The 57,493-nt window shown below is 62.1% G+C and carries 52 protein-coding genes, 1 pseudogene and 1 riboswitch (1 of these 54 running past the window's edge); of the genes and pseudogenes, 22 read left to right on the forward strand and 31 right to left on the reverse strand.

Translation table 11 applies throughout. The features are described 5' to 3' along the window. The first annotated feature begins 156 nt into the window (after positions 1-156). Positions 157-1,146: a transporter gene (locus BC363_RS29515; RefSeq protein ID WP_065782715.1), complete on the forward strand. Its 990-nt coding sequence runs from the start codon at positions 157-159 to the stop codon at positions 1,144-1,146. A 58-nt stretch (positions 1,147-1,204) separates the two neighbouring features. Here the strand turns inward: BC363_RS29515 and BC363_RS29520 are convergent, their stop codons facing one another. Continuing rightward, positions 1,205-1,618, reverse strand: coding sequence for a BA14K family protein (locus tag BC363_RS29520; protein WP_065783034.1), 414 nt, complete (start codon positions 1,616-1,618; stop codon positions 1,205-1,207). A gap of 440 nt (positions 1,619-2,058) precedes the next feature. Here BC363_RS29520 and BC363_RS29525 point away from each other — a divergent pair, with 440 nt between their 5' ends. Beyond that, positions 2,059-3,120, forward strand: a complete 1,062-nt coding sequence (locus BC363_RS29525) for a GH25 family lysozyme (RefSeq protein ID WP_065782716.1) — start codon at positions 2,059-2,061, stop codon at positions 3,118-3,120. A gap of 44 nt (positions 3,121-3,164) precedes the next feature. Here the strand turns inward: BC363_RS29525 and BC363_RS29530 are convergent, their stop codons facing one another. Both BC363_RS29530 and BC363_RS29535 read right to left on the reverse strand, forming a co-directional pair. Continuing rightward, positions 3,165-4,262, reverse strand: coding sequence for a hybrid-cluster NAD(P)-dependent oxidoreductase (locus tag BC363_RS29530; protein WP_065782717.1), 1,098 nt, complete (start codon positions 4,260-4,262; stop codon positions 3,165-3,167). A 1-nt stretch (position 4,263) separates the two neighbouring features. After that, a complete protein-coding gene (locus BC363_RS29535) occupies positions 4,264-5,508 on the reverse strand; it encodes an aromatic ring-hydroxylating dioxygenase subunit alpha (RefSeq protein WP_065782718.1) in 1,245 nt (414 codons plus the stop codon). Between the two features lie 105 nt (positions 5,509-5,613). Further along, positions 5,614-5,816: riboswitch (cobalamin riboswitch) on the reverse strand. Positions 5,817-6,132: 316 nt separating this feature from the next. Here BC363_RS29535 and BC363_RS29540 point away from each other — a divergent pair. The 3 genes from BC363_RS29540 (at position 6,133) to BC363_RS29550 (ending at position 9,275) form a co-directional block, all read left to right on the forward strand. Then, entirely contained in the window at positions 6,133-6,732 is a 600-nt protein-coding gene (locus BC363_RS29540; RefSeq protein WP_065783035.1) for a DUF6656 family protein, read from the forward strand. An 87-nt stretch (positions 6,733-6,819) separates the two neighbouring features. After that, a complete protein-coding gene (locus BC363_RS29545; protein ID WP_065782719.1) occupies positions 6,820-7,794 on the forward strand; it encodes an L-threonylcarbamoyladenylate synthase in 975 nt (324 codons plus the stop codon). A 47-nt stretch (positions 7,795-7,841) separates the two neighbouring features. Next, on the forward strand, positions 7,842-9,275 hold the full coding sequence (locus BC363_RS29550; RefSeq protein WP_065782720.1) for an FAD-binding oxidoreductase: 1,434 nt from the start codon (positions 7,842-7,844) through the stop codon (positions 9,273-9,275). A gap of 9 nt (positions 9,276-9,284) precedes the next feature. Here BC363_RS29550 and BC363_RS29555 read toward each other — a convergent pair whose 3' ends face one another. Beyond that, positions 9,285-11,735: a DUF1217 domain-containing protein gene (locus tag BC363_RS29555; protein WP_065782721.1), complete on the reverse strand. Its 2,451-nt coding sequence runs from the start codon at positions 11,733-11,735 to the stop codon at positions 9,285-9,287. A 326-nt stretch (positions 11,736-12,061) separates the two neighbouring features. On the opposite strand from BC363_RS29555, the gene BC363_RS29560 reads away from it, so the two are divergent. Then, entirely contained in the window at positions 12,062-12,628 is a 567-nt protein-coding gene (locus BC363_RS29560; RefSeq protein ID WP_065782722.1) for a DUF6101 family protein, read from the forward strand. Between the two features lie 482 nt (positions 12,629-13,110). Here BC363_RS29560 and ubiA read toward each other — a convergent pair whose 3' ends face one another. The 3 genes from ubiA to BC363_RS29575 form a co-directional block, all read right to left on the reverse strand. Beyond that, positions 13,111-14,070 carry a 4-hydroxybenzoate octaprenyltransferase gene (gene ubiA, locus BC363_RS29565; RefSeq protein ID WP_065782723.1) on the reverse strand — a complete coding sequence of 320 codons (960 nt, stop codon included), beginning with the start codon at positions 14,068-14,070 and terminating at the stop codon, positions 13,111-13,113. Positions 14,071-14,146: 76 nt separating this feature from the next. Further along, entirely contained in the window at positions 14,147-14,953 is an 807-nt protein-coding gene (locus BC363_RS29570; protein ID WP_065782725.1) for a MipA/OmpV family protein, read from the reverse strand. Between the two features lie 166 nt (positions 14,954-15,119). After that, positions 15,120-15,935 (reverse strand): helix-turn-helix transcriptional regulator, encoded by an 816-nt coding sequence (locus BC363_RS29575; protein WP_065782727.1) that lies wholly within the window; start codon positions 15,933-15,935, stop codon positions 15,120-15,122. Between the two features lie 108 nt (positions 15,936-16,043). Between BC363_RS29575 and BC363_RS29580 the strand changes: the two genes are divergently transcribed. From BC363_RS29580 to BC363_RS29600, 5 genes are all read left to right on the forward strand, one after another. Further along, positions 16,044-17,243: an MFS transporter gene (locus tag BC363_RS29580; RefSeq protein ID WP_065782730.1), complete on the forward strand. Its 1,200-nt coding sequence runs from the start codon at positions 16,044-16,046 to the stop codon at positions 17,241-17,243. Between the two features lie 171 nt (positions 17,244-17,414). Further along, complete coding sequence (locus BC363_RS29585) at positions 17,415-18,455, forward strand: spermidine/putrescine ABC transporter substrate-binding protein (RefSeq protein WP_065782732.1); 1,041 nt, start codon at positions 17,415-17,417, stop codon at positions 18,453-18,455. Then, a complete protein-coding gene (locus tag BC363_RS29590; protein ID WP_065782734.1) occupies positions 18,452-20,815 on the forward strand; it encodes a GGDEF domain-containing phosphodiesterase in 2,364 nt (787 codons plus the stop codon). The genes BC363_RS29585 and BC363_RS29590 overlap by 4 nt, the downstream gene beginning before the upstream one ends. 146 nt (positions 20,816-20,961) lie before the next feature. Next, positions 20,962-22,233, forward strand: coding sequence for a phosphoribosylamine--glycine ligase (purD, locus tag BC363_RS29595; RefSeq protein WP_065782736.1), 1,272 nt, complete (start codon positions 20,962-20,964; stop codon positions 22,231-22,233). Positions 22,234-22,340: 107 nt separating this feature from the next. Beyond that, a complete protein-coding gene (locus BC363_RS29600; protein WP_065782738.1) occupies positions 22,341-22,868 on the forward strand; it encodes a plant virulence effector HPE1-like domain-containing protein in 528 nt (175 codons plus the stop codon). 117 nt (positions 22,869-22,985) lie between these two features. Here the strand turns inward: BC363_RS29600 and BC363_RS29605 are convergent, their stop codons facing one another. The 5 genes from BC363_RS29605 to BC363_RS29625 all read right to left on the reverse strand — a co-directional run bounded on the left by BC363_RS29605 (position 22,986) and on the right by BC363_RS29625 (position 29,785). Continuing rightward, entirely contained in the window at positions 22,986-23,489 is a 504-nt protein-coding gene (locus tag BC363_RS29605; RefSeq protein WP_065782740.1) for a DUF523 domain-containing protein, read from the reverse strand. A gap of 13 nt (positions 23,490-23,502) precedes the next feature. Further along, the gene (glyS, locus tag BC363_RS29610; RefSeq protein ID WP_065782741.1) at positions 23,503-25,668 is read right to left on the reverse strand and encodes a glycine--tRNA ligase subunit beta; all 2,166 of its coding nucleotides are present in this window, start codon (positions 25,666-25,668) and stop codon (positions 23,503-23,505) included. 113 nt (positions 25,669-25,781) lie between these two features. Further along, on the reverse strand, positions 25,782-27,722 hold the full coding sequence (locus BC363_RS29615) for a DUF2207 domain-containing protein (protein ID WP_065782742.1): 1,941 nt from the start codon (positions 27,720-27,722) through the stop codon (positions 25,782-25,784). 152 nt (positions 27,723-27,874) lie between these two features. Continuing rightward, positions 27,875-29,143, reverse strand: a complete 1,269-nt coding sequence (locus BC363_RS29620) for a 3-phosphoshikimate 1-carboxyvinyltransferase (RefSeq protein WP_065782743.1) — start codon at positions 29,141-29,143, stop codon at positions 27,875-27,877. A 93-nt stretch (positions 29,144-29,236) separates the two neighbouring features. Next, entirely contained in the window at positions 29,237-29,785 is a 549-nt protein-coding gene (locus tag BC363_RS29625; RefSeq protein WP_065782745.1) for a LemA family protein, read from the reverse strand. Between the two features lie 250 nt (positions 29,786-30,035). On the opposite strand from BC363_RS29625, the gene BC363_RS29630 reads away from it, so the two are divergent. Further along, complete coding sequence (locus tag BC363_RS29630) at positions 30,036-30,233, forward strand: hypothetical protein (protein WP_065782747.1); 198 nt, start codon at positions 30,036-30,038, stop codon at positions 30,231-30,233. Between the two features lie 3 nt (positions 30,234-30,236). Here BC363_RS29630 and BC363_RS29635 read toward each other — a convergent pair. From BC363_RS29635 to BC363_RS29660, 6 genes and pseudogenes are all read right to left on the reverse strand, one after another. After that, positions 30,237-30,734 (reverse strand): annotated as a pseudogene (locus BC363_RS29635) (nucleoside kinase); the annotation flags it as partial. A 53-nt stretch (positions 30,735-30,787) separates the two neighbouring features. Continuing rightward, positions 30,788-31,750: a glycine--tRNA ligase subunit alpha gene (locus BC363_RS29640; RefSeq protein WP_065782749.1), complete on the reverse strand. Its 963-nt coding sequence runs from the start codon at positions 31,748-31,750 to the stop codon at positions 30,788-30,790. Positions 31,751-31,863: 113 nt separating this feature from the next. Further along, positions 31,864-32,055: a hypothetical protein gene (locus BC363_RS29645; RefSeq protein WP_065782751.1), complete on the reverse strand. Its 192-nt coding sequence runs from the start codon at positions 32,053-32,055 to the stop codon at positions 31,864-31,866. A 141-nt stretch (positions 32,056-32,196) separates the two neighbouring features. Further along, on the reverse strand, positions 32,197-33,063 hold the full coding sequence (locus BC363_RS29650) for a S49 family peptidase (protein WP_065782753.1): 867 nt from the start codon (positions 33,061-33,063) through the stop codon (positions 32,197-32,199). A 76-nt stretch (positions 33,064-33,139) separates the two neighbouring features. Further along, a complete protein-coding gene (locus tag BC363_RS29655) occupies positions 33,140-33,931 on the reverse strand; it encodes a methyltransferase (RefSeq protein ID WP_141690482.1) in 792 nt (263 codons plus the stop codon). A 37-nt stretch (positions 33,932-33,968) separates the two neighbouring features. Then, entirely contained in the window at positions 33,969-34,190 is a 222-nt protein-coding gene (locus BC363_RS29660; RefSeq protein WP_053250818.1) for a DUF2007 domain-containing protein, read from the reverse strand. Positions 34,191-34,298: 108 nt separating this feature from the next. On the opposite strand from BC363_RS29660, the gene BC363_RS29665 reads away from it, so the two are divergent. From BC363_RS29665 to moaB, 4 genes are all read left to right on the forward strand, one after another. After that, the gene (locus BC363_RS29665) at positions 34,299-35,315 is read left to right on the forward strand and encodes a polyprenyl synthetase family protein (RefSeq protein WP_065782755.1); all 1,017 of its coding nucleotides are present in this window, start codon (positions 34,299-34,301) and stop codon (positions 35,313-35,315) included. Positions 35,316-35,479: 164 nt separating this feature from the next. Then, positions 35,480-37,312 (forward strand): tetratricopeptide repeat protein, encoded by a 1,833-nt coding sequence (locus BC363_RS29670; RefSeq protein ID WP_065782757.1) that lies wholly within the window; start codon positions 35,480-35,482, stop codon positions 37,310-37,312. A gap of 7 nt (positions 37,313-37,319) precedes the next feature. Then, a complete protein-coding gene (locus tag BC363_RS29675; RefSeq protein ID WP_065782759.1) occupies positions 37,320-38,231 on the forward strand; it encodes a 4-(cytidine 5'-diphospho)-2-C-methyl-D-erythritol kinase in 912 nt (303 codons plus the stop codon). A 1-nt stretch (position 38,232) separates the two neighbouring features. Next, positions 38,233-38,775, forward strand: a complete 543-nt coding sequence (gene moaB, locus BC363_RS29680; RefSeq protein WP_065782761.1) for a molybdenum cofactor biosynthesis protein B — start codon at positions 38,233-38,235, stop codon at positions 38,773-38,775. Between the two features lie 350 nt (positions 38,776-39,125). Here moaB and BC363_RS29685 read toward each other — a convergent pair whose 3' ends face one another. Beyond that, positions 39,126-39,653, reverse strand: coding sequence for a glycosyl transferase (locus BC363_RS29685; RefSeq protein ID WP_065782763.1), 528 nt, complete (start codon positions 39,651-39,653; stop codon positions 39,126-39,128). Positions 39,654-39,854: 201 nt separating this feature from the next. On the opposite strand from BC363_RS29685, the gene BC363_RS29690 reads away from it, so the two are divergent. Continuing rightward, a complete protein-coding gene (locus tag BC363_RS29690; protein ID WP_065782765.1) occupies positions 39,855-41,012 on the forward strand; it encodes a PA0069 family radical SAM protein in 1,158 nt (385 codons plus the stop codon). A 356-nt stretch (positions 41,013-41,368) separates the two neighbouring features. Then, positions 41,369-42,019: a ribonuclease HII gene (locus tag BC363_RS29695; protein ID WP_065782767.1), complete on the forward strand. Its 651-nt coding sequence runs from the start codon at positions 41,369-41,371 to the stop codon at positions 42,017-42,019. Between the two features lie 391 nt (positions 42,020-42,410). Here BC363_RS29695 and BC363_RS29700 read toward each other — a convergent pair whose 3' ends face one another. The 12 genes from BC363_RS29700 to BC363_RS29760 all read right to left on the reverse strand — a co-directional run bounded on the left by BC363_RS29700 (position 42,411) and on the right by BC363_RS29760 (position 54,563). After that, positions 42,411-42,896, reverse strand: coding sequence for a F0F1 ATP synthase subunit B (locus BC363_RS29700; protein ID WP_065782769.1), 486 nt, complete (start codon positions 42,894-42,896; stop codon positions 42,411-42,413). 13 nt (positions 42,897-42,909) lie between these two features. Further along, positions 42,910-43,527: a F0F1 ATP synthase subunit B gene (locus BC363_RS29705; RefSeq protein WP_065782772.1), complete on the reverse strand. Its 618-nt coding sequence runs from the start codon at positions 43,525-43,527 to the stop codon at positions 42,910-42,912. A gap of 76 nt (positions 43,528-43,603) precedes the next feature. Further along, positions 43,604-43,831, reverse strand: a complete 228-nt coding sequence (locus BC363_RS29710; protein WP_025426100.1) for a F0F1 ATP synthase subunit C — start codon at positions 43,829-43,831, stop codon at positions 43,604-43,606. Positions 43,832-43,912: 81 nt separating this feature from the next. Continuing rightward, a complete protein-coding gene (locus BC363_RS29715; RefSeq protein ID WP_065782774.1) occupies positions 43,913-44,665 on the reverse strand; it encodes a F0F1 ATP synthase subunit A in 753 nt (250 codons plus the stop codon). 60 nt (positions 44,666-44,725) lie between these two features. After that, on the reverse strand, positions 44,726-45,085 hold the full coding sequence (locus BC363_RS29720; RefSeq protein WP_065782776.1) for an AtpZ/AtpI family protein: 360 nt from the start codon (positions 45,083-45,085) through the stop codon (positions 44,726-44,728). A 297-nt stretch (positions 45,086-45,382) separates the two neighbouring features. Then, positions 45,383-46,558: a cell wall hydrolase gene (locus BC363_RS29725; protein WP_065782778.1), complete on the reverse strand. Its 1,176-nt coding sequence runs from the start codon at positions 46,556-46,558 to the stop codon at positions 45,383-45,385. A 237-nt stretch (positions 46,559-46,795) separates the two neighbouring features. After that, positions 46,796-48,697 carry a potassium transporter Kup gene (locus BC363_RS29730; protein ID WP_065782780.1) on the reverse strand — a complete coding sequence of 634 codons (1,902 nt, stop codon included), beginning with the start codon at positions 48,695-48,697 and terminating at the stop codon, positions 46,796-46,798. Between the two features lie 17 nt (positions 48,698-48,714). Continuing rightward, the gene (locus BC363_RS29735) at positions 48,715-49,692 is read right to left on the reverse strand and encodes a magnesium transporter CorA family protein (RefSeq protein WP_065782782.1); all 978 of its coding nucleotides are present in this window, start codon (positions 49,690-49,692) and stop codon (positions 48,715-48,717) included. A gap of 526 nt (positions 49,693-50,218) precedes the next feature. After that, positions 50,219-51,379, reverse strand: a complete 1,161-nt coding sequence (locus tag BC363_RS29745; protein ID WP_065782789.1) for an Mrp/NBP35 family ATP-binding protein — start codon at positions 51,377-51,379, stop codon at positions 50,219-50,221. 512 nt (positions 51,380-51,891) lie between these two features. Beyond that, a complete protein-coding gene (locus BC363_RS29750; RefSeq protein WP_083222533.1) occupies positions 51,892-52,647 on the reverse strand; it encodes a LuxR family transcriptional regulator in 756 nt (251 codons plus the stop codon). Positions 52,648-52,815: 168 nt separating this feature from the next. Continuing rightward, a complete protein-coding gene (locus BC363_RS29755) occupies positions 52,816-53,556 on the reverse strand; it encodes an autoinducer binding domain-containing protein (protein WP_065782792.1) in 741 nt (246 codons plus the stop codon). A gap of 194 nt (positions 53,557-53,750) precedes the next feature. Next, on the reverse strand, positions 53,751-54,563 hold the full coding sequence (locus BC363_RS29760; protein ID WP_065782794.1) for an IclR family transcriptional regulator: 813 nt from the start codon (positions 54,561-54,563) through the stop codon (positions 53,751-53,753). A 167-nt stretch (positions 54,564-54,730) separates the two neighbouring features. On the opposite strand from BC363_RS29760, the gene BC363_RS29765 reads away from it, so the two are divergent. The 4 genes in view from BC363_RS29765 to BC363_RS29780 are tightly spaced (at most 16 nt apart) and all read left to right on the forward strand, a layout consistent with a single transcriptional unit that may run on beyond the window. Beyond that, positions 54,731-55,501: an SDR family oxidoreductase gene (locus BC363_RS29765; protein ID WP_065783037.1), complete on the forward strand. Its 771-nt coding sequence runs from the start codon at positions 54,731-54,733 to the stop codon at positions 55,499-55,501. Further along, positions 55,498-56,418, forward strand: a complete 921-nt coding sequence (locus BC363_RS29770) for a 2-dehydro-3-deoxygalactonokinase (RefSeq protein ID WP_244519974.1) — start codon at positions 55,498-55,500, stop codon at positions 56,416-56,418. The genes BC363_RS29765 and BC363_RS29770 overlap by 4 nt, the downstream gene beginning before the upstream one ends. 16 nt (positions 56,419-56,434) lie before the next feature. Continuing rightward, positions 56,435-57,070 carry a 2-dehydro-3-deoxy-6-phosphogalactonate aldolase gene (locus BC363_RS29775; RefSeq protein ID WP_065782798.1) on the forward strand — a complete coding sequence of 212 codons (636 nt, stop codon included), beginning with the start codon at positions 56,435-56,437 and terminating at the stop codon, positions 57,068-57,070. After that, positions 57,070-57,493, forward strand: the 5' portion of a protein-coding gene (locus tag BC363_RS29780) for an SMP-30/gluconolactonase/LRE family protein (protein ID WP_065782800.1). The gene runs 461 nt beyond the window's last position; 424 of the gene's 885 nt are visible here — the first part of the coding sequence; it begins with the start codon at positions 57,070-57,072; the stop codon falls past the right edge of the window. The genes BC363_RS29775 and BC363_RS29780 overlap by 1 nt, the downstream gene beginning before the upstream one ends.

The raw sequence follows: 57,493 nt of genomic DNA on the forward strand, positions 1-57,493 counted from the left end.
GCATCTTCGTTTGGCCGAACACTATTGATTTTTACGTAAACGTCAACGTCAATTCAGCCCCTGTGGCGATGGCTGCCGGCCAGGACAGCCCTGTAACAAAACTGTCATCAACGACGCATAGAAGCCAGTAACGATGGCCCTCGCCAAGGCGTTCAAATGAACCTGATTTCCCCTGAGATACCCGGCCTCGTCTGGGCTTACCGCTTTCTGCCGGGCGAAAGCCGATGCCAGCGCATCGCCAACGATGCCTCGATCGACGGCCTGCTCAAGGGCGACGGCTGGATCTGGCTGCATCTGGCACTTTCGGACGCCCGCACGCCGGCGCTCATCGAGCGGATCGGCAACCTGCCGCCAACCGCCGTAACGACGCTGACCAGCCACGACACCCAGGCCGCCATCACCGTTTCCGATGACATCGTGCACGGAACGCTGGTCGATTTCGAACGCACCTTCGATGCGGTGACGAAGACGATCGGCTGGCTGCATTTTGCCGTCAGCGACAGGGTGATCATCACCACCCGGCTGCATCCGCTGCGCAGCATCGACCGGGTGAAGGCCGCGGTCGAAAAGAGCACCAAATGCGCCCGGCCGATAGACCTCTTCGAGATGCTCGTCGTCGAGTTCCAGCGGACGCTGATCTCGCTGGTGCTCGAACTGACCGAAGAACTGAACGTCATCGAAGATCATGTCTATGGCGAGGCCGGTCACCGGCAGCAGCCGGGCCTTGCGCCCTTGCGCCGGACGGTGGTTCGCCTTCACCGGCATCTGCGCACGATCCTTGCTTTGCTTCGCCGCGCCGGCGCTTCGGAGGAGGACGAGGTGCCGCCCGGTTTCATCGACGTCACCGAGCGCCTCTCCGATCGGCTCGAGGCCGTCGACCGCGACGTCTTCGCGCTCCAGGAGCGCGCCAGGTTGCTGCACGAGGAGATCGACAGCAAGATTTCGTCCGAAACCAACCGGCACCTCTACATTCTGTCGCTGATGACGGCCTTCCTGCTGCCGCCGACGCTGGTCACCGGTTTCTTCGGCATGAATACAGGTGCCCTTCCCTTCGCCGATGGCAGCGGCACGCTGTATGCGGCGCTGTTCATCGCGCTTTCCATAGGCCTTGCCTGGTGGATCCTCAGGCGGATCGGCATTTTGTAGCCGCAACCCGATATGACAAAGGCCGGGGTTACGCCCCGGCCTTCTGCAACGTCCCGCCTTAGCTATAGGGCGAGTAGCACTGCCGGCGCGGGGCGCCATAGGGCTGGTAGGTGTTGTCGTAAGCCCTGTACGAGCGATAGCGGTCGTAGCACCACTGAACATGGCGATTGGGGTAATTTGTCGGCGGTCTAGCGATCGCGCCGCCGATGATCACGCCGGCTCCGAAAGCAGCCATCGGATACCACCAGCCATTGTAGTAGCGATAGCCCGGGCGGCGATAGTTGTAGCCGCGATAGCCATTGTAATAGTAATATCCGCCGCGACGCTCCATGCCGGGACGACGATACTGAATCTCAGTGGCATCCGTCTGCCGCTCAACACGTGGCGGCGTCGGCATGAAGGCCTGCGACGGTGCGGCCGAGGTCACCAAGACCGCAACGGCGATCACTGCGGAGAACCACTTGCCTGTCATTGTCTTCATCAAATCCTCCATAAAGGGCTCCATGCGTCGCTCCTGACGCGTGCGGATCGGCATGACAACTCCACTTTTGCGCGATTTCATCCCCGTGTCGATACCGATCCGGGGACATTCCTCAGCCGTGCCCCAACTGGTAAAAACCGAAATCGCCTCACAACGCATAAGTGACGGGTTTTGTTCCATGTTCGGCATCCGGGCCAACCCTTGCGCCCGCGCCGGCGCACGCTTGAGCCAAGACGCGATCGAGCGCATGGAAGCTGTAAAAAAGTGGCGCATCGACCGGCCAAATGCGCCGACAAGCCTCCGAAAGAAGCTCCTGATATACAGCCGTAGGTCTGTATACATTCGCGCCCGTCTCAAGCACAGTCGCCATGGGGACTGGGATTTACGATCAATTAACTGTCAATTAACTGTAGTGTCGGCAATCTCATTGAATGGCTAAGCGGTATATCTCCACCTTAAGGATGATTCTGCGCCTCGCGACCCTTCTGGGTCTGGCTTTCGCGGCGGCGAATGCACGCGCCGGCGAGCTGGAGCCCTGGAAATCGAAATCAAACGCCATCATCGTCGATGCCTATGAGATGAACAGCATCGACTGGGAGGTAATGCTGGCGGACAAGCGCATCTCCGGCTTCATCGCCAAGGCCTCCGACGGCTTGCCGGAAAGCTTCTCGTGCACCGGCGACCATGGCGGCGACACGGTCGCCCACTGCAAGACGATGTGGCGAAAGTACGCGGTCAGCCGCGAGCTCTACCAGACACGGCGGATGCTTGCCCGCTCCCATGGCCTGCTGTGGGGCGCCTATCATCTCGCCCGCCCGGGCAATCCGGTCGATCAGGCCAATCACTTTCTCGACTATGCCGATCCGCGCGACGACGAGTTGATGGTGCTCGACCTCGAGGGTATCGATCGCGAAAAATACATGTCGCTCGAAGATGCAGCGATCTTTGCCGGACACATCAAGACCCGCACCGGCCGCTACCCGATGCTTTACACCAACCACGTCACGGCGAAGTACATCGCGGCAAACCGCTCCAAGCATCGCCTGCTGTCGCGGCTTCCGCTCTGGTATGCCCGCTACAAGCCGGATATCCGTCAGGTTTTCCCGATGGGCAACTGGAACAGCTATGCGCTGTGGCAGTTCTCGTCGGGGATCAATTGCGGCAAACGCCGCTGTCCCTACCGCGTGCCCGGCACGCTCGACGACATCGACGTCAATGTCGCGGCGATGAACAGGACCGCGTTGCGATCGATCTGGGCCGGTGGGACGTTGCTGCCCGAAAAGCCAATGCCGTTGATTTTCGTAGCCATGGCCGATGAGGGGGCCGGCACATCCAGCGCTGCCGAGGCAGCGGCTACAATCGAAAGCCAACCCTTGCTCGTCAGCCGTGCCCAAGCTGTGAGCGCAGCCGGTGAAGGCGTCGACATGATGGCGACCGGATCGATCGATTTCGGCCGACACGACCGCGCGGTGCGGCTGGCGGCCAGCCGCTGATGGGCCGGCCGCGGGGAATACGCCCCCCGCGACCGTCACCACTGTCAGGCTTCGATCTGCACGTCTCCGAGCGGCCGGGAGCAGCAGGCAAGGATGTAGCCCTCGTCGATTTCGTCGTCGAGAATGCCGCCATTGTGGTTCATCTCGACCTCGCCGGCGACCTTCATCACCCGGCAGGTTCCGCAGATGCCGCCTTCGCAGGCCGCACCGATCCTGACGCCATTGGCCCGCGCCGCCTGCAGGATGGTCTGGCCGGGCCTGGCCTCGATCTCCTTGCCGCTCATGGTGAAGACCACCTTGGCACCTTGCGCGTCGGCGTCGGCTGCCGCCCCTGCCCTGACTGCGATCTCCTCGGCTGCCGGTGCTGCGGCCGGCTGGAAGCTTTCCTCGTGGTAGCGGCTCATGTCGAAGCCGGCCGCCTTCAAGAGCTCGCGCACGCCGCGCATGAACGGTTCCGGACCGCAGCAGAAAACCGTACGCTCCATGAAATCGGGCGCAAGCAGCGGCAGCTTGGCGCCGTCGATGCGACCGCGCAGCCCGTGCCATCCGTGCCGGGCCTCATGCCCCTCGACCACAAATCCGAGGTTCAGGCCGGACATCTGGCGCGCCAGCACTTCGAGCTCCGAGCGAAACAGAAGATCGTCCGGCCGTCGGGCGCAGGAAATGAAGGTGACGTCGGTCTCGGGAATGCAGTCCGCCATCCACCGCGTCATCGACATCATCGGCGTGACGCCGGAACCCGCCGATATGAAGAGATATTTTTCGCCGGGATGCCGCACGAAGCTGAAATCGCCGAGCGGGCCGAAGGCTTTCAGCCGCATGCCGGGCTTCAGATGATCAAACATCCAGCGCGTGCCGATGCTGTCAGCCTGTGCCTTGACGGTGACAGCGATCGACAGCGGCCGGGAGGGCGTCGACGACAGGGTGTAGGTCCGCATCACCGGATCGTCGCCAGCGACCGGTAGTTCGAGCGTGACGAACTGCCCGGGCAGATAGCGGAACCAGGCCGGCTTCTCGGGCCGGAAGGTAAAGGTCATCACATCGGCGGTCTCGACGACCGCCGATGTGCATTCGAGCATATGCTGCCTGTCGATCCAGACATGAAGCTCATCGAAGTGATGAAACGAGGATGCCATCTGCATGTCAGGCGACCCGGAAGAGCGGTGCAGCGGCGCCCTGCAGGCGCTGTTCCATGAACTTGCAGTACCACTCGACGAACTGCATCACGCCGCCTTCGTGATCGGGCGAATAGGGGCCGGGCTGGTAGGCCGGAGAACGGATGCCGAAGGCGTTCTCCTCGACGATCTGCCGGTCCTGGTCGTTGGTCTCGGTCCAGACATGCGTCAGTTCCTCGAGATTGTAGTCGACACCTTCGACGGCGTCCTTGTTGACCAGCCACTTCGTCGTCACCTGCGTCAGCTCGGGCCCGAGCGGCAGGACGCGGAAGGTAATGGCATGGTCGGCCAGCACATGGTTCCAGGTCGACGGATAATGGAAGAGCAGGAGCGTGCCGATATGCTTCTGGCTGACGTCTGCAGACAGCTGCCGCCGCACGGCGCGGGCACCGGACAGGGTGTAGCTCTCGGCATCATCGATCAAGGGCATGCGCGCCGAGCGGAACTGGCCGGTATCCGACATGCGGAACTCGCTCGGCAGACCGGCCGCTTCGCACTTCGCCCAGTGCGCGGCAATGACCGGATCATCCTTGGCGCCCTGCACACCGGTCGCCGTCGGCGCTTCAGGATAGGTGCGGCAGAGTTCGGGATGATTTGCGGCGCAATGGTAGCACTCGCGGTTGTTTTCCCAGACGAGCTTCCAGTTGCCCTTCTCGATGATCGTGCTTTCGAAGGCGACCTTGGTTTCGCCGAGACGATGCGGGGCGAGATAGGGCGCGACCATGTCGCGGAACGGGGCGAAATCCATCGGCTGTTCGGACAGATTGATGAAGATGTAGCCGCCGACCGTCTCGCAGTGGATCGGCTTCAGGCCGTGGGCGGCCTTGTCGAAATCCTCACCCATCTGACGGGCGAAGAGCAGCGTACCATCAAGCTCGTAGGTCCACTGGTGATAGGGACAGACGAGCTTGGCCGAGGAGCCCTTGTGCTGCGAGCAGACGCGAGAGCCGCGATGGCGGCAGGAGTTGTGCAAAGCGCGGATCGTACCCTGCCGGTCACGGACGATAACGACGGGATAGTCGCCGACCTGGACGGTGAAATAGTTGCCGGCGCGTGGGATCTCGCAGTCATGGCCGATGAACAGCCAGTCCTTGTACCAGATGCTTTCGAGATCCTGCCTGTAGTAGTCGGGGTCTATGTAGAAGGCCCGGTCGAGGCTGTAGCCGTCGCGTCGACCCTTCAGCTTGCGGAGCATATCGCCCTTGATGTCCATGTCCTGTCCTCGTTCGCCTTGTTTCGGAGAGGCAGGACTGGAACCCGCGCAGGCGCATTGCCTGTGCGATCACGGCTCCGATCCGGCTGCCCGCCGCAACCCGTTACGGTCTATTCGCGTCAAGGCTGGTTTCCGGGCTCAGGAGCCGTCCGCAAGGACCAGCCCGGCGCCTTCCCGGACGATACCGTCCAGTGGCTTTGTGCCGAGGCTTTCGCTCCACCACCGTTGCGGGGGCAGCGCCGGGATTTGACCGGCTTCCCAATTCTCCGCCCTCCCTAAAAGGCGGCACCTTGAGTAGGGATATCTAATCGCGGAGCCCGCCGTCGCAACTGCCGATTAACGACATCCGATTCCAGAAAGACGACACCGCCCATCGAGTGTCCGAAACGCCTCATGCTTGATCATTTTTCATTGTAAACAATGGGATAGATCAAGGATTGGGCAATTGTCGCTTTTTCCGGCAAGGCTTGCGTGAAAGCGCGTGACCTTCGCCAGTTTGCGACATGCCTTCTCGTTTCGCTGAGGCGGATCCCCGCACGTGCGTGAAATCTTCCATTAACCATAATGCATTAGCGTCGCCTGACGGAGAAACCGGCCGAACCGGCAAACAGCGCATTGAAGTTCATGGCAAAGCTCAAATACTACGACGCCGCAGCCGAGAAGCTGCCCACGATCGCTCCGAAAGTGGCGGCCCATACGGAATTCCTGCGCACCGGCCGGATCGATCGACGCCAATGGTCGCAGCGCGAACGGCGTTATCTGAGCTATGACGAGGTTGCCGAGCGCACCGGCCACAAGCTGACGACCGCTGGCGAAACGACGCACAAGCGGATCAACGGCTTCCATACCTCGATCCAGTTTCCGAAGATGATCTTCCACCGCACGCTCGCCGGCCGGCCGCATCTGGGATATTGCCACGTGACGGCGGCCAGGACGCATCTCGCCCAATCCAAGGACGTCACCTGGTCGTTCTATTTTGCCAACTTCTTCTGCGACCTCGGCGACGAAAAACACTTCTTCGAACGCATCCAGACCGGCTATTCCCGGATGTATTTCGCCGTCGCCATTGAACCCGATGCGCAGGAGGGTCAGATGACCATCAATCGCAGCGTCCGCGACAACGGGTTGATCTTTCGCACCGACGACCCGAAGGTTGCGCTCAAGAATGTCCTGATGCTTGGCGCACGCGACGAGGCACTGAGGCGCATCATCCGCAGTCTTTGAACAGCCGACCCGCATCCCTTGAAGAAAATCGTTCTGTTTTCGACGTGGCTCCTTTAAGGAAGCCTCGGAAAGGGAAACGGAAGCGACATGGCCGAAATCATCGATACACGGACCGAGCCGGAACGGGCGATCGAGCGTGCCTGCACCGTGCTTGCCGAAGGCCAGCCCGTCGCTATCCCCACCGAGACGGTCTACGGCCTGGCAGCGGATGCCACCAATCCGGATGCGATCAGCCGCATCTATGAAATGAAAGGGCGTCCGCGCTTCAACCCGCTGATATCGCACGTGTCCGATATTGCGATGGCCGAAGCCCATGTGACATTCGACCCATTGTCCCGGCGCCTGGCCGAAGCCTTCTGGCCTGGACCGCTGACATTGATCCTGCCCCAGCGCGCTGCAAGCTCCGTGCATGCGCTCGCCTCGGCCGGCCTCGACACGCTCGGCATCCGCATGCCGGACGGTTTCTCCCGTCGGGTGATCGCCCGTTTCGGCCGCCCGCTCGCGGCCCCCAGTGCCAATACCTCGGGCAAGATCAGCCCGACCAGTGCTGCCCATGTTGACGCCGATCTCGGCCCACGCCTCAAGCTCATTCTCGACGCCGGCTCGGCGGAGATCGGCCTTGAATCGACGATCATCAAGGTTGAGGACGGGGCGCTGCATCTGCTGCGTCCGGGCGGTCTCGACGTCTGCGAAATCGAAAAATTGACGGGCCTTGCCGTCTCGAGGCCCGAGAGCGCCGGAGCGACGATCGAGGCGCCTGGCATGCTCGCCTCGCATTACGCGCCGGGTGCGGCGGTACGGCTTGCGGCCGGCGACGTGCGCCCGGGAGAAGCCCTGATCCGCTTCGGCAATGCAGCGCTGCCGGGCGAAGAACACGCCGCGATCGTGCTGGACCTCAGCCCGGCAGGCAGCCTGCGCGAGGCGGCTGCCAATCTTTTCGACTATATGAAGAGGGCGGACGCCAGCGGTGCCGCAACCATCGCCTTCGGCCCGATCCCTTCCGAAGGGTTGGGCGAGGCGATCCTCGACCGGCTGCAGCGTGCGGCCGCCCCCAGAGACTGATCGACCGACACTGAAGCGCCGGCGGGCGCATTTGCGAAGGCAGGGCCATGACGACGACGCTCCCCTCTCCCGAACTGATCGCCTCCTTCATCGACATCGTCGGCAGCGCCAATGCGCTGACGAACCCGGGAGACCTTGCGCCCTATCTCATCGAATCCCGCGGGCTCTATAAGGGCACCACCCCCATGGTGCTTCGCCCCGGTTCCGTCGAGGAAGTGTCGCGCATCATGAAGCTTGCAACCGCGACCCGAACGGCAATCGTTCCGCAGGGCGGCAACACCGGCCATGTGGCGGGTCAGATCCCGCGCGAAGGCAAGGCCGATATCGTCCTGTCGCTGCAAAGGCTGAACCGGATTCGCGATCTCGACCCCGTCGGCAATGTCATCGTTGCCGATGCCGGCTGCATCCTCGCCGACATTCAAAAGGCGGCCGACGACAACGACAGGCTGTTTCCGCTTTCGCTGGGGTCGGAAGGCTCGGCCCGCATCGGCGGCAACCTATCGACCAATGCCGGCGGCACGGCAGTGCTTGCCTATGGCAACATGCGCCAGCTTTGCCTGGGCCTTGAGGTGGTGCTACCGACTGGCGAAGTCTGGGACGGGCTGCGGCGGCTGAAGAAAGACAATACGGGCTACGACCTGCGCGATCTGTTTATCGGTGCCGAAGGCACGCTTGGCGTGATCACCGGCGCGGTGCTCAAGATGTTTCCGAAGCCCCTTGGCCATCAGGTAGCCTTTGCCGGCGTCGGCAGCGTCGAGCATGCGCTGGCTCTCTTCGACAAGGCGTCAAGCCTCTGCGGGACCGCGCTCACCGGTTTCGAACTGATGCCGCGGCTTGGTGTCGAGTTCACGACGAAGCACATTCCTGATGTGCGCGATCCGATGGAAACCGTTCACCCGTGGTATGTGCTCATCGACATTTCCACCTCCGACTCCGCCGAAAGCGCCGAACGCATGGTGCATGAACTGCTGGAGCAGGGCATCGTCGCCGGTCTTGTCGAAAATGCGGTGATTGCGACCAGCGAAGAACAGCGCAAGGCCCTGTGGCACATGCGCGAAAGCATGTCGCCGGCGCAGAAGCCGGAAGGCGGCTCGATCAAGCATGACGTTTCCGTTCCCGTTTCGAGCATTCCGGCCTTCATGAAAGAGGCCGATACTGCCGTCATGCGGGCGATGCCGGGCGCGCGCATCTGCTCGTTCGGCCATATGGGCGACGGCAACATTCACTACAACATCTCGCAGCCCGTCGACGCCGACAAACAGGCCTTTCTCGATCGCTGGCGGGAAATGAACGCCATCGTTCACGGCATCGTGCTGAAATACAACGGCTCGATCTCGGCCGAACACGGTATCGGGCAGTTGAAGCGCGACGAACTCGCCGAGGTCCGCCCAGAGATCGAGATCGAGCTGATGCGCCGCATCAAGCACGCCTTCGACCCGGCGGGCATCATGAACCCCGATAAGGTGCTGCGGGCGGACTGACGGCGCTGTTTACCGGCCGCCGGCTCTGAGTTGTGCCAGCGAAAACAATGCGTCGGCGCTGATGCCGCCGCCGCTGCCGCCCGTCAGGATGGCAAGCCCCGGATTGACGTCGGTGTTGTTCTCGACGTCGTAAAGCGCGGTGAAGCGCTTCAGCAGCTTTTCGAGCTCCTGCGGATCCTGTAGGTCCTTGATGTCCATCAGGCGTTCGATGTAGGCGGCCTGCATCTCGATCTTGGCGCTCGCCAAGCCCTCGGGCATGCTATAGGCGGTTCGAATGACCTGCATCAGCGCGTTGTCGGCGAGCAGGTCGTAGGGCGTGGTGATTTCCGGTGCCTTGCGCTTGAAATAAAGCGCCAGCCGAACGCCGGCATTGTCCTCGCCCTCGCTCTCCTCAAGCGTCTGGTTGAGGTAGAGGTCGAACGTCATGGTGAGCCCACGCCGCGTCTGTATCTGCCCGGCTTCGCCAGTGACGATCTTTCCGTCCTTGTCGAAGTTGAAGCCGGAAACGACCTCGCGATATTTCAAGCCGTTCGGATCGGTATTGATGAAGCTCTTGCGATCGTTGAGGTCGGAGGTGAACATCTGCTTGAGGTAATCGGTGTTGACACCTTCCGGGTCGATGCCAGCGCCAATCAGCACGATATCGACGAGCCGCTTGTCCTTGAGCAAATCGTCGAGCGTCTCGATTTTCTGGATCTGCGTCGTATAGTACTTGCTTTCCTCTTCCGCTTTCGTCTTGGCGACCTTCTTTTCGTCCTCCGTGCCGAAGCGCGATTTCTCGACGATGTATGCCTTGGCAGTATTGACGATGTCGGCCTCGTTCTGCACCAGCTTGGGTGAGCCGAGCGTACCGTCCGCGTTGAAATTGAAAGCCTTCACCAGCTTGATATAGCGTTCGTCGCGCAAGGAATTGGCGTAGCTTGCCGGATTGTTGAGATCGCTCGTCAGAATCTGCTTCAGCTCGCGCGGCGTCAGATCTTCGTTTTCAAGGCCAAAGGCACTGAGCACGAAGGACCGCAATTCGCTGTTGCCCACGAGGTCATCTACCTTGGTCATGGACTTGATCTGCAACTTGTAGCGACTGATCTTGCCTTCGTCCGCTGCGTCGTCAGCGTCGTTGTAGTGGACCATGTAACCATTGGTGGTCGTACTGGTCTGTTCGGCCGTCTGTGCCTTGGTGCCCGCCGGCAGCGTGCCGTCGGGCTGGAAGTTGAATGCGGCGAGCAGAGCCTTGTAGGCCTTGTTGTACTCACCGCCGAACTTGTTCACGTAGCTGTTCGGATCGTTGATGTCGCTGGTGAGAATGTTCTCGATCGTCGCGTTCACGGTCGTGGTGGGCAGGCCGAAAGCGTTTCGGACGTAGTCCGCGAGGCGCGGGTCGGCCACAAGCTCGGCGACGGTCGTGATGGAACCGATCTTCTGTTCGAAGTAATCGCGGTTGAGGATGGCTCCGGAAGGGGTCAGGCGTGGACTGCTGAAGATGTGCGCGTCGTTCAGCATCTTCTTCTTTTCGTCGGTGATCGCCTTGCCGCCCGCAGGAACGCTGCCATCGGCTTCGAAGTTGAAGGCCCCGTTTATCTGCCGATAGGCGTCGAGCATGCTGATCTGCCTGTTCAACATGCTTACTTCGGTCGAAAGCTCGTTCGCCAATGCGGTCGTTTCGCTACCGACCGGCGGCAGCTTGGTGTTGAGGTCAGCGACGATGGCGTTCTTCGCGTCGATCTGGGCCTGGATCGCCGGCTTGTCAGCCTCCGCGGCAGCGGCGAGCTGAGCCGTCAGCGTGTCGATGTCCTGCATTGCAGTTGCACGCGTCTCGAGGTCGGTCAGCGTCTTCATGGCTTCGGTGCGCCGGGTCTGCGCCGCGGTCTGGGAGTTGGCCAGATCCGCCGGCTCGCTGGTCAACGCGTACCTGACCTGATCATAGGAATAGTTACGCGTGTCGATGCCAAAGATGTTGAATGCATATGAACGCAGCCGTTCATTTCCAAGGAATTGATCGACGTTGGTGACGAGATCCATCGCCGCATTGAAATATGCGTTGTCTCCTTTGAGAACAGTGTCGAGATTGGCGACCCGTTCGTTATAGAGACCGATCAGTGCATCCTGCTGCGCCGTCGTCTGCGCGGCGGCCGACGATGTGCTGAAGCTGAACGCCTCGGCAAAGTTGCGGTAACGGTCGTCCGTCAGGCGGTTGGCAAAGCTGTCCTTGTCCTTGAGGTCGCTTTCAAGCACCTTGCGCATGAAGGCCTTGGCATAGGCCATGTCTTCGAGACCGTGTGCCTTCATCGCATAGGAATAGAGACGGTAGTCGTCGAGGAACTCGTCGACCGTTTTCACGTTGCCGATATTTTCCTTGTAGTACTCGGCCTCGCGGGCGACCAGCGGCCGGTCGGCAACACGATTGAGACTGGTCCTCAAGTCGCTCGTGATCCGGCTGTAGTTGAGATAGGTCGAAACCATGCCTGCTGCCCCGTCGCTTACCCAGGGGCGGGTCGCACCAATCCCCCGAAACAGAATTCTGACGCGACATGATTGCACGACAGGCTTGTGTGTGGCTTTTCCCCGGCCACCGCCCGGCCAATGCCAAAAATGCGAGCGCCCGCGTTGACGAAACGGAAACCTTGGCCGCTCGGCTTTTGCTAACCATCGAAAAACGCAAAGTTTTCTTAACCGCGATTTTTAAGTCGGCCGGAAGGGGAGCCGCCTATTCTCCAGCCCATAGAGGACGAAAAGTCCCGAAGAGAAGACCGGAAATCGGCTCTCAAGGAAAAACAAGGGCGATTGAAATGCGCAATACACTCTCTCAACCCGCATGGGTCGAAAACACGCTCCGGCTCGATCCGAAGCGTTTTCCTCAGCAGGCAAGCTACGTCCTGCGTGGCCATACAGGCAATGTCACGATCAGCCTGGACGAGCGTGGCGCGGTTCTGCGCAAGGTGCTACCATCAAGCGGCCTGCCGCTTTCGATCGCACTGCCGGCGCGGGCATTCAAAGGGGTCGCGGCACGCGCGATCGACCACGGCGACGGAGACGTTACAGTGACGCTTGAACTTCATCATGACGATCCGGACCTTTGCGTTCCGCTGCTCGTTGCACATGATCTTTCCGATATCGCCGCCGATTGGCGCGCCTGGGCCGAGGCCTATCGCATTCCGATGCTGATGGTCGAAGCCGATGGCGTTGCCCGCGCGCTGGAAGAGCATCTCGGCGAGGTTCGCACCGCGCCGCTCAAGCCGCGGCGCCGCCATTCCTTCTTTGCCGACCGCCGGCCGCGCTTCCTCGTGCGTCGCTCCACCGGCCGGCTTGGCGTCGCCATGAAGATCGACGGACGCGAAATCATCGCCCGTAGCTGACACCAACCGAAATTCCTCCAGTGCAAAAACCGGTCGTTCCCTGCGACCGGTTTTTGTTTGCGGCTACGGCATAATCCCTTAAATCGGATTCGATTTAAGGAGAAAATTATGCAGCAAGTCCAAAGTGCTACAGCGCCCTTAGCGCGTCATACTTGACGCGCGGCGCCGTAACGTCAAAACGTTCGCGGCCAAATCGAGGTGTTCCTTTGGAAACAGCCGCTTCGCCTTCTTCATGCCATATCGGGCTCATAGCCAAGGTCACGAAAGAAGGAGACACCCGATGCGCAAGCACCTCGCCGCAACCGTTGCCGCAGTCGCCGCCATTTTGCGTGCACGTGCCAAGGCAAAGAAGCGCAAGGCTGTCACGGAAGTAAGCTGGGCCTGACGTGCTCCAGCCTTTGCCGACGCATCGGTAAATACGCAAGACGTGCATCGAGCAATTTGGATAAACGGCCGGATCCTCCGCCAAGACGGAGGATTTTTCACATCAGCCGAACAAAAAGGGCCGTGACGAGCCCGGCGAAGATGATCAGCCCTACGACACCATTGAACTTGAACAAGGCAAGGCATTGCAAGGGGTCGTGAATGTTCAGCACCAGGATCTGATAGATCAGCAACACGGCGGCGACAAGCAAACCGAGATAGGCAAACAGCCCCGCTCCGGCTACGAGAAACGACAACAGCATAAGCACGATGGCAAGCCCGTAGAGCCCGATCAGCCAGGGGCGTGGATTGTCGCCGAAGCGGCGAGCCGTCGACCGCACGCCGATAAGTTCGTCGTCTTCCCGGTCCTGGTAGGCGTAGATCGTGTCGTAGCCGATCGTCCAGGCAATCGCAGCGCCGTAGAGAAAAAGGGGAGCGAGCGAAAGCGACCCGAACTCGGCCGTCCAGCCCATGATCGCACCCCAGGAAAACGCAAGGCCGAGGAAGAACTGCGGCCAGTCGGTAAAGCGCTTGGCAAAGGGATAGATTGCCACAAGTCCCAACGACAGCACGCCGAGCAAAATTGTGAAGGCGTTAAGCTGCAGAAGAACCACGAGCCCGACGAGCGCCTGCAGCACCATGAAGACCTTTGCCTGAAAGCGGGAAACCCGGCCCGACGGCAATGGGCGCGAACGGGTTCGCGCGACTTCCATGTCGATGTCATGATCGACGATGTCGTTGAAGGTGCAGCCCGCGCCACGCATGGCAATGGCGCCGGCGATGAAGAGGAAGCTGTGAAAAACGAACCGGCCAAGCGAAAATTGCCCCGCTGCCGCCGCTGCACCCGAGGCCAGGGCGATCGACCACAGGCATGGCCACATCAGCAATTGCCAACCGATCGGGCGGTCCCAGCGAGCAAGTTGCGCATAGGGCCAGAGCGCGCGCGGCAGCACGCGGTAGACCCAGTTGTTCGACGGGGCGTCGTGGACGCGTCCGGAATCGGCGGAGAACGTGTTCATGCTCCCTGTTTGACGCCGCGCGCCGGGACGGTCAAGCGGTTCGATGCCGCATCGTCCCGACGCTTGCCGGCATCGTTCAGGGAAGGGTGAAGTCGAAGCGGTAAGTGGCCGACAGGCCGACGAGGAACTGGTTGCGGCTGCCGCGCTCGCGCACGAGGCTGGAGTCGGCCGCCGAACCCAACAGGCGGCGATACTCGGCGTAGGCGCCGGTTTCGAGCTTTTCCGTTGCCTGCCAGTTGATCGCCGCGCCAACACCGGCGGAATGCATGCCGCCGTGCGGATTATAGGTGCTGAGGCCGGATGCTGCCGACTCGGCATCGTTCACGCCGTAATAGGCGCTGAAATAGTCGCTGGTGGCAGCCGTCATACGTGGGCCGGCGGAAATGCGAACATTGCTGCTGATATCGATAAAGGCGTCCGCAGTGACATCGGCGACGATGCCATGATGACTGCGAATGCCTTGCCGGACTTCCGCGCGCACGCGCAACCAATCGGTCGGGTAGACTTCGGCGAAACCACCGAGCTCACCACCGAACTTGACTGGGGCGAGCCCCTTGAGGTCGCTGGAGGTGCCCGCGTCGCGTTCGAAAATCAGCTTGCCGGCGACACCAGCGCGGAAACCGCCCTGGTCGAGCAGCGCATAGGACATGTTGTCGTTGCGCGACGAGAAGCGAACGGTGCTGCCGGCCTTGCCAAGCGAGACCAGCGGCGCGGCCTGGAACATGCGCGTGGAGGCGCCCTCGTATTTCGGGCCGAGAAAGCCGGTGGCGCCGACCTTCAAGTACCAGTCGCCGGACCAGAAATACTGGCCGTCACCAGCCGAGGCCGTGCCTGCGGACAACAAAAGGGTTCCAGAAAGGAGGAGAAGAGAACGGATACGCAAGGAACAACTCCGGAAGAATCATTCGCCGGGGCGAAGTTTGAACCGTGTCCCGCGCGCCGGCCAGTGGCGCAATCTGAGAGGACACGGCGCGACATATTGACCTTTGTTCCTACGATTCCGTTAACCAGATCAATTCAGCTCGCGTTTGCCATGCCGGCCACGGCGCCTACCGGCCCTGGTACATTTTCAGGTAGTGACTGGGGGCGCTTCCAAGCATGCGCCGAAACATTGTGGTGAAGGCTGCAACGTTCTCGTAGCCGGCATCGAGCGCGACATTGGTGATCGGCTCGCCGTCCGCAAGGCGCGGCAGCGATGCGAAGATGCAGGCCTGCTGGCGCCAGGTGACGAAACTGACCCCTGTCTCGTTGCGGAACATCCGTGTGAATGTCCGCCGGCTCAAACCCAGGCGATCGGCCCACTGGTCGATACTGGCCGTGGCCGATGGCGCCTCCAGGAACTGCCGGCAGAGAAGCGCCAGCTTCTGCTCGCGCGGGAAAGGCAGGCCGAGCGGCCGCTCATGCAGAAGAGCGATCTCCTCCAAGAGCAGATCCATGATCAGTTGTTCGCGCCGCTCCGACATCGTTTCGCTCTCGACGCTGACCAACGCATCGACCAGACTGCCCGCGAGCGGGGTGATCTCCATCACCATCGGCCGTTCGGCACGCAGCAGCGACGGGGTGAAATAGATCGAGTGCATGCGCACATCGCTGATCATCTCGGTCGAATGCTCGACGCCTGCCGGGATGAGAAGCGCGTGCCCCGGTGGGACGAGCCAACGCCCGTGGGCCGTGCGCAAAAGAACGACACCCTGGCGCGCCCACCACAACTGCGTGCGCGTGTGGCTGTGGAGCGGAACGGTCAGGCCCGCGCCATAATCGCGGCCAAGGGCGAGCACGGCGGAGTTTCCGGCCTCGATCCAGTCCAGGTTCCTGAAGTGGTCGGCGTCGGCCAGTTCGGGCAAGGTTACTCGATGGATCGGCATTGGCCCACTCACGAAAGAACTCGACCACATCACAAAAGCAGGCCATGGGCAACATCAGTAGAGATAATCGTCGCCGCAAACAACCATCGAGACGGCAAGGAACCATCCATGGCAACGGTTACTTCAACGGGGGGCATAACCCCGGAAAAGACGGCATTCTCCGTCATCCTGGCAGTCAGCTTCTGCCATATGCTGAACGACATCATGCAATCGCTGCTGACGGCGCTCTATCCCTTGCTCAAGGCGAACTATTCGCTCGATTTCGTCCAGATCGGGCTTCTGACCTTCACCTTTCAGCTGACCGCCTCGATGCTGCAGCCGGCTGTCGGCATCATCACCGACCGTTGGGCGCTGCCCTATTCGCTGCCGGTGGCGATGCTTTCCACCTGCTCCGGGCTGATCCTGCTCGCGAACGCCCATGATTTTTCGATGCTGCTGCTCGCTGCAAGCCTGATCGGCGTCGGTTCGGCGATCTTCCATCCGGAATCTTCGCGCATCGCTCGCCTTGCCTCGGGTGGGCGGCACGGCCTGGCGCAATCGCTGTTCCAGGTCGGCGGCAATGCCGGCAGCGCCATGGGGCCGCTGCTCGCAGCCTTCATTGTCATCCCCTTCGGCCAGGGGAGCCTCAGCTGGTTCTCGATCGTGGCGATCATCGGCTTCCTCGTGCTCTCCTGGGTCAGCACCTGGTACGTGCGCCACCGCCGCTCGTCGATGAGCAGGCCGGCGCCGAGCCGCGCGCTGCCGCTGCCGAAGAACCGCGTGATCTGGGCCGTCGCCGTCCTGGTGCTGCTGACCGCCACCAAGAACGTCTACATGGCCAGCATCTCCAGCTACTTCACCTTCTTCGTCATCGAGAAGTTCAGCGTTTCCGTGCAGCAGGCGCAGCTGATGCTCTTCCTGTTCCTGGGTGCGGCCGCCGCAGGCACCTTCCTCGGCGGTCCGATCGGCGACCGGTATGGTGCGCGCTTCGTCATCTGGTTCTCGATCCTCGGCGTCATCCCCTTCGCGCTGATGCTGCCCTATGCCAACCTCTTCTGGACCGGTATGCTGTCGATCATCATCGGCTTCATCTTCTCCTCCGCGTTTTCGGCGATCGTCGTTTTCGCGCAGGAACTGGTGCCGGGTCGCGTGGGGTTGATTGCCGGTGTATTCTTCGGCTTCGCCTTCGGATTCGGCGGCATGGGTGCAGCCCTTCTCGGCATTTTTGCCGACCGGCAGGGCATCGAGTTCGTCTACACCATCTGCTCCTATCTGCCGCTGCTCGGCATTCTGACGATCCTTCTGCCGAAGATGCCCGCGCGGCATTAGGCAGACATCGTACGGCAGGCTTTTCAACGGGCGCCGCCATGTGGCGCCCGGTCTGTTTTTTCCGCCCGGTAATGCCTTGCTCCAGCCCTGCTATTTCCCGCAGCCCTGCGTAATCATTCATCAATTTTTGCGCGCTACGGTCGCTGGGTGGGGCTTGGGCAGGGGTAGACAATGCGAGGGCGATCGGCGATTCCTGCCTTTCTGACGACGTTGCTTCTGGCAACGGCGGGGCAAGCCGAAACGCTCAACCTGCTCATCTGGGAATCCTATATCGATCAGGCGATCCTCGACCGCTGGACGGCGATAACCGGCGTCGGAATACACCAGGTCTATTACGACAGCGGCGATACCCGCGACGAAGTGCTGGCCGACCCGAACAGCATTGTCGACCTGGTGCTGACCGGGGAAAACGGGGCAGCGATCTTCGGGCGCAAAGGCATCCTGGAGAAGGTCGACGAGGCGAATGTCGCCTCGCTTCGGGACTATGACGAAAGCTGGCGCAAGCGCTGCTCGAACCATGGCCTACCCTATCTCTGGGGCACGATGGGAATTCTCTACCGATCGGACATGCTGCCTGAAGCGCCGACGTCCTGGCGCGACCTGATGCAGCCGGCTCCGGCGCTCACCAAACACGTCGCCATGTATGACGACCACAACGAGGCCTTTGTCGCACCCCTCATGCTGCTCGGCGAGTCGATCAACACCAACGAGCCGGCAACGCTGAAGACCGCATTCAACATGATGAAGGAACAGGCGCCGGCCGTTCTGACCTATGAATACGTCATCAGCTCGATCCAGAACCAGGCGATCGGCAAAAACATCCACATGGCGCTCGGCTACAGCGGCGACCAGCACGTCCTGAACGACAAGGCCGGCACACCGGGCGTCTGGCGCTATGTCGTACCCAAGGAAGGCACGCTTTCCTGGCTCGACTGCATGTCGGTTGTCGCCAAGTCGCCAAACAAGGTGCGAGCGCTCGCCTTCCTCGACTATATCGGCTCGCCCGGAAGTGCCGCCGCAAACGCGCAGGCGCTGAACATGCCGACGCCCAGCAAAGCCGCCTTTGCGCTCCTGCCGGAGGCGATGCGCTCGGACCAGGCGATCTATCCGTCATCAGACATTCTGGCCAAGAGCCAGTACCAGCAAGAACTGTCAACGACGTCGGTGCAGCTGCGCCGACGCATCATCAGCACATTGGCGAATTTCCAGTGACCCTCGGCAAGCGCGCACTCATCCTGATCTTTCCCGTGGTGCTCGCCGGCTACCTGCTGGCGGCGGTGTCGGTCCATGTCACCCAGAGCCGCTCGATCCGGGCGCTCGAACATGCCAAACTGTCCCAGCGGCTGGAACACGCCGCCGCTGTCTTCCAGAACGAAATCGGCCGCAGCAAGGGCTTCCTCAATGCGCTCCTGAACAGCAACGCGCTGCGCCAGTACATCTCGGAAACCGACAAAAGCTATCGGGCCAATGCGCTCGGCGTCCGGCTGCAGGAAAGTGTCAAGTCGCTTTCCGACGACCCGATGGGCTACGTGTCGCTGGCGATCCTGACATCGAACCTGCAGTCCGAATATTATTTCGAAAACAGCTGGGATCCCTTCGCCGAAATCGACGAGGCACAGCTCAATCTGGCACGGCGGCTGGTGCGCGAAGAAAAACTCGCCGACTGGACCTATCTCTACGACGCCGGACAGAAAGCCCGGATCGTCTATTCGTACTTCCTCGATCCCGTCACGTTCACGCGGCCGCTGCCGAGCAAGAAATCGGGTGCGCTGCTTATCCAGGTGGCAATCCAGCCGGATCGTTTCCTCGACATGCAGGAGACGCTGAAGCAAGAATATGGCGCCGACGTCGTGCTTCAGCCGTGGCCGCTGGCGGTCACCGACGACCTTTCGGCAAGCGTGCATCTCGGGCCATCGCTCTATGCGACGCTGACGGTTTCCAACGATCATTTCGACCGGTTGATGGCCCAACAGAAACTGCTGCTGGCGCTTGGCGCCGTGGCAATGAGCCTGTTTTCGATCTGGCTGATCATCGTTCTCATCCGGCGGTTCATCACCGACCCGATTGCCACGCTCGACGCCAACGTCATGGCCGTCATGGTCGGCGCCCATGACGAGATCCGCAACATGGACGAGAAGGGCGAGATCGGGCGCCTGACGGAGAACATCAGAGAGCTGCATCGCCAGTCGGAACAGTCGCTCAAACTGGTGCAGCGCAGCTCCTGGACCGACACGCTGACCGGGATCAGCAATCGCGGCCACTTCAACGCCGTTGCCGCCGGCATCGTTCGCGAGGCCATCGTCTCGGGCGAAAAATGCAGCCTGCTGTTCATCGACATCGACAACTTCAAGTTCGTCAATGACAAGCATGGCCATGAGATCGGCGACGAACTCCTGAAGACCCTGGCAACGCGCATCGCCGAGAATGTCGAAGCGATCACCGAGCGACGCGGTCAGAAACCGGCGATCCTGGCGCGGCTCTCGGGCGACGAATTCGCGGTGCTGGTCCGCTCCCGGCCGGGCGACGGCACCGTGCGGGAAGTTTCCGCGGCCATCCTGGCCCTGTTCGAAGACGGTTTCGAAGTCTCCGACAAGAGCTATCCGGTCACCGCCAGCATCGGCGCTGCCATCTGCCCCGATGATGCGACCAATCTTGCCGAGTTGATCTCAAATGCCGACGCAGCAATGTATCAGGCAAAGACCAGCGGCAAGAACCGCTCGTCCCGGTTCTCGCGCGCCCTGCACGACAAGCGCACGCGCGTGCGCCAGATCCAGGACGAGTTGCGCTCGCTCGATCCGGATGAACAATTCCACCTTGTCTACATGCCGATCGTCGATACCGATGGCCGGGTGGCCGGGTGCGAGGCGCTGTTGCGCTGGTACTCGCCGGTGCTCGGCAACGTGACGCCGGACGAATTCGTACCGATCGCCGAAAGCTCCGGCCTCTTTACCAAGATCGACTGGTGGGTGATCAACAAGGCGATGTCCGACTGCGGGCAGCTGAAAGCGCTGTTTGGTCCCGATACGATCCTGGCAATCAACATTTCCTCGGCCGAACTGCATTCGAAGGCGATCGCCGACTATTTCTCGGATTGCCTCAACCGCCACGGGCTTCAGCCGCAATCGATCGAAATCGAACTGACGGAGACCTTCGCGGTCAAGTTCAGCGACCAGCTCCGCCGCAACATCGATGAGCTTCGCCAAAAGGGCTTTCGTCTATCGATCGACGATTTCGGAGCGGGTTACACCTCCGTCCAGCAAATCATCGAATATACCGCCGATACGATCAAACTTGACCGGGCGCTTGTTTCGAACCTCACGGCATCGCAATCGCTGCCGGTTCTGAGGGCGTTGATCGCGCTGTGCCACGCCAAGGACGTTGCCGTCGTCGGCGAAGGCGTCGATACGCCGGAGAAACTCTCGATGCTGACCGCTGCAGGCTGCGACCTCTTCCAGGGCTACCTCATCAGCAAGCCGCTGCCGCTCGAGGATCTCGGCATCTGGGCACTGACGCGCACCGCGCGCTATGGCAACGAGCAGGGTGATCGCAAGAACCAGCAGGCAATTGCCTGAGCGCAGGTTAGCGCCCCCTACCCCACGGCACCCCCGGGAAATGCCTTCCGCGCGGGAATCGTGCCTCACGGCCCCCTGCCCCCTTGACCTGACAGCCGCGCCGCCTTAACCGCAACGCAACAATTTCGGCATGTCGGGGGCAGGCAATGAAGGTTCTTCTGATCGGATCGGGTGGACGCGAACATGCGCTGGCATGGAAGATCGCGCAGTCGCCGAAATTGACCAAGCTCTATGCCGCGCCCGGCAATCCCGGGATTGCCGAGGAAGCGACCCTCGTTGCGCTCGACACCGACAACCATGCTGCGGTCGTTGATTTCTGTCTGAAAGAGGCGATCGACTTCGTCGTGGTCGGGCCGGAAGGTCCGCTCGTCGCGGGCCTCGCAGACGTGCTCCGCGCTGCCGATATCGCCGTTTTCGGTCCTTCCGCCGCTGCCGCCCAGCTCGAAGGGTCCAAGGGCTTCACCAAGGACCTCTGCGCCAGATACGACATCCCGACCGGCGCCTATGGCCGCTTCACCGATGCCGAAACCGCCAAGGCCTATGCGCGCGACCAGGGCGCGCCGATCGTCATCAAGGCCGATGGGCTTGCCGCCGGCAAGGGCGTGACCGTCGCCATGGAACTCGACGAAGCGCTTGCTGCGGTCGATGACTGTTTCGACGGCGCCTTCGGTGCGGCCGGCGCAGAAGTGGTCGTGGAGGCCTATCTCGACGGCGAAGAGGCAAGCTTCTTCTGCCTTAGCGACGGCAGGACCGCGCTCGCGCTTGCCTCGGCGCAGGACCACAAGCGCGTCGGCGATGGCGACACCGGTCCGAACACCGGCGGCATGGGCGCCTATTCGCCGGCGCCTGTGATGACACCGGAGATGATCGAGCGCACGATGAAGGAGATCATCGAACCGACGATGCGGGGCATGGCGGAGAGCGGACATCCCTTCTCCGGCGTGTTCTTTGCCGGGCTGATGATCACCGCCAAGGGGCCGGAACTGATCGAGTACAATGTGCGTTTCGGCGACCCGGAATGCCAGGTGCTGATGATGCGAATGAAGAGCGACCTGCTGCCGCTGCTCTATGCCGCCGCAACCGGCACGCTTGCTGGCATGGAAGCCGAGTGGCGCGACGAGACGGCACTGACCGTCGTCATGGCGTCGAAGGGATATCCGGGCAGCTACGACAAGAACACGCCTATCGTTACGCTTCCGGCAGCCTCGCCGCAGACCAAGGTGTTTCATGCCGGCACAGCGATGAAGGACGGCAGCCTGGTTGCAACGGGCGGCCGGGTGCTGAACATCACGGCAATCGGCGAAAGTGCGAGCGCTGCCAAGGACCGCGCCTATTCGGCAGTCGACGGCGTTTCCTGGGACAACGGCTTTTATCGCCACGATATCGGCTGGCGCGCGGTTGCTCGCGAAAAGGCCTGACCGTCGTCGGCAAATACGCCGGATCATTCAATTTTTACCAAATCTCCTGACGGGAAAGTAAGAGGGAACGCATATTCTCGCCGAGAACAAACTCGGGGAGAAGACCGATGCGCCTGCTGCTGATCACCACCGCCGTTGCGCTTGCAGCCGGCAGCGCCTGGGCATCGTCGATCGAAGCGGTCGTTTCCGGGGACGCGGTCAATTCCAGCGTGGCAACGGTCTCCTGCTCACATTGCCCGCCGCTGCAGATCAAGAAGAAGGTCACCTACATCGTTCCGGAGATCGCCGTCGGCAGCGAGAAGGTCGAGCTCAAGCAGATCAACGGCGAGATGAAGCTCGTGCGCACCGAAGCCTGGCTCGGCGGCTCGCCCGTTGTCTTCGTCAGCAAACCGTCTGAGGACGTCCTCAAGGCGGCCGCGGGCGGAACCGACCAGGCTGATATGGCAACCGCCGCTGCCGGTACCGACGCCAGCAACCCGGGCAATCCTGACATGGCTGCGTCGTTGATCGACGAGACAGCCACCACTGCGGCGGTTCAGACCATCAAGCAGGCAGAGCAGGCGGTCTCGGCGTCGGCCGCCGCCGAAAGCTCACGGCAATTTGATCCGTCGGGTCTCGAACTTCGGCTAAACTAACGACCTAATCGGGAAAGTTCCCTGCCCCGCTCAGCCGCCCCTGCATTCAGGGCTGACGGGCGATTCGCTGAAACAGCGAGAGATTGCGTCCCTGAGAGAAGCAGGGGCGCAATCTTTTTATCGCGGCTCGCGCCGGCCATCGATCCGCGCGACCAAGGCTTCGATCTCTCTGTCGGAATAGACCTCGATACCGTTCTTGATGAGAAGCGCGGCGGTCACGCCCTGCCCCGCATGGCGGGCGCCCGAAAACGTTCCGTCATAGACAAAACCCGAACCGCAGGATGGGCTGCCGTCGATCAAAAGCGCGAAACGACAGTCCGTTTCGCGTGCGAGCGCAAGTGCATTCTCGGCAGCATCCAGGAATTCGCCGGTGACATCGCGGCCGGTGTTCTCGACGACAATCGCCTCGCCATTGAGCACGTCCACTCCGGACATACCGGACGCGATCTCGGCCGGCGGGCGCGGCACCGGCATGCCGGCCGACATTTCCGGACAGATGGTGACGAGCCGGCCTTCTTCGCGCCAGCGGTCGATGGCCGGGTGGATAAGCGGCTTCGACGCGCCGTCGTAGCGCACCGAATGGCCCATGAGGCAGGCGCTGACGAGGATCTTCGCCGTCATGCGCCCCTCCCCGTCATCCCGCAATCTTGGAGAAATCGGCAACCGTGCCGGTCGCCGAACGGATGAGACCGAGCAGCGCCAGGCGATTTGCCCGGATCGACGCGTCGTCGTCATTGACGAGAACGTCATTGAAGAACTGGTCAACCGGCTCGCGCAGCTTCGCCAGGGCCTGCATGGCGGAACGGAAGTCCTCCTTGGCGATCGCCTCGCGTGCCTCGCCGGAGCCCAGCTGAACTGCGGAGTGCAGCGCTTTTTCGGCATCGAGACGGAAGAGACCAGCGTCGACCGCGTCAGCCACCGCCGTGCCCTTCTTCTCTTCGGCCGCCAGGATCTGCGTCGCGCGCTTGGTACCGGCCAGCAGGTTCCTGCCCTCTTCGTCGGTGATGAAGGCCGTCAGCGCCTCGACGCGGCGGGCGATCATCAGAAGATCGTCCACATCCGGCGTCAGTACCGCATCGATCAGGTCGTGGCGGGCGCCGAGATCGCGCAGATAGACCTTGAGACGGTCATGGAAGAAGGACAGCAGGTCCGCCGACACGTCGCTCGTCAGCCCCGGCTTCTGCACTCGCAAAGCGGTCAGCGCGATCTCGAAGAACGGCGTGAGCGGCAGGCGCGCCTTACCTTCGAGGATGAGGCGGATAACACCGAGAGCAGCGCGGCGCAGAGCATAGGGATCCTTGGAGCCGGTCGGCTTTTCATCGATCGCCCAGAAACCGACGAGCGTGTCGAGCTTGTCGGCAAGCGCCACGGTTACGGCGACGGCATCGGTCGGTGCGCGGTCCGAAGGGCCATTCGGCTTCCAGTGATCTTCGATCGCAGCTGCCACCGAGTTGTCCTCGCCCTGAAGCAGCGCATATTTGCGGCCCATGATGCCCTGAAGTTCGGGGAACTCGCCCACGGCTTCGGTGCGCAGGTCGGCCTTTGCCAACACCACGGCACGGTCGACCAACTTGGCGTCGGCGCCGGTCACCTTGGCAAGCTCGGCGGCAAGCGCCCGGATGCGGGCAACGCGTTCGCCCTGCGTGCCGAGCTTGGCATGGAAGGTGACGTTCAGCGCGTCGAGCTTCGCCATGCGCTGGTCGAGCGGCTTCTTCAGGTCGAGGTCGAACTTTTCAGCCGACGGCTTCAAAGTCTCCAGGTCCGGCAGGCTGCCCTGGTCGCGGTGCCAGAAGTGGGCGGCGTCCGACAGGCGGGCGCGCACGACCTTGCCGTTGCCGTGAACGATCTCCTTGCCGCCGTCCTTCGCCTCGATGTTGGAGACGAGGATGAACTTGTTGGAGAGCGTCTCGGCACCCGGCGCACGGGTCACGAAACACTTCTGGTTGGTCTTGATCGTCAGGCGGATGATTTCCGAGGGGATCTCGAGATAGCTCTCTTCAAAGCTTCCCATCAGAACCTGCGGCCACTCGACGAGGCCGGAGACCTCCTCGAGCAGGCCCTCGTCCTCGACGAGCTCGAGCCCGTTGGCAAAGGCGACATTATGCGCGTCGGCGGAGATCATCTGCTTGCGGCGTTCGCCGTCGAGCACGACCTTCGCGCGCTCCAGCTTCTCGGCATAATCGGCAAAGCGGCGCACGGTGATCGCTTCAGGCGCATGGAAGCGGTGGCCATAGGTGACGTTGGAGGCGACGATGCCGTCGACCTCGAAGGCGATCACATGGGTTTCGTCGGTTTCCGAGCCGAAGGTGCAGACGATCGACTGCAGCGGGCGAACCCAGCGCAAGGCGCCCGGCTTGGCCGAGGCGGCACCGGAGCGCATCGGCTTCGGCCAGGGAAAGTTGCGGATGATCTCCGGCATCGCCTCGGCGACGACCTCTTCGGCCGGACGGCCCGGCTTGACGATATGGGCGACGTAGAAATCACCCTTCTTCGGATCGCTGTGGACATGGGCCTCGCTGATCGAGGACAGGCCGGCGCCGCGCAGAAAGCCCTCGATCGCCTTTTCGTTGGCGTCGGTGCGCGGGCCCTTGCGGTCTTCGCGCACATCGGCGGACCGGGCATTGAGGCCACGGATGTCGAGCGTCAGCCGGCGCGGCGTCCAGTATTCGCGTGCGCCCTCATAGGTCAGGCCCGCTTCCACCAGCGCATCGGTCAGCAGCTTCTTGAGGTCGCCAGCCGCCTTGCGCTGCAGGCGGGCAGGAATTTCCTCGGAGCGGAGTTCGATAAGAAGATCGGGCATAGGAGATGACTTTTTCTGTTCCGGACGGTTGCGGCCGACTTAGCAAGCTCTGGCGAAAATGTCACCAAGCCCGACGATGAATTTGACCTGCACGCAGGAGGGGCGCGGCGCGATCACCAGCCACCACCGCCGCCCCCGCCACCACCGCCACCGGAAAAGCCGCCGCCGGTGGAAAAACCTGACGACGAGGATTTCGGCGGGGGCGGCAAGGAGGAGGTCATGGTGTCGGCCATAGAGCCGGCAAAGCCGCCGATCCGATCGCCGAACGACGTCGAGCCGAAGCCGTCGCCATGGTACCAGGCCGGCTGGTAGGCGGCAGCGGCCGCAGCCCCCGCAGCGGCGGCCAGCAGCCAGCGATCGAAGGTTTGCGTCCACGGCTTTTCCACCCCGAGCGCGACGGCATAGGGCAGCAGCGTCTCGAAGTGTAGGGGCGACATCTCGGGCACCCCTTGCATGTTCATCCGGTCCTTCTCGGCAAGCGTCATGTATTGCCGGAGGCCATCGATGCCATCCATCATCCGGGTGCCGAGCGGCGTCGGCGCCCCCATCAGGAAGAAGAACAGCACGTTGACGAGCACGATGCCGCCGATTGCAAACAGAAGCGGCAGTTCGTCGGTCTCGGCGGCGGAGTAGAAGACCACCGCCAGGACGCTGGAAAAGATGGTGAAGGCGACGAAGCCGATGAAGGCGATGACCACGATCGACAGGATGCGGCTCATCAGGCTCTTTTCGCGCCGCAGGGATTTGCCGAAGGAAACGGCGAAGATCGAAACGAAAAAGGCGATGAAGACGGGGACGATCACCAGCGGGATGCTGTCCTCGCTCAAATCGCCGAACAGGAACACGGCGGCGACCGCCAGAACCGACAGCAACACGCCGGCGATGATGTAGCCGGTGTTGGCCAGATAGTATTTGCCGCGGTGCTCACGCTCCATGGCATTGCGGAAGCTGGCCCCCGTCGCCTGCACCTTCGTGCCGTTGACCCTGTCGATCTTCAGCTTGCCGCCGGCGGCATTGACGGCCTTCATCAGGCTCGCCTCGCCGGTCGGCAGCTTCTCGCTGCTGCCCTTGCCGGTCGCGGCAATGATGATGGCGCTCTTCAGATCTTCGAGGACGACATGGCCCTTGACCGCGAGGCTGAGCGCAGACGCAGACAGAGCCGTCCAGCCCTCGCCGGAAAAGCCCCTGTTGTCGATATAGTTGACGAGCGCCGGGGAAATGCCGTCGGGGGCGTCCCAGCGCGGCACCATGACGCCGCGCGCCGGATCCCGCCCCACCTTCAGCCAGGCGCGACCATAGTAGAGCACTACCACCACAAGTCCCGCTCCGGCGATCAGAAGCGCGATATGATCGCGCAGCCACCAGGTGTTTTCCTGGCTCGTGGACGGCCGGTCGATGCTGCCCTTCGGCATCTTGATCGCGATGGTCAGCCCCTCCTTCGGCTCAAGCCGCCGGGTGGTCGCAAAGAAGATCTCGCTGCCTTCCTCCGACGCGCGCGCGTCCTTGCCGGTCGCGCCGTAGCCGCCGGTGAAAACGTCGAGCGCCTCGGCCCGCACGCCTTCCGGCAGATTGACGGTTGCACTTGCCTCATCGATCGGGAAAGCCCATTCGGTGCCCGTCACGCCCCAATAGAGTTCGTCGTGATCATCGAAGAACCGGATCTGCCGGCTCGTCTCATAGGTGAACTGGAACGTATGCTCGCCGTGCGGCAGAAAGACCTCCGCGGATCCGGTGTAGATGCGGATGCCGCCCGAGATCGATTCGGTTCGGTAGGGCTCCTCCTCACCGTCGCGCTCGACCGACAGCAGCTTGAAATCGACCCTGCTGCGGCGGCCCTTGGCATCGGTGAAGGTCAGCGGCAGGTCGCGAAAGATGCCTCGCCGGATCTGGTTGCCCTCGGCATTGGCCGTGATCGTTTCGGTGACCGTCAGCGTCCCGTCCTTGGCGACATCGATCACCGAATTATAGGACGAGAACACCTCGTCCGCCCGCCCGGCGCCCGCCGTCGCCATCAGGAAGAACAACATGCCGAGCAGGGCGACGAAACGGGTCATGCGGTCTCAGACCTTCCGATCGATCTCGAGCGTTTCCATTTTGCACGGAGTCATGGAAACACTCTATTTCTTTGGTTTTCGCATTTCCTGGCGGAAAACCGCTTCGCCCTTTTCCTGGAAAAGCTGGAGGAGCGGTTTCATTCGGCGCGATATCAAGGACGATCACCCGTGAAGGCAACGCCGAGCGATGCAAGCGCATCCCAATAGGCCGGATAGGTCTTGGCGACGCAGCCGGGGTCCTCGATGGCAATGCCGTGGATCTTTAGCCCGGCAAGGGCGAAGCTCATGGCGATGCGATGGTCGGCAAATGTGTCGATCGAGGCCGGCAATGTCTGCCCGGCAAGTCCCGGATCCGAGGAGACGATGAGATCGTCGCCCTCTTCGTGGGCAAGCCCCGGGCGGATGGCGGTCAGGCCCAGCGACAGGGCGCGGACGCGGTCGCATTCCTTCACGCGCAGATTGGCAAGTCCGACAAAGCGCACGGGCGTCTCGTTGAAGGCGGCAAGTACCGCGATCGTCGGCACCGCGTCCTGCATCTGCGACCCGTCGATGACGGCGGGAAGATTCGGGAAGGTGGAGATGACGGCGTGGGCGCGCGCATCGGGCTGCGAAAACACGGAAGCCGGCACGCCGAGGTCGATGGCTCCTCCGGTCAACACTTCGGCGGCCCAGAGATAGGTCGCGGCCGACGCGTCCGGCTCGATTGCGAAGTCGGCGGCGCGATAGCCCGTCGGCGCAACCTGCCAGACGGATGGGCTCAGCTGCTCCACTTCGGCGCCGAAGGCGCGCATCGCTGCGACCGTCAGATCGATGTAACCGCGCGCGCCAATGTCGTCGCCGGCAAGTTCGATACGGACAGGGCCCTTGGCGCCCGGGGCTGCCATCAGCAGAGCCGAGACGTATTGGCTGGAAAGACCGGCGTCGATTTCGATACGGCCGGCAGGGAAGCCGCCCTTGCCATTGACGGTCACCGGCGGGCACCCGGTTTCCGACGTGACCTCGACACCAAGCGTGCGCAGCGCATCGACAAGCGGCTTGATCGGCCGCTTGCGCATGTGCTGGTCACCATCGACGACCACCGGGCCGTCGACCAGAGCTGCCGCGGCCGTCAGGAAGCGTGTCGCGGTTCCCGCATTGCCGAGGAACAGCGGAGCAGACGGCGACGCGAGCCGACCGGTTCCAGTCACGACGAATGTGGTTTCGTCCGGCTCGCTGACCTCGACGCCCATTGCCCGCAAGGCATCGGCCATATAGCGCGTGTCGTCGCTCTTCAGCGCGCCCGTCAGCCGGCTCGTGCCCTTAGCAAGCCCCGCAAGAAGCAGCGCCCGATTGGTGATCGACTTCGAACCCGGCGGGCGGACGTGACCGCGCAAGGGGTGGTCGGTCGGCAGGATGGTCAGCTTCTTCACGGTATCACTCATGCTCGGGTCTCTTTATGCAACTGGCGCCGAGGCTTTCAGCCTCGGCAGGCGTGTCTCTTATCATTGGATGGCGTGATCGGGTAACGTCCCCGATCAGAATTTGACTTGCGGCACCGCACGATCCGCCTCGTTGGCGATCTCGAAATAGCCGGCCTTCACGAAGCGGAAAGCGTTGGCGATGAGGTTCGACGGAAAACTCTCGACCTTGACGTTCAGGTCGCGCGCCGCGCCGTTGTAGTAGCGGCGCGACATCTGGATCTCGCCCTCGATCGTTTCCAGCGAGCGCTGCAACTCTGCGAAATTCTCGTTGGCCTTGAGATCCGGATAGGCTTCAGCAAGGGCAAAGAGTTTGCCGAGCGCCTGCGACAGGGCGCCTTCCGCAGCGGCCCGCCCCTCGACATCGCCAGCCGGAACGGCCTGGGCGCGATTGCGCATCGCGATGACTTCCTCGAGCGTCGACTTCTCGTGGGCGGCGTAGCCCTTCACCGTCTCGATCAGGTTGGGGATGAGATCGGCGCGCCGCTTCAGCTGCACGTCGATGCCCGACCAGGCTTCCTCTGCGATCTGCCGCGCCTTGACGAGGCCGTTGTAAACGAAAACCAGATACAGGATCACGACGACGCCGATGGCCAGACCGATCATGGGATACCCTCCAAAAAAGCTCGGCAGAGATTAACACCGGCTTTCCAGCTTCAAAGACCTTTCTGCGGCATCCGGGCGGAGAAACGCACTCCTCCCCAACTGCTGACCAAAGGCGATGAACACACTGTTCACCGCTACGGCACATCCGCACGCCAAAACACCTCGATTCCTGTTCCATCGGGAACCGCAGAGAGCCGGACGATGGGTGATAGTCGCCCCATCGAAGAACCCCGGATACGAAGTGAAGACCATGAAAACGTTCGCAACCCTCATCAACGTGATCGCCTTTACGGCGCTCTTCGTTGCCTATGCGAGCGTTGGTTCGGCCGAAAGGCCAACCGGTGTCCGCCGGGCGCTGCAGACCTACTCCGGTCAGGCTTACACGGGCACTTACCCCACGTTGAAGCCGGTCTGGAAGATCAGCGTCGATGCCAGCGACACGATCTGAGATCTAGCCCCGGGCCATCCGCGTCGCAATCTCGCTGGCGGCTTCATCGGCGCCGATATGGGTGACGTCGAGTTCGATCAGCTGATCGCATTTTCCTCTCAACAGAGCGTGCCGGCTTCTGAGATCGATCAACACTTGCGGATCGGTCAGCTTGTGGGCCCTGGAACGACCCGCACGCATCAACCGCTTCAGGTTCTCCTCGATCGCGCAATCGAGAACGACAGCGACGAAACGGGCGCCGCGATCGGCGGCCAGTGTCGCAAAGTCTTCGAACGCGCGACTGTCCAATGCATCATCCGAAAGCGCGTCGGTGAAAAGGAAGGATTGCGAAGCGTCGGCCCGGCGTACATGGTCGAGCACCGCCGTTCTGATCGTTGCCCGCAGCGAGCGATAGAGCGGCGTGCCCCCGGCAAACAGCGCCTCGGCCGGATTGATCAGGGTGTGATTGTCGGCAAGCCTCGCGCCGAGATGTTCGGCGAGATGGCGTGCGATGGTCAGCTTTCCGGTGCCCGGCTAGCCATTGATGTGAACGATGAGGCTGGCGGGCCCGGCGATCAAGCAGCGTCCCGGTTGAGGTTCGCGCCGCCGGCATCGGTCAGCAGGAACGCTTCGCCGCAGGCCTTTGCCAGCGTGCGGACACGCAGGATGTAGCTTTGCCGCTCAGTGACCGAAATCACCCCGCGCGCATCGAGCAGGTTGAAGACGTGGCTTGCCTTGATGCACTGGTCGTAGGCCGGGAAGACGCACCTGTGCAGCTGGTTGTTGGTACTGTCCGCAGGTGCGCCGGCCGCCAGCAGAGCCTGGCATTCTGCCTCGGCATCGATGAAGTGCTGGTGCAGCATTGCGGTATTGGCGTATTCGAAGTTGTACCTCGAATATTCCTGCTCCGCCTGCAGGAAGACGTCGCCATAGCTGATCTTCTCGGCGCCTTCGCGGCCGTTGAAGTTCAGATCATAGACATTGTCGACGCCCTGGACATACATTGCCAGACGCTCGAGACCGTAGGTCAGCTCGCCGGAGACCGGCGAGCATTCGATGCCGCAGACCTGCTGGAAATAGGTGAACTGCGACACTTCCATACCGTCGCACCAGCATTCCCAGCCAAGGCCCCAGGCGCCCAGCGTCGGGCTTTCCCAATCGTCCTCGACGAAACGGATATCGTGCAGCAACGGATCGAGGCCGATCGCCTCCAGCGAGCCGAGATAAAGCTCCTGCAGGTTGGACGGGTTCGGCTTCAGGATCACCTGATATTGATAATAGTGCTGCAGACGGTTCGGGTTCTCGCCATAGCGGCCGTCGGTCGGGCGACGGGAGGGCTGGACATAGGCCGCACGCCATGGACGGGGACCGAGCGCACGCAATGTCGTTGCCGGATGGAACGTACCGGCGCCGACTTCCATGTCGTAGGGCTGCAGCACCGCGCAACCCTTGTCGGCCCAATAGTTGTGCAGCGTCAGGATCAGGGCCTGGAACGAGCGCTTGGGGTTCATGTGGTCGGGCAGCGAGGCGGTGGTCATGGGGAACGTCCGAATTCTTCACGAAATGAGAGCCGGACAGGTGGTGCCACGCCGGGCGACAGGGGTCAAGCGCCCAGGCGGATCTGCGTGCACGCAAAGACGCACGGAAAATCTCAGTCGTCTTCGCGCTTGAGCCGGTATTCGCCGGTCTCGGGATCCTTGACGAGAGTCCCGCTGGCGCCGGTCTGCTGCTCTCGGCGCGTTTGATCGCGCTGACGCGTCAGTTTCTTGGCATCCGCAATGAACTTGCGGTAGCCGATCCATAGAACGATGCCTGCGATCAGGAGCAGGATAAGCTGCGGCATTTTTCCTCCCTACTGCATACTTTTATCCTCAAATCGAGTTCGATTTGAGGATAAAAATATGAAGCCATTCAAAGTGCTACAGCGACCTTTGCGCGTCTAATAAGATGCGCGGCGCTGTAGGCCCGTCGCGCCGGTCGCGGTTCAAAGCCCGAAACGCGCCCACAATGCCCTTTCCTCTACTGCTTCGGCAAGACCTGCCATCGCAGAAGCCGCGATCGGCGCGGCGATATCGCCGGCAATCGATGCACCGGTCTGGCGGCGCCCGAAGAGACTGCGCACCGGCTGGATCAGTTCGAGCCGCGCCTTCTCGCCATACCGCTTCTTCACCTCGCCGCGCAGATCGCCAAGGCCGTCGATCAGACCGAGCTCCAATCCGCGCCGCCCCGTCCAGAAAAGACCGGAAAAGACGTCGGGATGGTCGGCCAGCAATTGCCCGCGGCGGGCCTTCACCATCTGAATGAAGGTATCATGGATATCGAGCTGCAGGCTTTTCAGAAACTCGATGTCGCGTTCCTTTTCCGGCTGGAACGGGTCGAGCATGACCTTGTTCTCGCCGGCCGTATAGACGCGCCGCTCGACGCCGATCTTCTTCAACAGTTCCGGGAAACCGAAGCCACCGGACACCACCCCGATCGAACCGACGATCGAGGTCGGATCGGCGATGATCTCGTCGCCGGCAAGCGCGATCATGTAGCCGCCGGAAGCGGCCACGTCCTCGACGAAGACGAGCACGCGCTTCTTCTTTTCCTCGGCGAGATCGCGGATGCGCTGGTAGATCAGCCGCGACTGCACCGGCGACCCGCCGGGCGAGTTGATCGATATCGCAACGGCCGGGGCTTCCTTCACCGCGAAGGCCTTCTCCAGCAAGGGAGCGGCCGAAGCCAGATTGAGCGTCGGACGAAACTGACCGCCGCCGGCCATGATTGCGCCGTGAAGCCGTACGACGGGGATCGCAACGCCATCCCGCCGAAAACGCTTCGGCATCAGCCTTTTGAAGAACCCGGCCATTTCAACTCCTGCAATACGAACTCTTGCCCTTGCATGTATGCACTGGTCGTCCAAACGCAATGCCGCATACGGTAAATCAACGGCGCCGATAGACAGCGCGCCCGTTGTTGAGATCGTCGACATCTTGAGAAAAGCGATGGGTGCCCTCCTCGTGCATGATCAGCGGCGCTCTCAGCACCAGCCGCTTGCGGCTCTGCTTGATCGCGGTGACGAGGATGCGCACGGCATTCTCGCCGATGCGCGGATGCAGCGGCGTAATCTCGATGCCGCCGAAGCGGCGGCCGCAGGCCGCAATGATATCGGCGATCGATTCCGGCCGGGCGATCAGCGACAATTGCCCGCCCGGCTTCATGATCGCGCCCGCCGTCTTGATCCAGATCTCGAACAGGTTGTCGCTCATCGCGTGCGCCTCGGCCTTCAGGCCGTCCGGCGTGCGCCGGTCGGAGGCATCGTTGAAAGGCGGGTTCATGATCACATGGTCGAAGGCATCGTCTGGTAGCCCGGCGGCGCGGCGCGCCCTGCCGGCAAGCGAGACGTCGGCCTCGATCACCGACACCCGTTCGGCGAAACGTTCGTTTTCGGAAAGCGCCAGGCTTCGGCGCGCAAACGCCGCCATGGTCGGCGAGCGCTCCACCAGAACGACCTCGGCCAGATCAAGCCGCGAGGCGACCGCCATGCCGGCAGCACCGGCGCCTGCGCCAAGATCGGCCACGCGGCAGGCGCGGTCGGCGGCAACCAGCGAGGCCAGCAGCATCGCATCCATGCCGGAGCGATGCCCCTGCCCCAGCGGCTGCACGACGTGGAACCTGCCGCGATGAAACGCATCGACCGTTTCGGTCTGGGCAAGCGTAATAGGTCGTTCGCTCATGGCCGATCGTCACCTGCGGCGGCAGACGAACCGGCGATCATGCCCGCAACTCCGCTTCCAGCCCGGCCTCGATCAGAATGCGGCGCGCGGCATCGGCATCGTCGTCCGGCACGAGGAAACGGCGCGGCAGCAGGCCCAACGACCCCTCCAGAATGCTCATGCCCTGATCGGCGATCAGGCAGTTGATACCGGCGTCCTTCATCAGGCTTTCCGCAAAAGAAAGCAGAACGACGTCGTTGGTGCGGATCAATTCCTTCATCCAGCGGTTTTTCCTGTCCTATTTCAGCAAGCGGGACAATTCGCCTCTTGCCGCACGTGCCCCCCCTTCCTATTGTCGAAAGCGACAATGAAAACAGGAGTCCCGGTGTTGGGCGTAGTGATACCGCTGGAAGACAGCAAAAACAAACAGGCGTCCGTGAAGCCGCTCGTTGACTTGACGTCGCCCGACATGGAACGCGTCAACCAGCTCATCCTGTCGAAGGCCGGCTCCGACGTCCAGATGATTCCTGAGGTTGCCAACCACCTGATCTCGTCGGGTGGCAAACGCCTGCGCCCGATGCTGACGCTCGCCTCCGCGGCGATGTTCGGCTATGAGGGCGACGCTCACGTCAAGCTCGCCACCAGCGTCGAGTTCATGCATACGGCAACGCTTTTGCATGACGATGTCGTGGACGAAAGCGATCTGCGCCGCGGCAAATCCACCGCCCGCACCATCTGGGGCAACCAGGCAAGCGTGCTCGTCGGCGACTTCCTGCTCGGCCAGGCCTTCCGCATGATGGTCGATGTCGGCTCGCTCGATGCGCTCGACGTGCTTTCGACCGCAGCGTCGGTGATCGCCGAAGGCGAGGTGCTGCAGCTTTCCGTCGCCAAGAACATGGAGACGACCGAGGACGACTATCTCCAGGTCATCCGCGCCAAGACCGCAGCGCTTTTCGCCGCTGCCGCCGAAGTCGGCCCGATCGTCGCCCAGACCAGCAAATCCGACCGCAACGCGCTGAAATCCTATGGCATGAATCTCGGCCTCGCCTTCCAGCTCGTCGACGACGTGCTCGACTATGGCGGCTCGGCCAGCGATCTCGGCAAGAATGTCGGCGACGATTTCCGCGAAGGCAAGATCACCCTTCCGGTCATTCTGTCCTATCGCCGCGGCACGGCGGAAGACCGCGCCTTCTGGCGCCAGGCGATCGAGGGCGGCGACAGCAGTGATGCCAACCTCGAAAAGGCGCTCGGCCTGATCAAGCGATATGGCGGCCTGAACGACACCATCGCCCGTGCGCAGCACTATGGAACGATTGCGCGCGATGCGCTGGCACCGCTCCCGGTTTCGCCCTGGAAATCGGCGCTGGTCGAGGTCATCGACTTCTGCATCGACCGGGTCAGCTGACGCGACGCTGCGGCCGCACCAGGACCTCCAAGAGGAATTTCTTGCCGCGTTGCGCCAAAAAAGCCATTCTGTTCCTCAAGAGTTGTGCCGGGCAACACGTGGCTGATTCCAAGACAACCCTCAGTCGTGCGCAAGGCCGAGAGATCGGCAATGAAAGGTTTGACATGCGGCAAAAGACGATCCTCCGCCTTCTCAGCGGCGCTGCACTGCTGGCTCTTGCCTCGGTCAGCACCAGCTACCAGGCTTTCGCCGAGGAAAAGGCCGCCGTCGAGGAGACCGAGCCTTTCGACATCACGTCCGTCAACACCTTTGCCGGCGCGTTCCTCGCTGCCCGCACCGCCGACACGGACCGTGACTTTGCCGCGGCCAACGAACTCTACCGCATTGCGCTGCAGTTCGAGCCTAACAACAACGAAGTCAAGCAGCGGCTGATGATCACGCTGCTGATGGCCGGCAAGTTCGACGACGGCGCCAAAATCGCCGAACAATTGAAGTCCGACCCGGCCGTCGAGCGCATCACCACCGTCATCCGTGCGATCGAGGCGATCCGCAAGCGGGAATACCGCAACGCGCAGAAGCTCTTGAATTATGAGGGGCCGAACGATCTCGACCGGCTGATGAACGGCCTGCTTTCCGCCTGGGCCAAATTCGGCCAGGGCAAGCCCAAGGAAGCGCTGGCGCAGGTCAACGGCCTTGAAGGGCCGGACTGGTTCCGCGTGTTCAAGAACTACCATGCCGGCGCAATCGCCATCGCTTCCGGCGACAAGACCACCGCGCGCGCCAAGCTCAACGACGCGATCCTCGATCGCGAAGGCGGCAGTGCTGCGCCCGACACGTTCATGCGTGCGGTCGAGGCCTTGGCACGCTTCGAGGCGCGCGAAGGCAACAAGCAGAAGGCGCTCGACACGATCGCCGTCGGCGAGAACATGGTCAACAACTACACTCCGCTCGAAGCGCTTCGGAAGAACATCGAGACCGGCATACCCCAGGAGCAGCAGGTCAAGAACGCATCGCAGGGTGCGGCAGCCGTGCTGTTTTCCATCGGCGGCGCGCTCAACCGCGACGGCGCCGAAGACATCGTCTCGCTCTATCTCCAGACGGCACGCCGTCTCGATCCGGAAAGTGCCGATATCCTCGTGATGCTGGCCGGTATTGCCGAAAACCTGAAGAAGCCGAAGGAAGCGATCGAGCTTTACCAGAGCGTGCCCGAGGCCTCGCCGATGCGCAGGCTCTCGGAACTGCAGCTTGGTCTCAGCCTTGCCAGCATCGGCAAGGTGGATGAAGCCAAGAAGCACCTCAAGGCGCTGATCGACGTCGATCCCAAGAACATCCGCAACTATCTCGCCTATGGCAGCGTGCTGTCCGATGCCAAGGAGTACAAGGAGATGGGTGAGCTCTACGACCGGGCAGTCGACGCGATCGGCCCGGTGCCGAAGCGCGGCGACTGGACCGTATTCTTCCAGCGCGGCATCGCTTACGAGCGTCAGAAACTCTGGGACAAGGCTGAGCCGAGCTTTCGCAAGGCTCTCGAGCTCAATCCCGACCAGCCGCAGGTGCTGAACTATCTCGGCTATTCCTGGGTCGACATGAACATCAACCTGGAAGAAGGCCTCGACATGATCCGCAAGGCGGTCGAGCTCAAGCCCGATGACGGCTACATCGTCGATTCGCTCGGCTGGGCCTATTTCCGCATGAACCGCTTCGACGATGCGGTGGTCGAGCTTGAAAAGGCTGCCGAGCTAATGGCCGGCGATCCGACCATCAACGACCACCTCGGCGATGCCTATTGGCGTGTCGGCCGCAAGCTGGAAGCCGTGTTCCAATGGACGCAGACGCTTGAGCTGAAGCCCGAGGAGGCCGAGATCCCGAAGATCAAGGCCAAGATCGAAAACGGCCTGCCGCCGCTGAAGGAAGTGGTTCCAGCGTCTGCCGACGCCAAGGAAACCGTGCCGAAGAAGGTCACCCCGGAGGCGCCTGCGCCGGACAAGAAGTCCTGATCGCAGCATGCTTGAAGGCGAGATTGCGGGCTTCGCGCTGACACGGACGGCGCCCGCCAAGATCAATCTGGCACTGCATGTCGTCGGCCAACGGGCCGACGGCCACCACCTCCTCGAAAGTCTCGTCACCTTTGCCGACCGCGGAGACCGGGTCGGCCTGACGCCGTCGGACGAAGACCGTTTCACCCTATCCGGACCATTCGCCGCCGAATTATCGACGACAGGCGCAGACCAGGGGGGCAATCTCGTGCTCAAGGCGCGGGACCTTCTGCGCCAGGCCCTGGCTTCGCAGGGTATCGACACCCCGCCGGTCCATATTCATCTCGAAAAGAACCTGCCCGTTGCCTCGGGCGTCGGTGGCGGGTCCGCCGATGCGGCCGCTACGCTGCGCGGGCTTCTCGACCTCTGGCGAACCAGCATCGAACCGGGATCGCTCGCAGCCTTGGCGCTCGAGCTCGGCGCCGACGTGCCTATGTGCCTTGACGGCAGGCCGCTTGTTGCTCGCGGCATCGGCGAGAAGATCACGCCGGCTGAAGAGCTTCCCTCGTTCCCGATCGTGCTGGTCAATCCCCTGGTCGCCGTCTCGACACCGGTGATCTTCCGGACACTGGAAAAGAAGATCAATCCGCCGCTTACCATGCCCGTCGGCCTCATATCACCTGCGGCCTGGCTTGCGGCCATGGCAGCGATGCGCAACGACCTGGAGCCGCCAGCGCGCTTGCTGCAGCCGATCATCGGCGGCGTTTCAGACGCGCTGACAACAACCGGAGCGGCGCTGGTGCGCATGTCCGGTTCAGGCGCCACCTGCTTCGGCCTGTTCGACAGCGACGAAAGCGCGCAGCGCGCAGCGCACTCCCTTTCTGCTGCCCACCGCGAATGGTACGTTCTCGCCGGCAGAACCGTAGGCAAGGGGAAATAAAATGGCCGGGATCAACGACAATCGCCCCTTCATTCCCGTCGGCATCGCCATTCTGACGGTCTCCGATACGCGCACGCTGGCTGACGACAAGTCCGGCGACACGCTTCAGGCGCGGGTCCTCGACGCCGGCCATCGTCTCGAAGCGCGCGCGATCGTGCCCGACGACAAGCAAAAGATCCGCGACCAGGTGGAAGCCTGGACGCTGAACGACACAATCGACGTGGTGATCACCACCGGCGGAACCGGCTTCACCGGCCGCGACGTCACGCCTGAGGCGCTCGAGCCGCTGTTCGAAAAGCGCATGGATGGCTTCTCCGAAGTCTTTCACCGGATTTCCTACGAGAAGATCGGCACGTCGACGATCCAGTCGCGTGCAACGGGCGGCGTCGCCAACGCCACCTTCATCTTCGTCCTGCCGGGTTCACCCGGGGCCTGCAAGGACGCATGGGACGGCATTCTCAAGCCGCAACTCGACTACCGGCACATGCCGTGCAACTTCGTCGAGATCATGCCGCGGCTCGACGAGCATCTGAAACGGGGCTGAGCGGGCCTGTCCCGACATGCATCCTGGAAATTGCCACTGCCGACACGGCGGCGACCGCACAACTGTATGACGCACCCGGCCTGTTCCCTGGGGAACTGCGCAGCTCCTATCCGTCTGCTAGAGGTTCGCTGGTCAGCCCACATGAGGGATCGCAACGAGACCCGAGCAAGTCCTTCAAACGGAGCAAAGACGAGCCCATCGCCAATGTCCCCCGGCGAAGGGAACAAGAACATACGACGCGCGGCTCGCCCGGTCGCTCGGCCACGAATTTGCTAGCAAGGATATTTGGTAGCCGCTTGGAGGTGCCGTCCGCAGGACAGGCACCTTTTTTGTTGGCGCCAGCCGATAATCTACGCGCCCTGCCGGCTGTCGAGCGCAACCCAGGCCGGGACCAGCTCGGTCGCAAGCTTTCGTACAGCGCGGATATTCGTCATCTCGCTCAGCTGCATCTTCCCGCGCGCAACTGCCAAAGCGTCGCGCTTGCGCACGAGGAACCCGGCCTCCAGCGGCTTTACTCGCCGTGCAAGGCGATGCAGCAACGGCTTGCGGTGCAGCCGTGACGGGGAGAAACGGGCCGGGCCCTTGTGAAGCGACACATATTCGACGAGCTCATCCACCCAACGTCCGATCGGCCGCGCACCGGGCTCAAGCAGCATCAGCCATTCGCCGCGCGCGGAGCGCACGATATCGCCCAGATCCCAATCGACACAGAAGCGGCAGCCAGCGGCATCGGCCACCCGCACCGACCCGTCCTTGGAGCCATGATCGAGGATGATGACATCGCTGACCAATCCCTCCACGGCGCCTGCCACGAGCACGGACAGCGTCTGCGCCAGTTCCGCTTCGTTGTCGCGTGTTTCCATGATGATCGTCAGCATAGCTGTTCCTACCGCATTGCAGCGTAAAATGCTACATCCGCGTGGCGCGGCCGCTCTCGCTCCTCTGCCCCATTTCCAATTCGAGCCTGTCGCGATCATTTTAGTCCGCATGATTTTTTGTTCTTGAATTGTTCTTGTTTCCACGATAGGAAAATAATCAGAACAAAACGGGATCAAACAAGTGATCCCTCGGAGATCCCGATGAACGAGCTGTCTCAGATCAGGCAGGGTGCGCTTGCGCCCGCCAACACGGCAGAGGTTGCCGAAGCATTGATGAGCGGAACCGGTCTCAGGATCGAGGTTGATCGTCGCCGCGGACGGGGTGCCGGACTGAACATGTCGGGCCGCTTCGAGCCGCAGGCGCGCGAGGCTTTCGACGATGGTTGGGAGAGTCTTGAAGACCTGCCGCCCTTCAAGACCGAGGTGCAGGTGGAGAAGCCGCGCTCGGTGATCAGCCGCAACGATTCTCCTGATATTTCCTTCGATCGCTCGATCAACCCTTATCGTGGCTGCGAACACGGATGCATCTATTGTTTCGCCCGTCCGACGCATGCCTATATGGGGCTTTCGGCCGGCCTCGATTTCGAGGCGAAGCTCTTTGCCAAGCCGGACGCTCCGCGCCTGCTGGAGCGCGAGCTTGCCCGCTCGGACTACAAGGTGAGGCCGATCGCCATCGGCACCAACACCGATCCCTATCAGCCGATCGAGAAGGAATGGCGGATCATGCGCCAGATCCTCGAAGTGCTGCAGGCCGCCAACCATCCGGTGATGATCGTGACGAAGTCGGCGATGGTGACGCGCGACATCGATCTGCTTGCGCCGATGGCCGAAAAGGGGCTCGCCCGTGTCGGCATTTCGGTAACGACGCTCGACCGAAAGCTCGCCCGCACCATGGAGCCACGGGCTTCGACCCCTTCCAAGCGACTGGAGGCGATACGCTCCCTCTCCGAGGCCGGCATTCCGGCCGGCGTCCTGGTGTCGCCGATCATCCCGGCATTGAACGATCATGAGATCGAAAGGGTACTGGAAGCCTCCCGGGCGGCGGGAGCGCTGGAAGCCACCTACGTGCTGTTGCGTCTGCCGCTCGAGGTCAGCCCGCTCTTCCGCGACTGGCTGCTTCGAAACTATCCGGACCGCTATCGGCACGTGATGTCGCTCATCCGATCGATGCGTGGCGGCAAGGACTACGATGCCGAGTTCGGCAAACGAATGAAGGGCGCTGGTCCCTATGCCTGGCAGATCGGCCGTCGGTTCGAACTTGCGGCCAAACGCCTCGGCCTCAATCTCAATCGCCGACAGTTGCGGGATGATATCTTCGTTCCGCCGCTCGGGACCGGCGTGCAGCTTTCGCTGCTCTAGCGGCAACAGGTGCTGCGTATGTCGCAGGAGGTGCGGAGTTTCCGGCCGCTCGGGTGATGGAATGAGAGGTTCAGGCGGGAGATCTCATGACCTCAATGGCTGGCCGGAAGATGCCGGCAGGTATCGGCCTTGGAACTTCTGCCTGGTTCCCTAAGTCGACATCGATTTGGGAAGCAGGTCATGCACCAAGCTCAGGTGAACAGCATCCATTGCGCGTCATATTTGCCGCGCAACGACAGAATTGAATTCCGGCGTCTCCTCCGTGCCTCAGGATGACGCTGGCATACCCCCCGGCTGCCGCCGCACTCAGATCGGGGGACTTGAAGAGAATCGGTCGATCATGCGAGTTTCGCCGCATGTCACATCGCAGATCGATCGATTCTCCCCTTTTCCCGGATATTCTCCTTAAGCCTGATTTCAGCTTTGAGCTGGCTGCCAGAAAGGACGGCGCATGGCCGGTCGCCGGCGCCGACGAAGCGGGACGCGGACCGCTTGCCGGACCCGTCGTTGCGGCCGCCGTCATTCTCGATCCGGACGCCATCCCTGAAGGCCTGAACGACAGTAAAAAATTGACCGCCGCGGCGCGTGAACGGCTGTTCGACGAAATCCTGGCAACCGCGACCGTTTCCATCGCCTCTTCCTCGGCTGCGACCATCGATATGATCGACATCCGCAAGGCGAGCCTCGAGGCAATGCGCCGGGCCGTCGACGGCCTGTCCCTGGCCGCCCGCTTCGTGCTGGTCGATGGCCGTGATGTGCCGCCCGGCCTTGGCTGCCACGCCAAGGCGGTGGTCAAGGGTGACGCCCGCTCGCTTTCGATCGCCGCCGCATCGATCGTCGCCAAGGTGACCCGAGACCGCATGATGGAACGTGCCGATATCGCTCACCCCGGCTACGGCTTTGCGGTCCATGCCGGCTACGCCACAGCGGTGCATCGCAAGGCGATCGACACCAAAGGCCCCTGCCCGCTGCACCGCATGAGCTTCCGTCCGCTGCGCAAGGATTGACGCCCCGCAAGCCTTGACGCTCGGCATTGTCGAAACCTGGCCGTCTGGATGGGCACGACCCGACGCGGATGGCGCTGCGCCGTGAGGTACCTGCGACGGCTCAGCGTGTCACCGAGGCGCGGACCAATGAGCGCTGCCACGGCAGCCCTTGCACTGTGCGCGCGGTGTCGAGCGCCGACGGGCACGCATCAGGGTGCAATTTGGCAGCGGCCCCGGCCGATCCGTATGCACCCCGCGAATGCTTTCCCCTCGATCGACCCCGAAACGGGATTGACTGAACTTACCGGAAGACATCCCAGACAGGCGCTCGCACGCCTCACCCAAGGTTATCCCAAAACGCAAAAAGCCCCGCGCAAGGCGGGGCTTTCAGATCGTATCTTGCAGCGCGTGCTTAGTTCAGGCGCGACTTGACTTCGCCAAGTGCCTTCTTGAACAGCTCGCTCTGGGCGCCAGCGTCGGCCCTGGCAGCAACCACCTTTTCGGCAGCGCTGATGGCCAGATCGACGGCAGCCGAACGAACGGCGTTGATCGCGTCGCTCTCGGCCTGCTTGATCTTCTGTTCCGACAGCGCGGTCCGGCGGGCGACGAATTCTTCCGTCTTCTGCTTGGCTTCGGCGGTCAGCATTTCGGCTTCGCGCTGAGCGGCGGCAACAATACCGGCAGCTTCCGCTTCGGCATCCTTGCGCTTGCGCTGGTACTCGGCAACGAGGCTCTGGGCTTCTTCGCGCAGGCGCTTGGCTTCCGCCAGTTCGTCGCTGATCTTGTCGGCGCGTCCATCGAGCGCCTTGCCGATCATGCCCGGAACCTTGAGATAGGCGATCAGGACGAAGAACAGGATCAAGCCGACGAGGGCATAGAAGGTCGCATCAAGATGCATGGTTCAGTGCTCCTCAGTTACCGGCCGATGCCTTGACGGCAGCGACGATCTCAGCCTTGGTGACGGTGCCACCAATCAGCTGCTTGACGACAGCGGTCGCAGTTTCCTCGGCGATCACGCCGACGTCAGCGAGTGCCTTGGTCTTGATGTCGGCGATGCGGTCTTCCGCAGCGGCGATCTTCTTGGAAAGATCGGCTTCGACAGCATTGCGGTCGGCGACAGCCTTGGACTTGGCAGCTTCGCGCGCGCCGTCGGCGATCTGATGACCCTTGGCCTTGGCGGTTGCCAATTCCTGCTCATAGGATGCGATGGCGGCGTCAGCTTCGCCCTTCAGGCGCGACGCTTCGTCGAGATCCTGAGCGATCCGGTCGTGACGGGTTTCAAGAATTCCGCCGATGCGCGGAATGATGACCTTCGACATCAAGAGATAGAAGAGGCCGAACGTGATCGCGAGCCACAGCAGCTGCGATGCGAAATGGGTCGAATCAAAGGGCGGGAACACGCCGGAGCCAGCCTCGCCTTCGTGGGCCACACCCGTTTCGGTGTGCACCTCACCGGCCGCAGCGGCATCGTGTGCTTCGGCGCCTTCAGTGGTGGTTGACTGCTGGGCATAGGCCGCGGTCACAAACATGCTCACCTCCAGGTGCACTCAAGAATATGCGCGGCCGCGACCCTTTGACGGGTCGCGGCCGAAACTCCAGCCGTTATTAGACAGCGAAGAGGAGGAGCAGGGCTACGAGCAGCGAGAAGATGCCCAGAGCTTCCGTAACGGCGAAGCCGAATACGAGGCGGCCGAACTGGCCGTCAGCAGCCGACGGGTTGCGCAGCGCGCCAGAGAGGTAGCTGCCGAAGATGTTGCCGAGGCCGAGAGCCGTGCCGGCCATACCGAGGCAAGCCAGACCTGCGCCGATGTACTTTGCTGCTTCCGCTTCCATGATTGAACTCCTTCGAATGGTGTTGCGGCTTAGGATTGCGCTTCCGGCGGAGGACCGGCCGGAAGCAAGCGACTGTATTCCTTAGTGGCTTCCGGGATGGACAGCGTCGTTGAGGTACATGCAGGTCAGTACCGCGAAGACATAGGCCTGGAGGAAGCAGACGAGGAATTCAAGACCGGTGATAGCGACGGTCATGATGAGCGGCAGGATCGCACCACCGATACCGAGCGCACCGAGGGCGCTCAAGGAGGTGACGAAGCCCGCGAAAACCTTCAGCGTGATGTGGCCGGCCAGCATGTTGGCAAAGAGACGGACCGAAAGGCTGATGGGACGGGAAAGGAACGAGATGATTTCGATCGACACGACCAGCGGCAGCAATACGCCCGGCACGCCGTGTGGCACAAAAAGCTTCAGGAAGCCGAAGCCATGCTTGTAGAAACCATAGAACAGCACCGTACCGATGACGAACAGCGCCAAGGCGAAGGTGACGATGATCTGGCTGGTGATGGTGAAGAAGTAAGGGAACATGCCGAGCAGGTTCGCCGTCAGGATAAACATGAACAGCGAGAACACCATCGGGAAGAACTTCATGCCGCCGTTGCCGGCGCCTTCGCGCAGCATCGAAGCGATGAACTCATAGGACATTTCCGAAACCGACTGCAGGCGCGTCGGGATCAGCCCGCGCTGCGATGTGGTCAGGTAAAGGAAACCGGCAGCGGCACCCACGGTCGCAACCATGAACAGCGATGCATTGGTGAAGGAAAAGTCAATTCCGCCAATTTCGATCGGGACAATCTTGTTGACCAGGAACTGGTGGGTCGGATCGTTTGACACCGCGCTTCTCTTTCGTTCTGCCCGCCTTTAGAGCGGATACCGTGTTTTCCGGGCGACGCCTCAGGCGTCATCTCCGTCCGTCTTGTCATTCCCAGAACTGCGCTTTTCCGGATCGAGTGTTGCCACCATCCCCGCCGAACGCAGTACATTCAACACACCGGCGCAAAAGCCAAGGAGCAAGAAAATGATCATGCCCCACGGCCCTGTACCCGCAAAGTGGTCCAAAAGATAGCCCAGAAACGCCCCAACAACGATGCCAGCGATGAACTCGCTGGAGAGCTTCATTGCCGCCGCATAGCCTTTGCGGCTTTCGGCGGCGCGGGCCTCGGCTGCGTCAGGCGAACTGGGCCTTTTGGCCTCAATCTTGTCGCCGAGCTGCTTGAGCCTCGTTTCCAGACTTTCCTCGGGTTTCTCCGTCACGTGGCTCTCCCCTTGTTGTCCCACACGGTCACGACCGTGATTCGGTCACACAAAGGGCTGCTGTTCAAGCCACGTTTCAGCCCCATTTGAAGTCGCGCGCAACATAGTTTTAGGCATCCGCATAGTCAAGGCGTGCACAGCGCTTCGGCGTGGACAATATTTTTCAATGATTTCATTGGCTTGACTACATCCCACGCCGGCGATCGACAGACAAAGGCGGGAATCGGCAGATCGCAAGCCGGAATCTCCGACCCGCGATCGATGCTTGTGAGCCAGGGGGTCGGCAGCAGAAACGCGTCAGCTCCAGCCACCGCCATAGGTTCGATAGAAGATGTGCAGGCCGATCTTGCCGACACGCTTCATCGTCTTTGCCCAGGCCGGGTTTACATAGGTTGCGTGATAGTGCGTGGCTGAGCCGACTTCGGGCAACCAGATCTTGCCGGCGGTTACCGCCATGGCAACGTCCCTTGCTTCCTTCCAGTGCGAACGGGAGTAGATCAAATCGCGGATCATGTCGCAGGCGAAGGAGAACTGGCAACGGTTGCGCCATGCCTTGTTCTGATAAACGACGCCGCAGATCGTCTTCGGATAGGTCGGATTGCGCACCCGATTGAGAATCACTTGCGCAACGGCCGCCTGCCCCTTCAAGGGTTCGCTGCGTGCCTCGAAATAGATGCCTTCGGCAAGGCAGGTCTGCTCTTCCTTGCTGAAGACGCCAGCCGGCAGCGGGGTCGCGGCCCAGGCGTGATCCTCCGGCGAAATGTCGGGGATGAAACGTCCAGCGTTCGTGTCCTCACGCAGGATCGAATCGAAGGGCGATTCACGCGCATAGTCCGGCTCGGGCCGGACATAGGCAGTCGCAAGGATGTCAGGCTTGTCGTTGGTGACGAGTTTGGCCAGCATCGGCGAGACGCCGGGATCCGTCTTCGGCGGCTTCTTCTTGTAGAATGCCGTGGCGATCTCGATCTCCTTGCCTTTGATCTTCGGCTTGGCGAAGACCATCTTTTCGCCCCCCTCGAAACCCGGCTCCATCAGCGAGCTCGTGCGCTGCAGGATCGAGCCGGCGGTAAAATCCTTAGGCGGGGAGACGGGGGTCACGGCGACGATACGGCCCTTCTTGCCCCGGCGGTTGACACGATCCTCATCCGGCGTGCCGGCGTGTTTGCTTTCGGCGGTCAGAGCGACACGGCTGCCATCGGGAAGATTGACACCGGCACCGCCATCAAGCGCGCTCGTCGTGATCGGGTCGGCAAAGACCATCTCGACTTCGTGGATCGAACCGGCCGGCGACGGCGTCATGTACATCCGCCAGCGTTCGCCACCGCGATTGATGCCGGACAGGAAGGTCGCCAGGTCCGAATAGGCCGCGACCGTGGGAAAACCGATATAGACCGCAAGGCCGATGATTGCCGGTGCCAACCAGGCGGAGAAGTTAACACGAGATTCGCGACGCAGTTTCCGACTCTTACGCACCAACCCACTCCACGCAACGCTTGTCGAAGGCACGGCTCCGCCCTCGCCGGCGATGAGCCAGCGGACAGGTTCCGCGCGGGACGCTAGAAAAATGAAGCCGCCGGACGCCCTGCCGACGATGCTTCGTTCGAGCCTTGAAAATGAAGCATTAACCTTGATGTTTGGTTAATGCGTCTTCACTGAAAGACAGGAAGGGCAGGCCTCTCGGCCCGCCAGCCGCCTTGGCATCCTGCGTCGTCAGATGATGACGTGCGAGCCGAGTTCGACGACACGGTTCGTGGGCAGGCGGAAGTAATCGGAGGGATCGATCGCGGCATTGGCGAGCGCGATGAACAGGCGGTCCTGCCAATGCGGCATGCCGGATTGGGCGTCCGGCACCAGTTTACGCCGGCCGAGATAGAACGACGTCGACATGATATCGAACTTCAAACCCGACTTGCGGAAGAGCCCCAGCGCCTGTGAGACGTTCTGCGTCTCCATGAAGCCGAAGCGCATTTCGAGCAGGGTGAAGCGTTCGGAGAGCGGCTGCACGCTGACACGTTCCGCCTTCGGCACCTTCGGCGTATTGGCGGTGCGGATCGTCAGGATGAAATTCTGCTGATGCAGCACGTGATTGTGCTTGATGTTGTGCAGCAGGGCGGCGGGCGTCGATTCTGGGTCGCTCGTCAGGAACACCGCCGTGCCTGGCACGGCAACCGGTGCATGTTCGCTCTTGCGCTCGATCGACTTGACGAAGCTCGCCAACGGAATGTCGATATGGCGCGTCTTGGCATGGAGGATCTCCGTGCCGCGCTTCCAGGTCCACATGATGACGATGAAGGTGACGGCGATCAGCACCGGCACATAGCCGCCGTCATGCATCTTCAGCATGTTGGCGCCGAGGAAGACGAATTCCAGCGCAAACAGCGGCAGCAGCGCGGCGCCGGCCCAAAGCGCCGACCAGTTCCAGCGCACGCGCAGAAACTCGAAGGAGAGAACGGTGGTAACGACCATCGCGCCGGTGACCGAGATGCCATAGGCGGTGGCGAGCGATTCCGACGAGCCGAAAACCAACACCAGTGCCATGACGCCGAACATCAGCAGCGTGTTGACGTTGGGCAGATAGATCTGGCCCGTGTGGGTTTCCGAGGTGTGGAAGATAGCCATGCGCGGCAGGAAGCCGAGATGGATCGCCTGCCGCGTCAAGGAGAATGCGCCGGTTATGACAGCCTGGCTGGCGATGATCGTGGCAAACGTCGCCAGGATGACGACCGGCAGCAGTGCCCATTTCGGGAACATCAGGAAGAACGGGTCCGACATCGCCTCGGGGTTCTTCAGGATGAACGCGCCCTGGCCGAGATAGTTGAGCGTCAGCGCGGGAAAGACGACGAGAAACCAGGCCCATTGGATCGGGCGACGGCCGAAATGGCCGAGGTCGGCGTAGAGTGCCTCCGCGCCGGTCACCGTCAGGAACACGGCGCCGAGCACGATGATGCCGACATAGCCCTCGTTGAACATGAAGCTGGCGGCATAATAGGGATTGAAGGCCTTGAAGATCGCCATGTCGTCGGAAAGGTGGACGAGGCCGATGCCGCCCATCACCAGGAACCAGACCAGGGTGATCGGTCCGAAGAAGTTGGAGACCGCTGCCGTGCCCTTGGACTGCACCGCAAACATCAGGAGCAGAATGACCACGGCAATGGGAACGACATACTCCGACAGCGCCGGGGTCACGAGCTTCAGACCCTCGACGGCCGAAAGCACGGATAGCGCCGGCGTGATCATCGCATCGCCGATGAACAGCGCGGCACCGGCGATGCCCATGAAGAACAGGATCGCCGTGTGGCCATTTCCCGTCTTCATCAACAGCGCCAGCAGCGAGAGCGTACCACCCTCCCCCTGGTTGTCGGCGCGCAGCAGAAACAGCACGTACTTGAGCGTGACGATGATCGTCAGCGTCCAGAGCATCAGCGAGATCAGGCCGATGATCTCCACATCGGTCACGCCGTCGTGGGAGACCGGGCGCAGCGCTTCGCGAAACGCGTAGAGCGGGCTGGTGCCGATGTCGCCGTAGACGACGCCAATGGAGCCGAGGCCGAGGACGAGCAGCCGGCGCAGGTCTTTCGACTCGTGTGTGGAAGGGGCATGCGATTGGGTCATGCGTGTCCTACTGGCTGTTACAGCCAGCCTTTCCAGCGAAAGAAGAAAAAGGGTATCACGGCGGATATCACCATGGCGGCAAGCGCCCAGGGATAGCCGAACTGCCATTCGAGTTCCGGCATCACGCGAAAGTTCATGCCGTAGACGGAAGCGACCAGCGTCGGCGGCAATAACACCACCGCAGCGATCGAGAAAATCTTGATGATGGCATTCTGCTCGACATTGATGAGGCCGAGGGAGGCGTCGAGCAGGAAGGTGATGTTGCCGGAGATGAACGAGGCATGCTCCGATAACGTCTGGATGTCGCGCGAGATCGAGCGGCAAAGCTCGCGGCTGTCCTTGTCCGCCTGGACGTCTGGAACCGTGTAGACGAAGGTCAACAGGCGCGAAAGTGACGCGAGACTGTCGCGGGTCTTGGCAACCAGCCGGTGATGGCCGGCGACATCGCGCAGGCGCGCTTCCAAAAAATGCGGCGGCCGACGTTTGACGACAGCCCTGTCGCCAAAAACCTGCAGCGACAGATCGTCGATCTTGCCCACGGCCTGCTCGAGAATTTCGGCGGTGCGGTCGGCGATCGTTTCGAGCAGCCGGGTCAGCATCACGACGCCGTTCGGGCAGCCGCCCGGAATCCGGTGCATCGCCGCCTTGAAAAGCGCGAAGGCCCGCGGCTCGGCGTAACGAATGGTCACCACCCGCCCGCCATGCAGGATGAAGGCAACGTCGGTAAGATCGGGAATATCGGTTTCCGAGCGGTAGACCAGCGACGCCGTCATGAACACGGCATCGGCCTCGGTATAAAGCCGGCTTGATGGCTCGATGTCCTTCAGGTCTTCCCGTGTCGGGATGGAAATGCCCAGAAGCTTCTCCATCATCAGATCCTCGGCCTTGCTCGGCTCGACGAGGTCGACCCAGACGATGTCGGGACGCAGGGTAACGGGCTCATCCGCCACCGACAGGGTGACGGTCTCTCCGTTGGAGCAATAGCCCGTAATCATTCAGAGGCCCCTCCCACTGGTGCGGCCCCGGGCGGAGGTGCGAGCCGGAGCGAAAGTGAGCAACCGCATCGGCGCCACATTATTCCCACAATCGAAATCCATCGGATGAAGCGTTCCGCCAGTCAGGACAAAATCCTCAACTCGGTCATCGCGGGAGGACAAGATCTCCGGCGAGAGCGCGCTAAGTTGGGCACCTTCGCAAGTGCGGCACGGCATATGGCGCAACACAGACGCAAAATCAATGCCCCCTCGATACATGACACAGACGCCGTCCATCGTTCCGGCGCCACCCTACTGCATGTTTCTCCGAATCGAAATCGGGTCGCGGACAAAATTGTGCCGTCATTTACAGCGCCGCGCGTCTATTTAGACGCGCAAAGGTCGCTGTAACACTTTGAGTTGCTGCATAATTTCGTCCTTAAACCGATTCCGATTTAAGGAATTATGCTGTAGGGGCTGCGGCAGACGACCTCCGCGTCGGCTTGCCACCGCAGCGATGGCATCCGACGAAGCTGTGGATGAAGGTCTACTCGAAGACAATGCTCGGCATTGCACGGCTCTTGTCTTCGCGGGCTGCCGAAACCTCGGCCCAGACCCTGGTGGCGATGTCGCGATAGATGCGCGCGATCTCGCCGTCCGCATCGGAAACGACCAAAGGTGTGCCCGCGTCCGAGGTTTCCCGGATACCCATGGTCAACGGCACCTCGCCGAGGAAAGGTACGCCGATGCGTTCGGCCTCCTTGCGTGCCCCGCCGTGGCCGAAAATATCGTAGCGATTACCGGTGTCCGGCGCAACGAAGTAGCTCATGTTCTCGATGATGCCGAGCACCGGCACCTCGACCTTGCGGAACATCGTCAGCCCCTTGCGGGCATCGACCAGAGCCAGATCCTGCGGCGTCGAGACGATGACCGCGCCGGCAAGCGGAACTTGCTGTGCCATCGTCAACTGCGCATCGCCGGTGCCCGGCGGCATGTCGACCACCAGCACGTCGAGATCGCCCCAGGCCACTTCGCGCAGCATCTGCAGCAATGCCGACTGGATCATCGGGCCGCGCCAGATCATCGCCACTTCCTCGTCGACGAGGAAGCCCATGGACATGACCTTGATGCCGTAGTTTTCCATCGGGCGGATCATCCGGCCCTCGATCTGCTGCGGCCGGCCGGAAATCTTCAGGAGGCGCGGCATCGACGGGCCATAGATGTCGGCGTCGAGCAGGCCGACCTTCAGGCCGTTGGCCTTCAGCGCCAACGCCAGGTTGACCGACGTGGTCGATTTGCCGACACCACCCTTGCCGGAGGCGACGGCGATGATTGCGCCGACGCCGGGAATGCCCGCCTTGGCGGGCGCGCCCCCGGCCGGACGCTGGCCGTGGGCATGGCCGGCATGGGCTCCGGCTGGTTGCGGGCGCTGCACCGGGGCAGCCGCAGGGGCGGCTTTGCGATCGGCCGTCAGGGCGACCATGGCTGCGCTGATACCGGGGATTTCCCGCACCACGCGCTCTGCCGCGGCGCGCATCGGCTCCAGTTCCTTGGCCCGGTCGGCCGGCACGGTGATCGAGAAATAGGCCTTGCCATCCGAGATGAACACATCCGACACGAGCCCGAGCTCGACGATGTTGCCTTCCATATCAGGACCGCGCACGGTGCGCAGCTTATCAAGAACCACGTCTCTGGTGACTTCCGGCATCGCGCCCTCTCATTCTTTGTTATCTCTTAGATAATCGAGGCCGGGCGCTTCGCCAATGCGACATAACGGAAAAAACAGAGCCGCCACTCACCCTGGTGTCCGTACATCCGGGATCACACGGGGTTGGGTGGCGGCCCTATTTGTCGCGACCTTCTTGGGCGCTGTCTTGTTTTTAGTCCCCTCTGGACATGCCTCTAGCAATGCAGGATGCGTGCCAGATTCCAGGCAAGACGAAAAAGCGAACATTTTCAGCGAAATAGACCGAAAGTCTCTCGCCCGGGGCACCGAGAGCATCTGCCCAGTTTATGGGCAATGGTCTCAAATCCGCACAGGATCGGTGCATTTTACGCCTGCGCCACCTTGCTGCATGATTCCTTAAATCGGATCCGATTTAAGGAATCATGCAGCAAGTTTAAAGCACGACAACGTCCTTTGCGCGTCATGTTTGACGCGCGGCACTTAGGGGGGGAGACGGGTTCGAGCAGCTCCAACCTGGCGCTGCAGAGCGACGGCTAGCTGATGTAGCCCTTCTTCATCGCCTTGACGACGGCCTGCGTCCGGTTCACCGCGTCGAGCTTCTTGGTGACGTGGTTGAGGTAGTGGTTCACCGTGTGCTCGGAGAGGCCGAGAATGCCGGCAATCTCGGCGCTGGTCTTTCCCGCCGCCGTCCAGCTCAGGCACTGAATCTCGCGCTCTGAGAGCGACGCACTGCTGTTCTTCCATACCGAGCCGATCTCGGCCAACCGGTTGTAGACATGGATTGCGATCATCTGCAGTTCCATGGTCACGGTCATCGGCAGTTCTGCTTCCGGCCCCATCAGGATGACAGCGCCGCGGCCGCCTTCGGCGTCATGCACCGGGAAGTAGCTGGCCTGGAAGATGCCGTTCTCGCGCAGCATCGCGATGTATTCGCGGGCTGAATCGGGCTTGCCGCCTTCGCTTTCCCAGGCATCGAGCGTCACCTGGAACGGCGTCGTCGTTTCCCGCAGCCGCTTGACGCCGGTGCTGAAGCGCAGCATCGACAGGCTGTCATATTTGTTGAGCAGTTCGGCAGGCATATTGGAGATGACCGTGGTTGCGGCCAGGCGTTCGACATCGATGGAAGGGATCGAGCAGATGAGAAAGGTTTTGAAGCCAAACATCTGCGTGATCCGCCGCATATAGCGGATGATATCGAACTGAGTCTCCAGCTTGGCGATCTCGGACGCGAAATCACCGCCCCGGGGCAGATCTGCGTCAGTCGTCCCGGTGGTCATCGTATCCTGCATTCGCGCGTTCCATGGCATTCATCAATTATCAAATAGACTGACCTGCAGGCCATGCCAACAGATGATCGAGATTCCCTGCCCTACGCGCCCAAAAGCCTGTGTATTTCCCTACAAGCGAACCGCGCCATGCCGCAGCATCCAGCTTTGATGTGCAGAAAGTGCCAATTCTCAGTTGATCAAACCGGCGCGCATGGCCTTGGCGACCGTCTGCACGCGGTTGACCGAATCCAGCTTTCGCGTCGCTCGGTTGAGATAGTGGTTCACCGTATACTCCGATAGCGCCAGGATCCGCGCCATCTCGCTCGTGGTCTTGCCGGCAGCGGCCCAGCGCAGGCATTCGACCTCGCGGCGCGACAGGCTTCCCGAGCCGCGTCGCTCGCGCCCACGCACCTCGGCCAGCTTGCTGTACAGAATGCCGGCCCACAGATTGAGTTCCTGCATCTCGTCGTTCGACGCCACGGGGCGGTCGCCGCCAAAGGCAATGGCGGCCCGGTGACCGCCGGCGTCGTGCACCGGCAGATAAATGCCGCGTGGCATGCCCGCCTGTTCGAAGACGCAGATCGCCGCGTCGCCCTTGCCGTCGGCGCGGCGGCGAGCCAACTGATGAGCGTCATAGGTGAAGGGTATGGTGCTGCGGCGCAGACGCTGGATGACAGGGCTGCCATTGATCAGGCCAGCGCTGTCGTAGCCCTTCAAGAATTCAACCGGATAGGTCGTCATGATGGCATTGGCCTCAAGGCTGCTGCAGCCGGTATCCGGAACGGCGAGCACCAGGAAACCGCGGAAGCCGTAAGCGTCCGCAACCTGCCCGATCACCCGTCTAATGTCGTCTTCGCAGCAGATCGGCCCCCTCACGGACCGTCCGTCAGGAAGCATCAACGACGCCATATTCGCGCTGAAATCGATCATCTTCCGCCCTTCTCCACATCCGGCTCCGGGGAGGAGCACGGCCGCTGACGCCGCATGAAGATCACGTCAAAATTACTATCAATGTCAAAATCAAACCGACTCGCGTACAACCGCAAAGCGATCCTGATATATTAACGTTATCGAGCTTGGAACGCCACGTCCAGTCGAAGTTCCTAATTTATCGTAAAGTGAACTCAAGGTCCACCGCGGCCCGGGCCGAGGCGAATCGCGGCCTCCTCCCCGATCGCCGCCGCCGCCGTCCGCACCGCCCCCGACCAGGCGATCAACTGCTCCATGCTCACCCGATAGGCCGGTCCCGTAACCGAGATTCCAGCCGTCAGATCGCTGCCCGAAACACGGATCGGCGCAGCCACGCACCGGATCTCTATCTCATGTTCTTCCCGATCGAAAGCGTGTCCGTCGCGGCGAATCTCTGCAATCTCCGCCAGCAGTGATTCGGCCGAGCGATGGGTATGCGGCGTGAACGCATGGAACGCCATCCCTGCCACGAGACGCTCCAGTTCCGGTTGCGGCAGCAACGACAGCGCCGCCTTGCCGATGCCGGTGCAATAGGCGGGCGAGGCCTTGCCGATCTGCGAACTCATGCGCACCGTCTGCCGGCTTTCGACCTTGTCGACATAGACGATCTCGGTTTCGCGCAGGATGCCGAGATGCACCGTTTCTCCGGTCAACTCGTGCAGGCTGCGAAGATGTGGTTCGGCAACGTCGCGGAAGCGATTGCCGGACCATGAGCGATAGGCAAGCGTCAGCAGGCGGAGACCCGGCTCGTAGCAGAGATCGCGCCGCTGCACGAGCAGCCCCTCCTCTACGAGGTGGCTGAGCAGCCGATGCAAAGTGCCGCGCGGCTGCCCCGACCTTGCAAGGATGTCGGTGAAACGCTGCGGCCCGTCCGCCATGACCACCGCCTCAAGGACGGCCATGGCCTTGCCCAGCGTGCCGGTGCCCGCCGCCTCGCCATCCGCTATCACTGTCGGTTCTTCGCTCATGTCACCCGCTTCATTTCGGCCCCATACAGGTCCAAGGTTCGCCATCCGATCTTGACAAAATAACCGTCGTCGCCCGATAATTCCATATAATAAAATCGAGTTCCACATACCGGAACAAAGAAATCTGCAAGCGTGCCGGAGAGGCGCGAATGGGGAGTGCCGGACCGATGCCGTTACCTGCGGCCCAGTTTCATGACCTGAGGGATCGCCGTGTGCTTGTAACCGGCGGCGGCGCCGGCATCGGTGCAGCACTCGTCGAAGGCTTCGTTCGTCAGGGCGCGCAGGTCGCCTTCGTCGACATCGACGAGGCCACGAGCTTGGAGCTTGCCGACAGGCTCGCAGCCGGGACCGGGCAAAGGCCGCTGTTCATTCATGCCGATCTGCGCGATATCGACGCAGTGAGGACAGCCGCCGAAACGGCCGCGGCAACACTCGGCGCGATCCACGTGCTCGTCAACAACGCCGCCCGCGACGACCGGCAGCAGCTCGAAAGCGTCACCGAAGAGAGCTGGGACGAAAGCCAGGCGGTCAATCTCAGGCACCTGTTCTTCATGAGCCAGGCGGTGGCGCCGCACATGAGGCGGGCCGGCGGCGGATCGATCGTCAATTTCTCGTCGATCGCGTTCCTGCTCAACATGGCGGAAATCCCGGCCTATGCGACGGCCAAGGCCGGCATCATCGGGTTGACCAAGTCGCTCGCCGGCAAGCTCGGCCCCGACAATATCCGCGTCAACGCAATCCTGCCCGGCATGATCGTTACAGAGCGCCAAAAGAAACTCTGGCTCGACGAAACGGCGATCGCGGCGATGCTGGAGAAGCAGTGCCTGAAGCGGAGCCTGACCGCCGAGGACCTGGTGGGACCATGCCTCTACCTGGCTTCGAACTGTTCCATGGGCATGACAGCCCAAACGATGATCATTGACGGAGGCGCACTTTGATGACCGCAGCCTATTATGCCGCAGTCGACTGGGGAACCACGAGCTTTCGGCTCTGGATCATTGCCGAGGACGGCACGGTGCTTGCCGAGCGGCGCAGCGGCGAAGGCATGACGACGGCCGCCAAAACAGGCTTTTCAACCGTCCTGGAGGCGCATCTGGCGGCAACGGCCGCGCCGACGCACCTGCCGGTGATCATCTGCGGCATGGCGGGCGCCAAACAGGGCTGGCTGGAGGCCGGGTATCTCGATACGCCCGCCGCCCTCTCGACCATTGCCATGGGCGCCGTCGCGGTGCCCGACGTCGGGCGCGACATCCGTATTCTTCCGGGTCTCGCCCAGCGCGATCCGCAGCACCCCGACGTGATGCGCGGCGAGGAAACCCAATTGCTCGGCGCCGCCGGAAGCCTCGGCGACGGCCGGCACCTCGTCTGCATGCCTGGAACCCACAGCAAATGGGTGCGCCTTGATGGCGGCAAGGTCACCGGCTTCTCCACCTTCATGACCGGCGAATTGTTCGACGTGATCTCCAGGCACTCCATCCTCAGCCACTCGGTCGCGGATGCGCAGGTCTTTTCCGGCGACCATCCGTCGTTCCTCGCCGCGGTCACCGCTGCGTGCGCCAACCCCGCGCTCGCCACCAACCTGACGTTCGGCGTGCGCGCCGGCCAACTCCTCCACGGTGCCAGCGCCACCGACGCCAAGGCGACGCTTTCGGGCACGCTGATCGGGCTTGAGATCGCCGGGGCGTTGGCGGCCGCCGGCACAGTCGACAGCGTCTGCCTCGTAGCCTCCGGCTCCCTCGGCGCGCTCTACCGCGCCGCGCTCGCAAGCCTCAACCTTAGCCCGCGGGTCGTTGACGCCGACGAGGCCGTGCGCGCCGGCCTTTCGACTGCCGCTCAGGCAATCTGGCCCCTCTGACCGAAAGACTATTGCTATGACCCGTATCCCCTTCCCGCCGATGAAATACCCGCTGGTCGCCATCCTGCGCGGCCTCAAGCCCGAGGAAACCGAAGGCGTCGTCGGCACGCTGATCGAGGCCGGCTTCACCGCGATCGAGATCCCGCTCAATTCGCCCGAGCCGTTCCGATCGATCGAAACCGCCGTGAAGATGGCGCCGGAGGGCTGCCTGATCGGCGCCGGCACGGTGCTGACGACGGCACAGGTCGAACAGCTGGCCGATGTCGGCGGGCGGCTGATGGTCAGCCCGAATGTCGAGCCGGCGGTGATCCGGCTTGCGGCGGAAAAGGGCATGGTGACCATGCCCGGCGTCTTCACCCCGACGGAAGCACTTGCCGCTGCTGCTGCAGGCGCAACCGGCCTCAAGTTCTTCCCGGCGAGCGTGCTCGGCCCTTCTGGCATCGCCGCGATCCGTACCGTGCTGCCGACCGATGTCGAAGTGGCGGCTGTCGGCGGCGTGTCGGAGGAGAACTTCGCCGACTATGCCAAGATCGGTATCAGAAGCTTCGGGCTCGGCTCAAGCCTCTACAAGCCGGGCATGAGTGCCTCCGACGTCGGCAAGCGCGCCGTCGCGACAATCAAGGCCTACGACGCCGTCTACGGAGCGCGATGATGAGCGATACCATTCCCTTTTCCGGCAGCATCCTTTGCGAATCGACCTCGATCCTCGGGGAAGGCCCGACCTATGACCCCGGCAGCGGCACCGCCTGGTGGTTCAACATCAAGGGCCAGCAGTTGCACGAGTTGCATCTCGAAACCGGCCGCAAGGCCGTGCACGAGCTTCCGTTCCTGGCCAGCGTCCTTGCCGTCATCGATCCGTTGCGGCAACTGATCGCTTCCGACCAGGGGCTTTTCCTCAGGGATACGCAGACAGGCGCCTTCAGCCTCGTGACGACGCTGGAAGACAAGCCAGGCAATCGCTCGAACGACGGTCGCGTTCATGCTTCCGGTTCGCTGTGGATCGGCACCATGGGCCGCAGCGCCGAGAAGGAAGCGGGCGCGATCTATCACGTCGCCGGCACAAGCGTGACCAAGC

Origin of the sequence: Ensifer sp. LC384 (assembly GCF_001695865.1) — a bacterium.
Taxonomy (GTDB): domain Bacteria; phylum Pseudomonadota; class Alphaproteobacteria; order Rhizobiales; family Rhizobiaceae; genus Ensifer.

Excerpts from the sequence above, each read along its gene's own strand:
- BC363_RS29515 (WP_065782715.1), top strand. The coding sequence starts at position 157 with ATGAACCTGATTTCCCCTGAGATACCCGGCCTCGTCTGGGCTTACCGC.
- BC363_RS29520 (WP_065783034.1), bottom strand. The coding sequence starts at position 1,618 with ATGACAGGCAAGTGGTTCTCCGCAGTGATCGCCGTTGCGGTCTTGGTG.
- BC363_RS29525 (WP_065782716.1), top strand. The coding sequence starts at position 2,059 with ATGGCTAAGCGGTATATCTCCACCTTAAGGATGATTCTGCGCCTCGCG.
- BC363_RS29530 (WP_065782717.1), bottom strand. The coding sequence starts at position 4,262 with ATGCAGATGGCATCCTCGTTTCATCACTTCGATGAGCTTCATGTCTGG.
- BC363_RS29535 (WP_065782718.1), bottom strand. The coding sequence starts at position 5,508 with ATGGACATCAAGGGCGATATGCTCCGCAAGCTGAAGGGTCGACGCGAC.
- BC363_RS29540 (WP_065783035.1), top strand. The coding sequence starts at position 6,133 with ATGGCAAAGCTCAAATACTACGACGCCGCAGCCGAGAAGCTGCCCACG.
- BC363_RS29545 (WP_065782719.1), top strand. The coding sequence starts at position 6,820 with ATGGCCGAAATCATCGATACACGGACCGAGCCGGAACGGGCGATCGAG.
- BC363_RS29550 (WP_065782720.1), top strand. The coding sequence starts at position 7,842 with ATGACGACGACGCTCCCCTCTCCCGAACTGATCGCCTCCTTCATCGAC.
- BC363_RS29555 (WP_065782721.1), bottom strand. The coding sequence starts at position 11,735 with ATGGTTTCGACCTATCTCAACTACAGCCGGATCACGAGCGACTTGAGG.
- BC363_RS29560 (WP_065782722.1), top strand. The coding sequence starts at position 12,062 with ATGCGCAATACACTCTCTCAACCCGCATGGGTCGAAAACACGCTCCGG.
- ubiA (WP_065782723.1), bottom strand. The coding sequence starts at position 14,070 with ATGAACACGTTCTCCGCCGATTCCGGACGCGTCCACGACGCCCCGTCG.
- BC363_RS29575 (WP_065782727.1), bottom strand. The coding sequence starts at position 15,935 with ATGCCGATCCATCGAGTAACCTTGCCCGAACTGGCCGACGCCGACCAC.
- BC363_RS29580 (WP_065782730.1), top strand. The coding sequence starts at position 16,044 with ATGGCAACGGTTACTTCAACGGGGGGCATAACCCCGGAAAAGACGGCA.
- BC363_RS29585 (WP_065782732.1), top strand. The coding sequence starts at position 17,415 with ATGCGAGGGCGATCGGCGATTCCTGCCTTTCTGACGACGTTGCTTCTG.
- purD (WP_065782736.1), top strand. The coding sequence starts at position 20,962 with ATGAAGGTTCTTCTGATCGGATCGGGTGGACGCGAACATGCGCTGGCA.
- BC363_RS29600 (WP_065782738.1), top strand. The coding sequence starts at position 22,341 with ATGCGCCTGCTGCTGATCACCACCGCCGTTGCGCTTGCAGCCGGCAGC.
- BC363_RS29605 (WP_065782740.1), bottom strand. The coding sequence starts at position 23,489 with ATGACGGCGAAGATCCTCGTCAGCGCCTGCCTCATGGGCCATTCGGTG.
- glyS (WP_065782741.1), bottom strand. The coding sequence starts at position 25,668 with ATGCCCGATCTTCTTATCGAACTCCGCTCCGAGGAAATTCCTGCCCGC.
- BC363_RS29615 (WP_065782742.1), bottom strand. The coding sequence starts at position 27,722 with ATGACCCGTTTCGTCGCCCTGCTCGGCATGTTGTTCTTCCTGATGGCG.
- BC363_RS29620 (WP_065782743.1), bottom strand. The coding sequence starts at position 29,143 with ATGAGTGATACCGTGAAGAAGCTGACCATCCTGCCGACCGACCACCCC.
- BC363_RS29625 (WP_065782745.1), bottom strand. The coding sequence starts at position 29,785 with ATGATCGGTCTGGCCATCGGCGTCGTCGTGATCCTGTATCTGGTTTTC.
- BC363_RS29630 (WP_065782747.1), top strand. The coding sequence starts at position 30,036 with ATGAAAACGTTCGCAACCCTCATCAACGTGATCGCCTTTACGGCGCTC.
- BC363_RS29640 (WP_065782749.1), bottom strand. The coding sequence starts at position 31,750 with ATGACCACCGCCTCGCTGCCCGACCACATGAACCCCAAGCGCTCGTTC.
- BC363_RS29645 (WP_065782751.1), bottom strand. The coding sequence starts at position 32,055 with ATGCCGCAGCTTATCCTGCTCCTGATCGCAGGCATCGTTCTATGGATC.
- BC363_RS29650 (WP_065782753.1), bottom strand. The coding sequence starts at position 33,063 with ATGGCCGGGTTCTTCAAAAGGCTGATGCCGAAGCGTTTTCGGCGGGAT.
- BC363_RS29655 (WP_141690482.1), bottom strand. The coding sequence starts at position 33,931 with ATGAGCGAACGACCTATTACGCTTGCCCAGACCGAAACGGTCGATGCG.
- BC363_RS29660 (WP_053250818.1), bottom strand. The coding sequence starts at position 34,190 with ATGAAGGAATTGATCCGCACCAACGACGTCGTTCTGCTTTCTTTTGCG.
- BC363_RS29670 (WP_065782757.1), top strand. The coding sequence starts at position 35,480 with ATGCGGCAAAAGACGATCCTCCGCCTTCTCAGCGGCGCTGCACTGCTG.
- BC363_RS29675 (WP_065782759.1), top strand. The coding sequence starts at position 37,320 with ATGCTTGAAGGCGAGATTGCGGGCTTCGCGCTGACACGGACGGCGCCC.
- moaB (WP_065782761.1), top strand. The coding sequence starts at position 38,233 with ATGGCCGGGATCAACGACAATCGCCCCTTCATTCCCGTCGGCATCGCC.
- BC363_RS29685 (WP_065782763.1), bottom strand. The coding sequence starts at position 39,653 with ATGCTGACGATCATCATGGAAACACGCGACAACGAAGCGGAACTGGCG.
- BC363_RS29690 (WP_065782765.1), top strand. The coding sequence starts at position 39,855 with ATGAACGAGCTGTCTCAGATCAGGCAGGGTGCGCTTGCGCCCGCCAAC.
- BC363_RS29695 (WP_065782767.1), top strand. The coding sequence starts at position 41,369 with ATGTCACATCGCAGATCGATCGATTCTCCCCTTTTCCCGGATATTCTC.
- BC363_RS29700 (WP_065782769.1), bottom strand. The coding sequence starts at position 42,896 with ATGCATCTTGATGCGACCTTCTATGCCCTCGTCGGCTTGATCCTGTTC.
- BC363_RS29705 (WP_065782772.1), bottom strand. The coding sequence starts at position 43,527 with ATGTTTGTGACCGCGGCCTATGCCCAGCAGTCAACCACCACTGAAGGC.
- BC363_RS29710 (WP_025426100.1), bottom strand. The coding sequence starts at position 43,831 with ATGGAAGCGGAAGCAGCAAAGTACATCGGCGCAGGTCTGGCTTGCCTC.
- BC363_RS29730 (WP_065782780.1), bottom strand. The coding sequence starts at position 48,697 with ATGACCCAATCGCATGCCCCTTCCACACACGAGTCGAAAGACCTGCGC.
- BC363_RS29735 (WP_065782782.1), bottom strand. The coding sequence starts at position 49,692 with ATGATTACGGGCTATTGCTCCAACGGAGAGACCGTCACCCTGTCGGTG.
- BC363_RS29745 (WP_065782789.1), bottom strand. The coding sequence starts at position 51,379 with ATGCCGGAAGTCACCAGAGACGTGGTTCTTGATAAGCTGCGCACCGTG.
- BC363_RS29750 (WP_083222533.1), bottom strand. The coding sequence starts at position 52,647 with ATGCAGGATACGATGACCACCGGGACGACTGACGCAGATCTGCCCCGG.
- BC363_RS29755 (WP_065782792.1), bottom strand. The coding sequence starts at position 53,556 with ATGATCGATTTCAGCGCGAATATGGCGTCGTTGATGCTTCCTGACGGA.
- BC363_RS29760 (WP_065782794.1), bottom strand. The coding sequence starts at position 54,563 with ATGAGCGAAGAACCGACAGTGATAGCGGATGGCGAGGCGGCGGGCACC.
- BC363_RS29765 (WP_065783037.1), top strand. The coding sequence starts at position 54,731 with ATGCCGTTACCTGCGGCCCAGTTTCATGACCTGAGGGATCGCCGTGTG.
- BC363_RS29775 (WP_065782798.1), top strand. The coding sequence starts at position 56,435 with ATGACCCGTATCCCCTTCCCGCCGATGAAATACCCGCTGGTCGCCATC.